The sequence below is a fragment of the Streptomyces sp. NPDC028419 genome, assembly GCF_055565515.1.
The window spans coordinates 168203-224334 of record NZ_JBVHUE010000004.1 but is presented as its reverse complement, the minus strand read 5'-3'; the positions used below and the strand labels follow the sequence as shown (position 1 = coordinate 224334).

The following is a 56132-nucleotide window of genomic DNA, read 5'->3' as shown; positions in this document are numbered from 1 at the left end:
AAAAAAAAACTCTCCGGGGGGGTGGGGAGGGCCACCCCAAAAAAAAAAAAACAAAAGAAAACCCCACACGAACACCCCCGCCCCCCCCCCCTTCCCCACCACTCCCTCCGCCACCTACATCTATCCCGGGACCCCGGGGCCGGCCGCCCACACGACGCATGACACCGGTAAGAGACTGGAGGGACAGCCGTGACGCGCATGGAGGATCTCGTGGTGGTCGGCGCGGGCCCGTACGGGCTGTCGGTCGCCGCCCACGCGGCCGCGGCCGGGCTCGACGTACGGGTGCTCGGCCGCCCGATGGCCTCCTGGCGGGATCACATGCCCGACGGCATGTACCTCAAGTCGGAGCCCTGGTCCTCGAACCTGTCCGCCCCGGACGGGCGCTACACCCTGGCCGACTACTGCGCCACCCGCGGCACGACGGCGGAGCACGGCACTCCGCTGCCGATCGGGACGTTCAGCGAGTACGGGCTCTGGTTCGCCCGGCAGGCGGCGCCGCCCGTCGAGGAGGTGACGGTCACCGACGTCACCCCGCAGGGCAGCGGATTCCGGATCACCACGGCGCAGGGCGAGCCGCTGCTGGCCCGGACCGTCGCCCTCGCGGTGGGCGTCATGCCCTTCGTGAACCACCCGACCGCGCTGCGCGAGCTGCCGCCGACCCACTACTCGCACAGCAGCGACCACCGCGACCTGAGCCGGTTCGCCGGCCAGGAGGTCGCGGTCCTCGGCGCGGGCCAGGCCGCGCTGGAGACCGCGGCCCTCCTCGCCGAGGCCGGGGCCCGGCCCTGCCTGGTCGCCCGGCGCGCCCGGCTGAACTGGAACACCCTGCCGCAGCCGCTCCTGCGCCCGCTGCCGCGCGCCCTGCGCGACCCGCACAGCGGCCTCGGCACGGGCTGGCGCAGCTGGGCCTGGTCGGAGCTGCCCTGGGCGGTGCGCCGGCTGCCCGCCCGGGTCCGGGAGCGGATCGCGGCCACCGAGCTGGGCCCGGCCGGGGCCTGGTGGCTGCGGGACCGCTTCGAGCGGCAGGTGCCCGCCCTGATGGGGCACGCCCTGCACCGGGCAGTGCCGGTCGGGGCCCGCACCCGGCTGGGGCTGACCACCGCCGCAGGCGAGTCGGTGGTCCTGGACGTCGCCCACGTGATCGCCGCGACCGGCTTCCGCCCGGGCCTGGGGCGGCTGGGACTGCTGGACGCGGGGCTGCGCACGGCGGTGGACACGGTCGGGGAGGCGGGCACGCCGGCGCTCGGCCCCCACTTCGAGTCCTCGTGGCCGGGCCTCTTCTTCGCGGGGCTGCTCACGGCTCCCTCATTCGGCCCTTCCATGCGATTCGTGCACGGCGCGGGCTTCACGGCGGGGAGACTGGTGACAGGAGTCCACAAGCGCCTGCGCGCCCAGGGCCGGCCGCCGGGCTCCGGTGGCGGCGAAGGAGCCCTCCGGGGCCAGGGCGCCGGGCGCCAGAAGACCTATCCGGTGTGAGAAGGGGTCCGCGATGAGCCCGGAGAGAGCACAGGGTCGGGGCTGGGTGCGCATTCCCGCGAGCCGCGCGGAACAGTCCGCGGGGCCCCGTCGCGGCGGGCCCCCGCAGGCCCCGCACCCCGACCAGCCGACGATCTACCTCTCCCTCGTCAAACGCTGGCGGGAGGCCGGGCGCACCCTTCCGGGGCATCCTGACGAAGAGTGGGAGAGGCTGATCTCCCAGCCGTGCTGGCCCGGCCGATAGGTGGTGTGACGCGTGGCAGCGGCGGAGCACGACGCACCGGAACCGGGCGGGATCAGCGCCTCGGACCGGCTCGCGCTGAACGGCATGGGCAGCTTCGAGTGGGACCTGGGAGCCGGGACCCTGGAGCTGGACCCGGCCGGGATGGGCGTCTTCGACCTGGAGCCGGAGGAGTTCGACAACACTCCGGAGGGCCTGGGCGTCCGGATCCCGGCCGATGACAGTGCCCGGCTGGCGGACGCGGTCCTGGCGGCCCTGGACGGCGGCGGGGAGACGTACGGCTCGTACTTCACGGTGCAGCGGCGCGACGGCCGCGACCAGTGGACCCACACGCAGGGCCGGGTGCTGCGCGACCCGGACGGACGCCCCCGGCGGATCGTCGGGATCGTCCGGGACGCGACCGCCGAGCTGGCCCACGCCACGCTGCTGCGCCGGCTGGAGTCGGCGCGGGCCAAACAGGCCACGATCGTCCAGCGCACCACGGAGGCGCTGTCGCGGGCGGTCACGGTCGACGACGTCACCGCCACCCTGACCGGCGCGGGCGCGCTGGAGCGGCTCGGCGCGGACGGCCTGGCGCTCGGCCTCGTCGAGAACGGCGCCATGAAGATCATCGCGCTGAGCGGGGAGTCGCTGGAGATCCTCAGCGAGCGCAGGTTCACCCGGTTGGACGGATCGCTGCCCCTCTCGCAGACGGTCCTCACCCGCAAGGCGCGCTTCGTGACCGACCTGGACGATCTGGCGCCCGAGTTCCCGCTCTTCGCGCCCTACCTCGGCCGGATCCAGTTCAAGGCCGCCGCCTACCTCCCGCTGATCGCACAGGCCAAGGCGATCGGCGGGCTCGTGCTCTTCTACCGGCGGCGCGGTGACTTCAGCCCCGAGGAGCGGAACCTCTCCCTGGGCCTGGCGGGCATCGTCGCCCAGTCGCTCCAGCGCGCGCTCCTGTTCGACCAGGAGCGCGAGTTCGCCACCGGACTCCAGGCCGCCATGCTGCCCCGGCGGATCCCCGAGATCAGCGGCGGCGAGATCGCGGTCCGCTACCACTCCGCCTGGAGCGGTCGCGAGGTCGGCGGGGACTGGTACGACGTGATCGCGCTGCCCCGGGACCGGGTCGGCATCGTCGTCGGCGACGTCCAGGGCCACGACACGCACGCCGCGGCCATCATGGGCCAGCTGCGGATCGCCCTGCGGGCGTACGCGGGGGAGGGCCACCCGCCCTCCACGGTCCTCGCCCGGGCCTCGCGCTTCCTGGCCGAACTGGACACCGAACGCTTCGCCACCTGCACCTACGCCCAGGTCGACCTGGAGACCGGAGGCGTACGGGCGGTCCGCGCCGGCCACCTGGGCCCGCTGATCCGGCACACCGACGGGCGGACCGGCTGGCCCAACCTGCGCGGGGGCCTGCCGCTGGGCCTGGCCTCCGTCTTCGAGCAGGAGGACTTCCCCGAGACCCGCCTCGACCTGGTCCCCGGCGAGACCCTCGTGCTGTGCACCGACGGCCTGGTGGAGGAGCCCGGCGCGGCGATCACCACCGGGATGGACGCGCTCGCGCACGCGGTGCGCACCGGCCCCCAGGAGTCGGGGGCGCTCGCCGACCACCTGTTGGACCGGCTGTGGGAGCGCTGGGGCTCGGGCGACGACGTGGCCCTGCTGGTGCTGCGCCGGGCCCCGGACCCGGGGACGCACCGGGCGCCGCGGATCCACCAGTACGTCCACCAGGCGGACCCGGAGGGGCTCTCCGAGGCCCGTTACGCGCTGCGTCAGGCGCTGCGCGACTGGGGGGTGCCGGCCCTCGCCGACGACGTGGAGCTCGCGGCGGGGGAGCTGCTGGTCAACGCCCTGCTGCACACCGACGGGGGTGCGGTGCTGACGATGGAGGTGCTGCCGGAGCCGGTGCGGCGGATCCGGCTGTGGGTCAAGGACCGCTCCAGCGTCTGGCCGCGCCGGCGGACGCCGGGGGAGGCGGCGACCACGGGGCGCGGGCTGCTGCTCGTCGACGCGCTGGCCACGCACTGGGGCGTGGAGTCCCGGGGCGACGGCAAGGCCGTGTGGTGCGAGTTCGACGCCCCTGGTGACCCGGGGTGAACGCGGGGTCACGTCGAGTTGTGGCGGATCGCGGCCGGGGTGATGATCCGGTCATGGAAAGGATGCGGCCGTGGGGGCTCGTACTGCTGGCGACGCTGGTGCTCGCGGTGATCGCGGCGGGTGTGCCGAGGCTGCTGGACTGGACGGCGGGCCGCGCGCACGCGGCGCCGGCGTGCCGGTCGGTGGCCTTCATGTCGATGACCGGCGCGGCGCCGGACTGCCGGTAGCGGCGGCTACCGGGCGGATCGGCCCGCGGGTGCGGGGTCGGCGGGTGGTCAGTTGCGGTCGAGGGTGACGTGCCCGTGGTGCTCGGCCAGGGTGCTCTGGGAGATCGCGCGCGGCACCAGGTAGGCCCCGTGCAGGCGGGCGACGGTCAGCGTGGCCTCGGCCTCGGCGTCGCCGGTGTGGAACCCGGGGTCGACGCCGATCGCGCCGCTGACGGCCCACTCGTGGACCTCGCCGTCGCAGACCGCGTCGCCCGCGTTCATGCCGAGCCGGTTGCCGTCCTGGCGGACGGCGGTCTGGATCTGCACTCCCTCGGGTGACCCGGGTTCACAGCGGTAGGCCCCGGAAAGGGTGACGCGGCCGTCGTGGGAGACCCGTGCGTGGTCCTTCACGAAAATCGCATTGGCGCGCGAATCGGCGCTCGCGGGCACGGCGCAGGCGGCGGTGGCGGCCAGTGCGGACAGCGCCGCCACGGCGATTCGGGATACGGGCAGGACCATCGTTTCCTCCAGGTGGATGCGGGCGGGGGATTCCGCCGGAACGAATTGTGCAGGTCACCCGGCGGTATCCGGCTCCGTCGAATCGTGTCGGTGTGTGCAATTGCCCGCTCGGGCGCGTGAGACTGGCCGAAATACATCCCCGAAGGGATCCCGCATGCGCCAGTCAGCCCCTGTCCTCGCCCTCGCCCTCCTCCCGCTCCTGCTGTTCGGTTCCACCGCCTGCCAGAGCGCCCACGAGGGGGCCGCCCTCGCGCCCGCCGCCGCCCCGGCCGTCCCGGTCGACGACGGCGCCCCGGGCGGCGCCGACGAGGACGCCCCCGCGCCGGCGCCGGGGGCGGTGGCCGGGGCGGCCGTCAAGGACGGCCGGGTGGGGGACCCCGTACGGGTGCGCGGCCAGCAGGTGGGCCGCCACCTGCAGGTCGTCCTCACCGCCTACGTCGATCCCGCGATCAGCGTGGACGCGACCTTCGCCCCCGCCGCGGGCAAGCGCTGGGTGGGTGCCGGGATGTCCTTCGTCAACGTGGGCGGTGCGACGTACGGGGCGCTCGGGCGCATGTGGGCGTACGACAGCGCGGGGCAGCGCTATCCCGCGGTCAAGACGGGCGAGCTGACCACCGGAAAACCCCTCGTCTTCGAATCCCTCTCCGTTGGGGCGCGGGCCGAGGGATGGGTGGTGTTCGAAATTCCGGAAAACGCGCGGATCGTGCGCCTCCAGTACCAGGACGCGAACACGCAGGCGAATTCCGGAGAGGGATTCTGGACGGTCTGACCCAGCCGGGTGAAGGGCCGGGAAATGGCGGGGTGAAAGAGCACTAAGGTGCCGCCCATGACTTCGACTCACACCGAAATCGACCGGTCCCACCTCGGCACCCTTTCGGTGCTCGCGTGGATCGGCGATCCCGAGGACGGGCACGACATCCCCTACCTCATCGCCTACACCTTGGGCGACTGCCCGCACGGCCACGAGGCCGGCGAGGCGTCCGCCCGCGGGCTGCTGGACCACCTGGGGCTGCGGATCGGCGACGAGGTGCTGGACGGCACCGTCCACCCCCACAAGTTCCCGGTGAAGATCCTGGTCGAGGGCGACCAGGTCGCGCTCACCGTGGAGGGCGAGGACATCGGCCTCAACGCCCGCTGCACCGCGCCGCCGGAGTGGGTGGCCGCCGCCGCCGACAGCGAGCAGGTCTACTTCCTGTTCGCCACCCGCCCCTGGCCCCAGGCCAAGCCCGGGGTGCCCGTCGACGCCGACACCCTGAAGGAGTTCGTCGGCGACGAAGAGGTCCTGACCAGCAGCGCGCACGCCGTGCTGCGCGTGCAGCGGCTCAAGAAGTAACCACCGCTCGCGGGGCGCCGACCGCCGGCCGCCGGGCTCCCAGCCTGCCCGGTGGCCGGCCCGCGCCGCTCCGCTCCGCCGCTCAGGGTCAGACGTCGAACGCGAACCGCAGGGTCCGGACGCGGTTGTCGAAGTTCGACCCCACCAGCTCCGGCAGACCGACCGCCCGCAGCCCGACCGGCCGGGTCAGCAGCTCCCGGAACAGGGCCTTCATCTCCACCCGCGCCAGGTGCGCCCCCAGGCAGAAGTGCGGGCCGCCGCCCCCGAACCCCAGGTGCGGATTGGGCGAGCGGGTGATGTCGAAGGCGTCCGGATCCGGGAACACCGCCTCGTCCCGGTTGGCCGACGCGTAGTACAGCACCACCTTGTCGCCCGGCACGAACAGGTGCCCGCCCAGCCGGTGCTCCGCGACCACCGTCCGACGGAACTGGATGATCGGCGTGGAATGCCGCACCATCTCGTCCACCGCGCCGTCGGCGTGCGCCTCGAAGTCCCCGAGCAACAGCTCGCGCTGCTCCGGGTGTTCGGTGAGCAGCGCCAGCCCGTGCGTGATCGCATTGCGCGTGGTCTCCACCCCGGCCACCATCAGCAGCGAGAAGAACGCGCCCAACTGCCGCACGCCCAGGGCCTGGCCGTCCACGTTCGCGCAGACCAGCGCCGAGATCAGGTCGTCGGTCGGGTTCTCGCGCCGTTCCTCGGCGATCCCCGCCACCATCCGCTGCATCCGCGCCAGCGCCCGCAACCCCCGCCCCGGCATCCGCAGGCGCGCCGCCAGCCCGCGCTCCACGCCGATGTTCTCCGACGCGTGGTTGACCCGGTCCGCGATCTCCGCCCGGTACGCGGCGGGGATCCCCATCATGTTGCAGATGACGTCCAGCGGCAGCCGCGAGGACACCGCCGAGACGAACTCCTCGGGCCGCTCGGCCAGTACGTCGTCCACGATCCGCGCCGCCACCGCGTGGACGTCCGCCTCCGCGGCCGCCAACAGCCGTGGGGTGAAGGCGCGCTGCACGATCTTGCGCAGCTGGGCGTGGTCCGCGCCGTCCAGATTGACCATCGAATCCCCGAACAGCGCCCGCACCCAGCGGGCCGGCTCCGGGGTCGTCACCCCCGGAGCGCTCGCGAACACCTTCGGCAGCCGGCTCGCCTCCTGCACGTCGGCGTGCCGCACCAGCGCCCAGTGCGCGCGCTCCGGCCCCCGCCAGGACGCCGGGCGCTCGACGAACCGGCGCGGGCCGTCGAGCGCCCGCAGTCGGGCGAAGGCCGCCAGTCGCGCCTCGGGGGGAAGCTGCCAGAACGCCGGATCGGCGAGATCGATGTCGGCCGCGTGCCGCTGTGCCGGGACCGTCATGGCCCGCACCTTCTTCCCAATGGTCAGGGTGTCCAGGGCGCCCTGGACCCTTGCGGCCCCCCGCCGCTCCCCACGGCTCCCGCACTCACGCTTCTGAACGCGCCCGGTGCTGCAAGGTCACGCCCGCCGCGACCGCCAGCGCGGCCACCAACCCCGCCCACAGCACCGCGTGCCCGCCCGTCCACGCGCAGCCCAGCACCAACAGGGCCGTGACCGGCAGCAACAGCTGCTGCGCCGCGCCCCGCTTGAAGTGCCGGGAATGCAGGAGCCAGACCGCCGCGAGGAAGATCGCCGCGGGTACGCAGACCGCCAGGTTCGCCGCCGTCGTCGATACGTGCGCCTTGCCCGCCGCCTGCTCGACCGCCACCTCGATGCCCGCGCCGATCGCCGCAGCCGAACCGAGGATCACGAAGTGCCCGTACCCCCAGGGCAGCGCCGACCGGTTGCCCGTCACCCGCTCGTGGGCCGGCACCGCGAAGTAGATCCACCAGGCCGCGAACACCAGCAGCAGTCCGCCCGCCGCGATCGGCAGCAGGTCGCCCAGCTCGTCGTGCTCGTCCAGGGCCGACTGCACCGCGATCGTGCTCGCCGAGATCGTCTCGCCGAGCACGATCAGCGTGAACAGGCCGTACCGCTCCACGATGTGGTGCGCGTGCCACGGCGTCTGGTGCGCGCGCTCCGCGATCAACGGTACCGACAGCTCCGCCACCACCATCACCAGGAACAACCAGCGCCGCATTCCCTCCGGGGCCACCAGCAGCGCCACCCAGCCCGCCTGGCAGACGAGCAACCCCACCGCGTACGTCACCGCCGTGCGCCGGGCCGGCCCCCGCTCTCCGGCCGCCGCCCGCAACCACTGCGCGGTCAGCGCCACGCGCATCACCAGGTAGCCGACGACCGCGATCGTCCAGTCGTTCGCGTCGAACGCCCGCGGCACCCCCGCCGCGTAGACCAGCACGCCCGCGATCTGCACCAGCACCGCGATCCGGTACGGCACGTCGTCCGTGTCGTAGGCGGAGGCGAACCACGAGAAGTTGACCCACGCCCAAAAGACCCCGAAGAACACGAACAGGTAGCCGCTGATCCCGGCCGCCACGTGCCCCTCCGCCAGCGCGTGCACCAACCGCGCCCCCGCCTGCGCCACGGCGACGACGAAGCACAGGTCGAAGAACAGTTCCAGCGGGGTCGCGGCCCGGTGGCCCTCGTCGGGGCTCCGCGCGATCATCGGTACGTATGCCATACCGCCCAGCACACCAGTGCCGCGCCCCCTAGCAGGCGAGGCGCGCGGCCCGTAGCACCCGGGTGCCCCGGGCGGACTCGTAGCGGTCGACCACCGACCGGGCCAGCAGCGGATGATCGGCCAACGGCTCCGACACCGTCCACGCCCCGACCCCCGCCAACGCGTGCGTGAAGCGGCCCGGAGCCAACAGGTGCGCCGCGACCGCCACCCGCCCGAAGCCCGCACCGCGCAGCGAATCCAGCGCCTCGGCCACCGTCGGCCCCGCCGACGTCAGGTACGCCGGCACCACCGGCACGGGGACGGGCCCGCCGTCCGCCTCCAGCAGCGCCGCCAGCCGCGCCGCGCAGAGCAGGGTGCCGTCGTTCCCGCCCGGCCGCGAGGAACCCGCCCCCGCCACGATCACCGCGTCCGCCCGCGCGTACGGGCCGCGGCGCCGCTCCGCCTCGCGCAGGCGCCCGTACACGGCCTGCGCGACCCCGCGCTCCCCGCTCAGCCCGGGCGTGAGCACGCACCCCGTACCCTCCAGGACCGCCGGGACGTCGACCCGGCGGTGGTAGCCGTCGCCCAGCAGCAGCGGGACCACCACGGCCCCCGGACGCGCGCGCACCACCTCCGCGAGCGAGGGGCGCTGCACGTCGAGATGGCCCACGACCGCACGGATCCCGCTCAGCGCCTCCACCGTCGCGGTCAACCGCGAGATCGTCGCGGCCGCGGCCGGGACGGCGCTGCCGTGCACGGCGAGAACGAGCATGACGGCCACCTCCGGGCGCGAAGAACACGACGGCGCGCCGAACGGGGAGCCGGCGCCTACCCCCCTGCCCCCACGCTAGGCCCCGGACACCCCCGCCACACGCCGCCCAAAGACCTTCGCCGCGGGTCGCAGGTCCTGTGCGGAACAGGACCGGCTACCCCCCTGCCCGGGCCCTTTACGGCCGTCCGGGACCACCGCGCGGACCTACCGTCAAAAGGGTCGAAAGCGGTGGCGGCCGACGCGCGGCACGCGCGCGGCCCCGGGAACGGACGGAGTGGGACCATGGCGCAGACGCTGGTCGTCATCGGCCACGGCATGGTGGGACACCGCCTGCTGGAGGCCCTCGCCGAGCGCGACGCACTGGCCGGGCCCGAGCGCACCGGCGCCGGCGGCTGGCACGTCGTCGTCCTCGCCGAAGAAGCGCGCCCCGCCTACGACCGTGTCCACCTCTCCGCCGCCTTCACCGGATCCACCGGCGAGGAGCTGGCCCTCGCCGCCCCCGGCTTCCTCGAACGCCACGGCATCGACCTGCGCCTCGGCGATCCCGCCGCGCACGTCGACACCGCCGCCCGTACGGTCACCAGCGCATCCGGCGACATCATCGGCTACGACGCCCTCGTGCTCGCCACCGGGTCCTACCCCTTCGTGCCGCCGATCGACGGCGCCGACGCCGACGGCTGCTTCACCTACCGCACCCTCGACGACGTCGAGGCCCTCACCGCCTACGCCGCCGACCCCACCGTCACCACGGGCGTCGTCATCGGCGGCGGACTCCTCGGCCTCGAAGCGGCCGGCGCCCTGCGCACCCTCGGACTGACCACGCACGTCGTCGAGTTCGCGCCCCGCCTGATGCCCCTCCAGGTCGACGACGGCGGCGCCGCCGCGCTGCGCGCCACCATCGAGTCGATGGGCGTCGCCGTGCACACCGGAGTCGGCGCCGGCGGCGTACAGATCCACCCCGACGGTCGCGCCCAGGCGCTGCGGCTGACCAACGGCCAGGAGATCGGCGCGGACGTCGTCGTCTTCTCCGCCGGCGTGCGCCCCCGGGACCGCCTCGCCCGCGAGTGCGGACTCGCCGTCGGCGACCGCGGCGGCGTCGTCGTCGACGCCCACTGCCGCACCAGCGACCCCTACGTCTACGCCGTCGGCGAGTGCGCGCAGAGCGTCGACGGCAAGGTCTACGGGCTCGTCGCCCCCGGCTACCAGATGGCCGAGACCGTCGCCGAGGCGCTCGCCGGTGCCGGCGAACTCACCTTCACCGGAGCCGACACCTCCACCAAGCTCAAGCTGATGGGCGCCGACGTGGCCTCCTTCGGCGATCCCTTCGCCCCCGAGGGCCGCGACGGCGCCGTCTCCGTGGTCTTCTCCGACGCCCGCGAAGGCGTGTACAAGAAGCTCCTGCTCGGCCCCGACGGCGCACTGCTCGGCGGGATCCTGGTCGGCGACGCGGGCGCCTACGGCTCGCTCAAGCCGCACGCCGGGCGGGTGCTGCCCGGCCCCGCCGAGGCCTTCATCCTGCCCGCCACGGACGGCATGGCGCTGCCCGGGGCCGACGCCCTGCCCGACGACGCGGTGGTGTGCAGCTGCCACAACGTCACCAAGGGCCAGGTCCGCACCGCCGTGGCCGAGGAGTCGCTGACCGACCTCGGCGGCATCAAGAAGTGCACCAAGGCGGGCACCGGTTGCGGCGGCTGCCTCGGCACCCTGCAGGCCGTCCTCGACGCCGAGATGGCCGCGGCCGGCATCGAGAAGGCCCGCGGACTGTGCGAGCACTTCACGCTCACCCGCGCCGAGATCTACGAGAAGGTCGCCACCGAGCACATCCGCAGCTTCAGCGAGCTGCTGGAGACCCACGGCGCCGGCGGCGAAGGCTGCGCGGTCTGCAAGCCAGTCGTCGCCAACGTGCTCGGCACCCTCGCCCCCGACCTCGGCCTCGGGCACATCCTGGAGGGCGAGCAGGCCGCGCTCCAGGACTCCAACGACCTCTTCCTCGCCAACCTGCAGAAGGACGGCACCTATTCGGTCGTCCCGCGGGTCGCCGGCGGCGAGATCACCGCCGACCAGGTCATCGCCATCGGCGAGGTCGCCCGGGACTACGGTCTCTACACGAAGATCACCGGGGCCCAGCGGATCGGCCTCTTCGGCGCCCGCGCCGAACAGCTGCCCGACATCTGGCGCCGCCTCGGCGGAGCCGGCTTCGAATCGGGCCAGGCCTACGGAAAGTCCCTGCGCGCGGTCAAGTCCTGTGTCGGCGCCCGCTTCTGCCGCTTCGGGCAGGGCGACTCCATCCAGCTCGCCATCGACCTGGAGCTGCGCTACCGGGGACTGCGCACACCGCACAAGTTCAAGGGCGGGGTCTCGGGCTGCGTGCGCGAGTGCGCCGAGGCCCGCGGCAAGGACATCGGGATCATCGCCACCAGCAAGGGCTGGAACCTGTACGTCGGCGGCAACGGCGGCGCCGTCCCGCGCCACGCCGACCTGCTGGCCGCGGACCTGGCGACCGGCGAACTCTTCGCCCTGATCGACCGCTTCCTCATGTACTACGTCCGCACCGGCGAACGCCTGGAGCGCACCGCTGCGTGGGTCGAGCGGCTCGGCGGCAGCGGCGCGGGCCTGGACCACCTCAAGGCAGTGCTGATCGAGGACGAGCTCGGGATCTGCGCGGAGCTGGAGGCGCAGATGGAACGGCACGTGTCCGCCTACCAGGACGAGTGGCAGGCGGTCCTGGAGGACCCGGCGGCGCTGGAACGCTTCGGGGCGCCGGCGCGCGGCGCCGTCACCACCGACGGCGTGGACGCGGTGTCCGGCGGCGTGGACTTCGGCGCGGTCGGGGCCCTGGAGCCGGGGCGCGGGCGCGCGGTGGTGCTGCCCGACGGCAGCCGGGCGGCCGTCTTCAAGGACCGCGCGGGCACGGTGTACGCGGTCGGCGACCGGGACCCCTTCTCCGGGGCCGACGTGATCGCCAACGGCATCATGGGCACCCGGGACGGCGTCCCGGTGGTGACCTCGCCGATGCACAAGCAGGTCTTCGACCTGCGCACCGGTATCTGCCTGGACGACCCGGACGTCGCCCTGCCGGTCCTGCCGGTCCTGGCGGTCCAGGCGGAGGGGCGGGCATAGACGCCGGCCGCGGGCGGCCGTACGGCAGGTCGCGGGCGCGACCAACGCACTGTGGGCGGCGGGACCTTGTCCTGTCGCCCACGCGACGTTCTCCCCTGACGCGCGGCGGGTCGGCGAGCGGATCCTGGATAGGTCAGGACCCTCAGGACCATTCACAACGTTCAGGACACTGCCATGAGTTCCGCCACCCAGGATGCGCCCCCGGCAACGACCGGCCCGGCCCTCGCGCCCGACCCGGCGCAGTACCGGCCCGGCCGCACCATCACCGAATGGACTCCGGAGGATCCGTCCTTCTGGCAGTCCACGGGCAAGAAGGTCGCCACGCGCAACCTGTGGATCGCGGTCCCGGCGCTCCTGGTCGCCTTCGTCGTCTGGCAGGTCTGGAGCATCACGGCCACCAACCTCAAGGACGTCGGCTTCGGCTTCAGCCAGTCGCAGCTCTTCTGGCTGACGGCCGTCCCCGGCATCACGGGCGGCACCGCCCGCATCTTCTACACCTTCCTCGGCCCGATGATCGGCCAGCGCCGCTTCACCGCGCTCTCCACGATCGTCCTGATCGTGCCGCTGATCTGGCTGGGCTTCGCGGTCCAGGACGCCTCGACCTCGTACACCACGATGGTCGCGATCGCCGCGCTCTGCGGCATCGGCGGCGCCAACTTCTCCTCCTCGCTGGCCAACATCGGCTTCTTCTACCCGAAGCAGGAGAAGGGCAACGCGACCGGCATCAACGGCGGCCTGGGCAACCTGGGCGTGTCCGTGGTGCAGCTGCTCACCCCGATCCTGATCACCACCTCGGTGCTGGCGATCGGCGCGGGCCAGAAGAAGGCGAACGGATCGGAGATCTACCTCCAGAACGCGGCCTTCGTCTGGGTGCCGGTGCTGGTGGTCCTCGCGGCGGTGGCCTGGTTCGGCCAGAACGACCTGAAGGTCGCCTCCACCCCCTTCAGCAAGCAGAAGGTCATCTTCAAGCGCAAGCACAACTGGGTGATGACCTGGCTGTACGTCGGAACCTTCGGCTCCTTCATCGGCTTCGCGGCGGCCCTGCCGCTGCTGATCAAGACCACCTTCCCGGCGTACTCGGTCGCCACCTACGCCTGGATGGGCCCCGCCCTGGGCGCCCTCGCCCGCTGGGCCGGCGGCTGGATCGCCGACAAGCTGGGCGGCGCGCGGGTCACGATCCTGTCCTTCGTGGGCATGGGTGCCTCGATCATCGGTGTGATCACCTTCCTCCCGGCGGGCTCCGACACCGGCTCCTTCTACGGCTTCTTCCTCTGCTTCCTGTCGGCCTTCTTCTTCTCGGGCATCGGCAACGGCTCGACCTTCCGCCAGATCCCGGTCATCTTCCGCGGCCAGCACCTGAAGGGTCTGACCAAGGGCACCCCGCAGTACGCGGCCGCGCTCAAGCAGGCGGAGATCGAGTCCGGCGCGGTCACCGGCTTCACCGCCGCGATCGCCGCCTACGGCTTCTTCTTCATCCCGGCGATGTTCGCGAACTTCGCGGTGACCAGCGCGATGTGGGGCTTCGTGGCCTTCTACGCGAGCTGCGTGGTCGTGGCCTGGTACTTCTACGCCCGCAAGGGCGCCGAGGCCCCCAGCTAGGCCGCCGCCAGCCAGGCCCCCCGGCTTGACGCCGGCAGGGTTGAAAGACGCAGCCCTGCCCCGGAGCCCCTCGATCGGAAGGTCACGTCCGTGCTCGGCATGTTCGCGCAGCTCGCCGTCATGGTGGCGGCCATCGCCCTCGGGTCCCGCAAGGGCGGTGTGGCCATGGGCCTCTGGGGCGCCGTCGGAGTCTTCGTGCTCGCGACCTTCTTCGGGGTCACGCCCGCCGACACCTCGGGCATCGTCGACGTCATGCTGATCATCCTCGCGGTGATCATGGCCGCCGCGGCGATGGAGGCGGCCGGTGGCATCGACTACCTCGTCGGGCTCGCGGAGAAGGCGATCCGGCGCAAGCCCAGCCGGGTGGTCTTCGTGGCCCCCCTCGTCTCATGGGCCTTCACACTGGGCGCCGGCACGGCCCACGTCTTCTACCCCCTCCTCCCCGTGATCCACGACGTCGCCCGCGAGGGCGGTGTCCGCCCGGAGCGGCCCATCGCCGTCTCCTCCATCGCCGCCACCTTCGGTATCACCGCGTCCCCCGTGTCCGCCGCCATGGCCGCCATGATCGTGATGTTCGACGGCGACGGCTGGAACCTGCCGCGGATCATGGCCGTAGCCGTGCCGGCCACCCTGCTCGGCGTCATCGTCGCGGCCACCGTGCAGTCGCGGATCGGCAAGGAGCTGGGGGAGGACCCCGAGTACCTGCGCCGACTGGCCGCCGGGGAGATCGAGCCTCCCGCCGCGGCCGCCGCCGCGCCGGTCCTGCGCCCCCGGGCGCGCTGGTCGGCGTACCTCTTCATGGGCGGGGCCGTCGCGGTCGTCATCAGCGGTCTCTTCCCGGGGTTGCGCCCGGAGACGGCCAAGGGGCCGCTGTCGATGCCCGCCACCATCGAGATCCTGATGATGGCCGTGGCCGCGCTGATCCTGCTGCTGTGCCGGGTCGACGCACTGCGGATACCCGGCACGGAGGTGGCGCGGTCCGGGCTGGTCGCCGTCATCGGCGTCTTCGGCCTGTCCTGGCTGGGGCTGTCCTTCATCGGCGCCAACGAGGCCCGGATCACCGGTGCGCTCGGCGGGGTCGCGCGGGACCACCCCTGGTTCTTCGCCATCATGCTGCTGCTCCTCTCCGCGTTGCTCTTCAGTCAGGCCACGACCACCAAGGCGCTGATGCCGCTGGGAATCGCCCTCGGTATCCCGGCCCCCCTCCTCATCGCGATGTGGCCGGCCGTGAACGGCTATTTCCTCCTCCCCACCTACGGCACCTTCATCGCGGCGATCAATTTCGACCGGACCGGCACCACCCGGGTCGGCCGCTTCGTGGTGAACCACTCCTTCATGCTGCCGGGGCTGATCACGACGTGCGTCGCGGTATCCACAGGCTTCGCTCTGGTTCAGATTGTCTGACCGGTTCGAAATTCTTGTGAAAACTTTCACAAGCACACGAGGGACTTCCGGCCTGCTCAAAGTGCCAGGTCAGCGGGGATGGGTGACCCTTGAGGTTGGGGATGAAGGGACTTTCGGGCTCCAGCTCAGGACCAACGCCGCGCCAAATGATCGATCAAAAGGCGTGGAATGGAGGTAAGCAATGAGGCGACTCGGAAGGTGCGGGCGATGACTGCCACCCCTGCGGAAACCACGAAGAACGGCGAAGCCTGGAACGGCTTCAAGGGCGGTCTGTGGCGCGACGCCATCGACGTCCGCGACTTCATCCAGCAGAACTACACGCCGTACGAGGGTGACGACTCCTTCCTCGCCGGCCCCACCGAGCGCACCACCGCCGTGTGGAAGGCGATCACGGACAAGTTCCCCGAGGAGCGCGAGAAGGGCGTCTACGACGTCGCCCACGACATCCCCTCGACGATCACCGCCCACGCCCCGGGCTACATCGACCGCGACAAGGACCTGATCGTCGGCCTCCAGACGGACGCCCCGCTCAAGCGCGCGATCATGCCGAACGGCGGCTGGCGCATGGTCGCCGGCGCCCTGGAGACCTACGGCTACCCGGTCTCCGCGGAGCTGGAGAAGGTCTTCACGGAGTACCGCAAGACCCACAACGCCGGTGTCTTCGACGCCTACACCCCCGACATCCGCGCCGCCCGCAAGGCCGGCATCGTCACCGGTCTGCCCGACGCCTACGGCCGCGGCCGCATCATCGGCGACTACCGCCGCGTGGCCCTCTACGGCGTCGACCGCCTCATCGCGGTGAAGAAGGAGGAGAAGGAGGAGCTGAACGCCCTCCCCGCGGGCAACCGCTCGCTGGAAGAGACGATCCGGCTCCGCGAGGAACTCTCCGAGCAGATCCGCTCGCTCGCCGAACTGAAGGCGATGGCGGCCTCCTACGGCTGCGACATCTCCGGCCCGGCGACCAACGGCCGCGAGGCCATCCAGTGGCTGTACTTCGCCTACCTCGCCGCCGTGAAGGAGCAGAACGGCGCGGCGATGTCGCTCGGCCGCACCTCCACCTTCATCGACGTCTTCCTCCAGCGCGACATCGAGGCCGGCCTCCTGACGGAGGAGCAGGCCCAGGAGCTGGTCGACGACTTCATCATCAAGCTCCGCATCGTGCGCTTCCTGCGCACCCCCGAGTACGACGAGCTCTTCAGCGGCGACCCCACCTGGGTCACCGAGTCGATCGCGGGCATGGGCGAGGACGGCCGTCCGCTCGTCACGCGGACCTCCTTCCGCTACCTCCAGACCCTCTACAACCTCGGTCCGGCGCCCGAGCCGAACATGACGGTCTTCTGGTCGCCGCGGCTGCCGCAGGGCTTCAAGGAGTACTGCGCCCGCGTCTCGATCGACACCTCGTCGGTCCAGTACGAGTCGGACGAGCTGATGCGCCCGCGCTTCGGCGACGACACCGCCATCGCGTGCTGCGTCTCGGCGATGCCCGTCGGCAAGCAGATGCAGTTCTTCGGCGCCCGCGTGAACCTCGCCAAGACCCTGCTCTACGCGATCAACGGCGGCCGGGACGAGAAGTCCGGCGCCCAGGTCGGCCCCTCGACCGGCGCGCTCGACACCGAGGTGCTCGACTACGACGAGGTCATGGCCAAGTTCGACGAGCAGATGGAATGGCTCGCCTCGACCTACGTCCACGCCCTGAACGTCATCCACTACATGCACGACCGGTACGCCTACGAGCGCATCGAGATGGCGCTGCACGACCGTGACGTGCGCCGCACGATGGCCTGCGGCATCGCGGGCCTCTCGGTCGCCGCCGACTCGCTGGCCGCGATCAAGTACGCCAAGGTCACCCCGGTGCGCGACGAGACGGGCCTGGCCACCGACTACACCATCGAGGGCGACTACCCGGCCTTCGGCAACAACGACGACCGGGTCGACGACATCGCGGTGTGGCTGGTCGAGGAGTTCATGAAGAAGGTGCGCAAGCACCCGACCTACCGCGACGCCGAGCACACCCAGTCCGTGCTGACCATCACCTCGAACGTCGTCTACGGCAAGAAGACCGGCAACACGCCGGACGGACGCCGGGCGGGCGAGCCGTTCTCCCCGGGCGCCAACCCGATGAACGGCCGCGACACCCACGGCTACGTCACCTCCGCGCTGTCGGTCGCGAAGCTGCCGTACGAGGACGCCGAGGACGGCATCTCGCTGACCAACACGGTCACCCCCGACGGCCTGGGCCGCACCCCCGAGGAGCGGATCAAGAACCTGGCGGGCGTGCTCGACGGCTACATGGCCAGCGACGGCTTCCACATGAACGTGAATGTCCTCAACCGCGACACGCTCATGGACGCCATGGAGCACCCGGAGAACTACCCGCAGCTGACCATCCGGGTCAGCGGGTACGCGGTGAACTTCGTCCGGCTGACCCGCGCCCAGCAGATGGACGTGCTGAACCGCACCTTCCACGGCTCGCTCTAGAGCCCGCCCCGCCCGGCCGGGTCCCCACGGGATCCGGCCGGGCGCCCCCAGACCGCGCGGCCCGGGGCCGGGCTCCCCCGCACCGGCCCCGGGACCGCGCGAATCCAACCGTCGACCGCCGCACACCGGGGTCGACCGCCCCACACCAGATCAGCCCCTCGAATCTGGAGCACCTGCCATGACCGTCCTGCTCGGTACGAACATCCCCGTCGGCGCCGCCAACGCCGTCCCCTTCGCAGCCGCCCCCGTCAGCGCGGGGCAGACCCCCGCCGCCGCCGCGACCCAGCGGCCGAGCGAGGGCTCCGTGCACTCCTGGGACCTGTCGACGGGCGTGGACGGTCCCGGTACCCGCTTCGTCACCTTCCTCGCGGGGTGCCCGCTGGCCTGCCTCTACTGCCACAACCCCGACACCATGCGGATGCGCAGCGGCAAGCGGACCTCGGCCGACGACGTGATCGCCGAGGCGCGCAAGTACACCCGCTTCATCACCGCCTCCGGCGGAGGCGCCACCATCTCCGGCGGCGAGCCGCTGCTCCAGCCCGTCTTCGCGGGCGAGCTGCTGCACCGGATGAAGCACGACCTCGGGCTGCACACGGCCCTGGACACCTCCGGTTTCCTGGGGGCGCGCGCCACCGACGCGCTGCTGCGCGACGTGGACCTGGTCCTGCTGGACATCAAGTCCTGGGACCGGGAGACCTACAAGAAGGTGACCGGCCGCCCGCTGGAGCCCACCCTCGACTTCGCCCGGCGCCTGGCCGACCTCGGCAACGAGGTGCACCTGCGGTTCGTGCTGGTGCCGGGGCTGACCGACGCCCAGGAGAACATCGAGGGCGTCGCGGCCTTCGCCGCGGGCCTCGGCAACGTCTCGCGGGTCGACGTACTGCCCTTCCACAAGCTGGGAGAGAGCAAGTGGGAGGCGCTGGACATGGAGTTCTCCCTGCACGACACGCCTTCGCCCACCGCCGAGCAGGTCGCGCGGGCCAAGGCGGTCTTCGCGGCGCGGCGTCTGCTGGCCGTCTGATGGCCCGTCCCTCGTGAACGCCCATCCCTCCAATGGCCCAACGCGAGTGGGTTCATAGCGGGCCGAATATGGACATACGGCCTAGCGTGGTCCTGTGCCCGAGCCATCAGAAGTACTCGCCGAAGCGCCACCCCCCGACGAGGCGCCCCCGCCGCAGGCGCGGCCGGAGCCGCGGCCCGCGGTGGGGCGGTCCGTCACCGCCCGGGCCACGCTGGCGGGGGCGGCTGTCTCCCTGCTGCTGATCGTGGCGATCGTGCTCGGCAGCCGGCTGCTCAAGGACTTCGACTCCGCGCTGCTGCCCTACGCCGTCGCCACCGTCTTCCTGGCCTTCGGCGTCGCCTACCGCTACACCGTGTGGGTGTCCGCGCCCGGCGCGCGCCGCCTCTTCAAGAAGGGGTTCGGCAGCCTCTTCTCGGTCGCCAACTTCCGCAGGGCCCCCACCGCCCTGCCGAAGATGATCGCGACCTACCTGGGCTTCCAGAAGTTCCTCGGCGCCCGCTCGCACGCCCGCTGGGCCGCCCACCAGATGATCTTCTGGGGCTGCATCCTCGCCGCGGCGATCACCTTCCCGTTGACCTGGGGCTGGTTCACCTTCACCTCCGGCAACGCCACGGGCCCCGGCTACGAGATGCGGATCTGGGGCTTCAAGGTCCTCGGCTACGACGCGCTGAGCGTGGTGGGCTGGCTGATGTTCCACGGCCTGGACATCGCCGCCGTCCTCGTCATCCCCGGGGCCTCCTACTTCCTGTGGCGCCGGATGAAGGACCGCGGAGCCATCACCGGGCAGCGCTTCGCCTACGACCTGCTCCCGCTGATCATGCTGATCGTCATCTCCGTGACCGGGCTGCTGCTCACCTTCTCCTCGATCTTCCTGCACGGCGGCGGCTACGAGTTCCTGGCGATCCTGCACATGGTCTCGGTGGTCTTCACCCTCATCTACATCCCCTTCGGGAAGTTCTTCCACATCGTGCAGCGGCCCGCCGCCGTCGGGATGCAGCTCTTCAAGTACACCGCCCGCCAGGACGAGCAGATCTTCGCCTGCAAGCGGTGCGGGGAGCCCGTCGACACCGCCCCGTACGTCGAGAACCTGCGCGGCACGATGAAGGACCTGAACCTGAACTTCGACGCCTGGGCCGAATACTGCCCCCGCTGCAAGCGGATGCTGCGCGGCGGCGCGTACCTCAACCACGTGAAGAAGGGCTTCAAGTGAGCACGCGGCACATCCCGCTCGACCCTTCCCTCGCCCCGCCCGGCACCCGCAACTTCCGCGACGCGGGCGGCATCCCGGCCGACCAGTGGCACGCGGACCAGAACGGCGAGACCCTCGTCCCCACCCACTGCTGCTTCTGCGGCGTGCAGTGCGGGATGTACCTGCGCGTCGACAAGGGCGGCAAGGTCTTCGGCGTCGAACCGCGCAACCACGACATCAACCGGATGCGCCTGTGCCCCAAGGGCATCAACGCCTACCAGCAGGTCAACCACCCCGACCGGCTGACCGCGCCGCTGCTGCGCCGCTCCCGCGACGAACCCTTCGAGGAGGTGTCCTGGGACGAGGCGCTGGACCACACCGTCGCCGAGATCCGGCGCATCCAGGGCGCGCACGGCAACGACGCCTTCGGGCTGCTCGGCGGCGCCAGCCTGTACTCGGAGAAGACCTACCTGGTCGGCAAGTTCGCCCGGGTCGCCCTCAAGACCCGGCACGTCGACTACAACGGGCGCCTCTGCATGGTCAGCGCGGCCGGCGCGAACAAGCTCGCCTTCGGCATCGACCGGGCGGGCAACCCCTTCTCCGACATCCTGCTCACCGACTGCCTGCTGATCGCCGGGTCGAACGTGGGGGAGTGCTTCCCCGTGATGACCCAGTACGTGTGGGGCGCCCGGGACCGTGGGGCCTCGCTCATCGTGGTCGACCCGCGCGAGACGGCGATCGCGCGCACCGCCGACGTCCACGTCGCCCTCAAGCCCGGCACCGACTCGGCCTTCTTCAACGCCGTCCTGGGCGTGGTGGTCGCGGAGGGCCTGACCGACGAGGCCTTCCTCGCCGAGCACACCACCGGCTGGGCGGAGGTCAAGGCCACCGCCGCGCAGTACCCGCCCGAGCGCGCCGCCGAGATCTGCGGGATCCCCGCCTCCCAGGTCGTCCAGGTGGCCCGGATGTTCGCCGGCGCCGGCAACGCGATGGCCATGCACGCGCGCGGCGTCGAGCACCACTCGCAGGGCGTCGAGAACTGCCTGTCGATCATCAACCTCTGCACGGCCACCGGAAATCTCGGCAAGCCGGGCGCCGGCTACGGCACGATCACCGGCCAGGGCAACGGCCAGGGCGGCCGCGAGCACGGCCAGAAGTCCGACCTGCTGCCCGGCGGCCGCTCCATCATGAACGAGGAGCACCGCCGCCAGATCTGCGCGATCTGGGGCATCGAGGAATCGGAACTCCCGCGCGCCGGCACCTCCATGATGGAGATGGTCTGGCAGATGCAGCGGCGCGAGATCCGCGGTCTGATCGGCATCTGCAACAACCCCTTCGTCTCGCTCCCGAACTACGCGACGGTCAAGGAGGGCTACGACACCCTCGAATTCCACGCCCAGTTCGACTTCTTCCTCTCCGAGACCGCCGAGAACGCGCACGTCGTCTTCCCGGTCACCGTCTGGGCCGAGGACGAGGGCGTCATGGCCAACACCGAAGCCCGCGTCGTCAAGCACAACAAGGCCCAGGAGCCGCCCGCCGGGGTCCGCACGGACACCTGGGTGATGTGCGAACTGGCCCGCCGCCTCGGCGTCGGCGACAAGTTCGACTTCCCCGGCTCCCGCGAGGTGTTCGAAGAGCTGCGGATCGCCTCCGCCGGCACGGTCAACGACTACTACGGGATCACCTACGAGCGGCTGGAGGAGACCGGCGGCATCGCCTGGCCCTGCCCCACCACCGACCACCCGGGCACGCCCCGGCTGTTCGAGGGCGGCAAGACCTTCCACGCGGACGGGAAGGTGCACATGCAGGTCGTCGAATGGCATCCGCCGATGGACGCCTACACCGAGGAGTACCCGCTCTCCCTCACCACCGGCCGCACCGTCGCGCACTTCCTCTCCGGCAACCAGACCCGCAGGCTGGGAGCCCTGGTCGAGCAGACCCCGCGCCCGTGGGTGGAGGTCCACCCCTCGCACGGCTTCCGCAACGGCGATCCGGTACGGGTGGTCACCCGCCGGGGCAGCGAGGTCTTCCCGGCCCTGGTCACCGAGGCGATCCGGCCGGACACCGTCTTCATCCCCTACCACTGGCCCGTCCCGACGGCGGCGAACGCCCTGACCATCGACGCCCTGGACCCCCGCTCCAAGATCCCCGAGTACAAGGTCTGCGCCGCCCGGATCGAGTCGGCCGAGCGGGTCGACGAGGTCCCCGCCCCGCCCACGGCCCCGGGTCGCGAGTCCTACCCGGAGACCCAGGTGTCCCGCACCGACCCCCTGCCCCCCACGTCCCCCCAGGGCCGCGGCACGGCGGAGAGGAGCTGATCGCGCCATGATGGGCAGAACGATCTTCATCGACCCCGGACGCTGCATCGGCTGCCAGGCCTGCGTCTCCGCCTGCCGCGAATGCGATTCGCACCGCGGCAAGTCGATGATCCACCTGGACTACACCGACCCCGGCATGTCCGTCGCCTCCCTTCCCACGGTGTGCATGCACTGCGAGGACCCGGTCGCGCCCTGCGCCGAGGTCTGTCCCGCCGACGCGATCCTGGTGACCGCCGACGGTGTGGTGCAACAGGCCGACACCACCCGCTGCATCGGCTGCAGCAACTGCGTCAACGCCTGTCCCTTCGGGGTCCCGAAGATCGACCTCCAGGCGAAGCTCCAGATGAAGTGCAACCTCTGCTACGACCGCACCGCCTACGGCCTGGCCCCCATGTGCGCCACGGTCTGCCCCACCGGCGCCCTGTTCTACGGAACCCTGGAGGAACTCCAGGCCGAGCGCCCCGGCGTCCAGGTCGCCGATTCCTTCGCCTTCGGCGACGTGGTCGTCCAGACCGGCGTGGCGATGGTCGTGCCCGCCGACAAGGTGCAGTGGCCCGTCCCGGGCGGGCTCCCCGTCGTCGAGATCAACGGAGTGGATGTCCGATGAGCGTCACCGAACAGCCCGCTCCCGCGCCGGGCGGCGACCACGGCCCCGATACGGGGGTGGACGCCGCCGCCGAGCAGCTGCGCGACCGGATCAGCGCCGACTCGCTCACCACCCGGCGCGACTACCTGCGCATCGTCGCCACCGTCTCCGGCGGCCTGGCCATCGGCGGGGTGGGCGTCGCCGCGGGCATCCTGCACCGGCACGGCGACAACGAGACGCTGCCCAAGGCCAAGAAGGTCGCCGACCTGCTCCCGCCGGGGGAGGCCGTGGCCTTCCGCTTCCCCGGCGACGACGACCGGGCCGTGGCCGTACGCCTCAAGGACGGCAGCCTCGTCGGCTACTCCGCCGTCTGCACCCACCTGGCCTGCGCGGTGCTGTGGCGCGAGGACCGCGGCGTCGACGGGGAGCTCTACTGCCCCTGCCACGAAGGAGTCTTCGACGCCCGCACCGGTGAGGTCACCGCGGGCCCGCCGCCCCGCCCGCTCCCCAAGGTCTTCCTGAGCGAGGAGGTCGACGGGAGCATCTGGGCCGTGGCCACCGCCCGGTCCGGAGAGCCGGCCAAGGACGCCCTGTGCCGGCAGTTCGGCGACGCCCGCCCCGAGATGGCCGCCCGGTTGGGCTGCCCGGGCGGCGACCGCGCCACCGAGAGCAGGCGGACATGAGCGACCCCCAGCTGCCTCCCCCGCCCGACTACCGGCCGGGCAGCGCCCAGCCCCGGCTCAACCGGCCGGTCCGGGAGCGCTACCCCCAGATCCGCGCCACCAGCGGCTACGGCGACCCGCGCATCCGGCACACGGGTCCCGGCCCGGGAGCCGGGACCGAGCAGGAACCGGAGCGTTCCTCGAAGCTCAACGCCCGTCTCGTCCTGGCCCTCACCGTGGTGATCGGCCAGCTCTGGGCGCTGACCGTGACCGTCAACGAGTGGATGAAGGGAAACACCCACACGGCCTGGTGGGGGGCGGGATTCCTGTTCCTGTCCTTCCTGGTCGTGCTGGGTCTGTGGATCCTCGACCCGAAGGACCGATGACCATGTCCATACCCACCCCCGTCACACCGGCGCCCCGTTCGCACCGGGCCGAGAGCTACAAGCCCGGCTCGACCATCGCCGACTGGCGCCCCGAGGACGACGCCTTCTGGCAGTCCACCGGCCGCAAGGTGGCCCAGCGCAACCTGTGGATCTCGATCCCCGCGCTGATGCTCGGCTTCGTGGTCTGGCAGGTCTGGTCGGTCACCGTCGTCAAACTGGGCGACGTCGGCTTCGGCTTCTCCAAGTCCCAGCTCTTCTGGCTGACCGCCATCCCCGGCATCACCGGCGGCACCTTCCGGATCCTGTACACCTTCATCGGGCCGATCTTCGGCGAGCGGAAGTTCACCGCGCTCAGCACGCTGGTCCTGGTCGCCCCGATGCTCTGGCTGGGCTTCGCGCTCCAGGACACGGGCACCCCGTACTGGGAGCTGGCCCTGATCGCGGCGGTCTGCGGCATCGGCGGCGCCAACTTCGCGTCCTCGATGGCCAACATCGGCTTCTTCTTCCCCAAACGGGAGAAGGGCAGCGCCAACGGGCTGAACGGCGGCCTCGGCAACCTCGGCGTCAGCGTGGTCCAGCTGGTCGCCCCGCTGGTGGTCACCGCGGCCGTGCTCGGCGCACCCGCCGGCGGCCCGCAGCACGACGCCAAGAAGAACACCGACATCTGGCTCCAGAACGGCGCGTTCCTCTGGGTGCCGCTGCTGGTCATCATGGCGCTGCTCGCGTGGTTCCTGATGAACGACCTGAAGGTGGCCGCGGCCCCCTTCAGCCAGCAGAAGATCATCTTCAAGCGCAAGCACAACTGGCTGATGACCTGGCTCTACGTCGGCACCTTCGGGTCCTTCATCGGCTTCGCCGCGGGCCTGCCGCTGCTCATCAAGAACAACTTCGAGACCCAGGGCTACCAGGCCACCACCTATGCCTGGATCGGACCCTTCGTCGGCGCGATCATGCGCTGGGCCGGCGGTTGGCTCTCGGACAAGATGGGCGGCGCCAGGGTCACCATGCTCTCCTTCGTCGGCATGGCGGCCGCGCTGGTCGTGGTGATCTTCGCGCTGCCCTCCGGCGGCGACCAGGGGAGCTTCTGGACCTTCTTCATCGGCTTCCTGGTGGCCTTCTTCTTCTCCGGCCTGGGCAACGGTTCGACCTTCCGGCAGATCCCGGTCATCTTCCGGGACCAGCACGCGAAGGAGGCCGAGGGGCGGGGCCCCGAGGCGCAGGCTGCGGCCCTCAAGCAGTCCGAGATGGAGGCGGGCGCGGTCACCGGCTTCTCCTCCGCGATCGCCGCCTACGGCTTCTTCTTCATCCCGGCGATGTTCGCGAACCTCCAGGTGACGACCGCCCTGTGGATCTTCATCGGGTTCTACGCGACCTGCCTGGCCGTCTGCTGGTGGTTCTACGCCCGCAAGGGTGCCGAGGCGCCCAGCTGAGCCGCCGCGGGGGCGGCCGTACCCTTGAGGCATGAGTACCGCCCCCGCCTCCGGCCCGCAGTCGCCCCAGCCCGCCGGGACCAGGCCGAAGCCGAAGCCGAAGCTGGACTTCGGCGACCCGCTGGACCGGCAGTCCTCGGACGACACGGACCGGGGCTGGGGAGAACGGCCCCCCGCCGCGGACAGCGCGGCCGACCTGGCCCGCTTCCTCGACGAGAAGCCGCCGCACCACATCTGAGTCAGGCCGAGCCGTCCCGGCCCTGACCGGCCGCGCCCCCGCCCCGCTGGGAGACGAGCGCGTCGCGGATCTCCTTGAGGACCTCCAGCTCGCTGATCTCCATGGTCTCCTGGACGCCTTCCTTGGCCCTGCGCCGCTGCTCCTGCTTGGCGAGGTACTTCGCCATCGGCAGCACCATCAGGAAGTAGACGACGGCCGCGGTGATCAGGAAGCTGAGCGTCGCATTCAGCACCGAGCCCCACATGATCGGGATGCCGGAGACGACCTCGCCCGTCGCGTTGGTCTCGCAGGGGCTCTTCAGGCAGGACGAGTACTTGTCCAGGTCCTTCGTGCCGATCGCGCCGACCAGCGGGCTGATGATGCCCTTGACCACCGAGTTCACGATGTTCGTGAACGCCGCACCGATGACCACGGCCACCGCGAGGTCGACCACATTGCCGCGCATCAGGAAGGCTTTGAAGCCTGCCAGGAGGCCGGGGTTCTTCTCGCTCACCACTGCATCTCATTTCGCTCGTACTGCACTCGGAGCCAACCGTTCCGAAAACTACGGCAGTCCGGGCCCGGCCTGTCCAATCGGTGCGCACCATCAGGCGACTTGATCGGGTGTGTGTACGAGTCAGCATCGGGTCACGGCCAATCGCGCCACCGTGCCCGTGCCCACGAGGGCCCGCGCGGTGTCCCGGGGCACGGACAGGACCACCAGCGCCCCGGCGTCCCCCACGCCCCGCTCCCCGGGCGGCACTTCGGCGACCCGGGCCGCCTCCGCCAGCACCCGCGGCGGACCGTCCCGTTCCGCGGCCACCACGTCCACCCGGTCCCCGACCCGCAAGAGCTTGACCGTCGCCGCGTCCGCGATCCGCACCGGCGCCGAGACCAGGGGTGCGGGAACGGCCCGCCCGGCGGCGGAGGCCACCGGGGGCGGTGGTGGAGACGCGGCCCGCGAGGCCCTGGCCTCGGCCCCGGCGGCGGCGGCCAGCGCGGCCGCCGCCACGGCGAGCCCCGCGCCCACCACCCGCCGCCTGCGCCGCACCGCCCTGCGCAGCCGGTCCCCGCTCCGGCCCACCCGGAGCGGGGCGAAGGCCGGAACGGCGTGCACGGGTCCGCAGACGGTGGCAGAGCCGCGGTCGGTGGCGCTGCCGACACCGGCGGCGCCGGGGGAAGAGGAGGAGGAACGAGCGTAAGGAGAAGCGGACATGACCGTCACACCCTTCGTCAGGTGAGCCCGGACGATCTGCCCGGACCCCCCTGACGATCCGCCCGTCCGCCGGATCCCGCTCCGGCCTGTGGACGATCCCCAGGTTGTGGACAACCCCGTCACCCACACGAGCGATCCCGCCCGCCGCCGCGTTCCTGCCGCCGCGATCCGGCCCGCCGCCGCGTTCCTGCCGCCGCGATCCGGCCCGCCGCCGCGCTCCTGCCGCCGCGATCCGGCCCGCCGCCGCGCTCCCGCCCGCTACGGCAGTTCGATGCCCAGGTCCCAGCCGTCGTGCGCGTGCGTGCACAGGCAGTCGCGCGACTCCGTCGCCGGGAGGGCCGCCACCGCGTCGAAGAGGACCTCGCGCAGCCGGCCGACGTTCTCGCCGAAGACCCGCAGGACCTCGGTGTGGGACACGCCTTCGCCGGTCTCCGCGCCCGCGTCCAGGTCGGTGACCAGGGCCATCGAGGCGTAGCAGAGGCCCAGTTCGCGAGCGAGGACGGCCTCGGGGTGGCCCGTCATGCCGACCACCGACCAGCCCGCCGCCGCGTGCCAGCGGGATTCGGCGCGGGTCGAGAAGCGCGGCCCCTCGATGACGACCATGGTGCCGCCGTCCACCGGCTCCCAGTCCCGTCCCCGCGCCGCGGCCAGGGCGGCCGCGCGGCCCACGGGGCAGTACGGGTCGGCGAAGGTGGTGTGCACGACGTTCGGGACGGATCCTCCCCCAGAGCCTCCGGCCTGGGAGGTGCCCCCCGGCAGCGGCTCGCCGTCGAAGAAGGTCTGGACGCGGGACTTCGTACGGTCGACCAGCTGGTCGGGGACGAGCAGGGTGCCCGGGCCGTACTCCGGGCGCAGGCCGCCCACCGCGCAGGGGCCGAGCACCTGGCGGACGCCCACGGAGCGCAGGGCCCAGAGGTTGGCGCGGTAGTTGATCTTGTGCGGCGGGACCTTGTGGCCCCGGCCGTGGCGGGGCAGGAAGGCGACCTGGCGGCCGGCCAGCTCGCCGAGGAAGAGGGAGTCGCTGGGCTTGCCGTACGGGGTGTCCACCTCGATCTCGGTCACGTCCTCCAGGAAGGAGTAGAAGCCCGAGCCGCCGATGACACCGATCTCTGCGTTCGCCATGGCCCCACCCTAAAGGCAGCCCGCCGAACCCTCGCGGGGGGTTGTGGATCACTCGTGCGGGGGACCCGGGGAGCGGACGCACGAAGGGCCCCGCCGCCGGTGGTGACCGGTGGCGGGGCCCTTCGCTAAGCGTGGTGCTGCACGGCACGTGGTGCCGCGCGGAACGACGTCAGGCGGCGGAGGTGGTGCCGCTGCTGGAGGAACCGCTCGACGACGAGGTCGAAGTCGACGACGTCGAGGAGGACGACGAAGCCGAGGCCGCCGGAGCGGACGCGGTCGTCGAGGACGCGGGCTTGGAGGCCGGCGTGCTGCTCGACGAGGAGCCGCGGCTGTCGTTCCGGTAGAAACCGGAGCCCTTGAAGACGATGCCGACCGCGGAGAACACCTTCTTCAGGCGTCCGTCACAGCTCGGGCACACGGTCAGTGCGTCATCGGTGAACTTCTGCACGGCCTCAAGGCCCTCACCGCACTCGGTGCACTGGTACTGGTAGGTCGGCACGAATTTCCTCCTGGCACTCTCACTCAATGAGTGCTAACGACGTTCCATGGTGACGTATTCCGGCCGATCAGTCCACCGTCACCGGTACGCGGTGACCGACGACACGCTCGTTCACCCGGGCGGACGGCCCCGACGTCGACGTGTTCGAGGGGCTCTGCGACGAGCTGATGACCCGGCTCGGAGCCTTCGGCGCCAGCTTGGAGCGCAGCGCCAGCAGGGTCAGCAGCGCCAGCGCGGTGGCCGCCGCCGGGACCAGGAACCCGTACGAGGATCCGTGGGCGTCGGTCAGACGGCCCGCGACGGTCACCGCGGCGGCCTGCCCGAAGGCGACCGCTCCGGTCAGCGCCGTGAAGGCCTCGGTCCGCGAGGCGGCCGGGACCAGCTGCTCGATCATCGTGTAGCCGGTGATCAGGGCCGGGGCGATGCACAGGCCGACGACGAGGCCGAGCGCGCCGAGCAGGAAGACCGAGTTCACGGTCCACAGCACCGACGCGGCGGCGGTCAGGCCGACGTAGCCGAGGATCAGGCGCCGGCGCGGTCCGATCTTCCAGGCGATCGTGCCGCAGGCGATGCCCGCGATCATGTTGCCGCCCGCGAAGATGCCGTAGAGCAGGCCGTTCGCGCCCGGGTTGCCGATCTCCTCGGAGAAGGCGGCGAGCGAGATCAGCATGCCGCCGAAGACGGCGCCGATGCCGACGAAGGCGACGATCAGGACGCGGAGCCCCGGGAAGGACAGCGCCGAGGCGTGCTTCTCGCCACCCGCGAGGCGGGGCACCGGCTTGGGCTGGGTGCCGCGCTGCGCGGCGAAGAGCAGGCCGCCGATGAGGGTCAGGCCCGCCTCGGTGAGCAGACCGGCCGACGGGTGGACGGTGGTGCACAGGAAGGTCGCGAGCACCGGGCCGACGACGAAGGTCAGCTCGTCGGTGACGGACTCCCAGGCGGCGGCCGTCGACAGCAGCGGCGAGCCTTCGAGCTTGGCGGCCCAGCGGGCCCGGACCATCGGGCCGACCTGCGGGACCGAGGCGCCGGCCGGGACCGCCGCGAGCGCGAGGGCCCACAGCGGTGCGTCCAGCAGGGCCAGCGAGGTCAGGCCGACGACGGACGCGGCGTGCACGATGACGGTGGGGATCAGGACGGCGCTCTGGCCGCGCCGGTCGGCGAGCTTGCCGATCTGCGGGGCGAACAGCGCCATCGAGATGCCGGTGACGGTGGCGATGATGCCGGCGTCACCGAAGGAGCCGGTGGTGTGCTGGACGAGCAGGACGATGCCGATGGTGAGCATCGCGAAGGGCTGCCGTGCGGCGAAGCCGGGGATCAGGAAGCTGAGGGCACCGGGCGTGCGCAGGAGCTGGCCGTAGCCGGGGCGGGACTTCTCGGTCGTGACCGCGGATGTCACGGCCTTGCCTTTCCGCTGCCTGGTAGAACTCCCCGACTGCGGACGGTGCGGCGCCTTGTGAGCGAGTCGCACCCGTACATGTGGGAGCCCCGAGAGCTGTCCTCTTGCGCCGAACCGAGTGATACCTGGGCGCCCCACTGCGGGAGGGTGCCACGGCCGCCGAGCGGTCGCGCCAGCTCTGCGTCAGACAGAGTTGGTTCGATATGGTGTGCCTTCATGGTACAGGCACACCGCCCATCGCGCCCTGTGATTGCGGCGACATCGCATCTCTTCACCTGCGATTAACGGGAACTTCGCCTTCCGCTCCCCCTGAAAACAGGGCAGAACCAGCCACTCGGCATCGAACCTGTCCTATTTCGGACCCCGGTGGGTGACCGCGGTCGACCCACCCGTCCCGAGCCAGCCCGCCAGCTTGCCGCCCCGGGCCACCGCCCGCAGTCGGACCTCCGTGGCGTCGCGCACCGGATCCGTCGCGACCACCAGCAGCTCGTCCCCGCGCCGCAGCACGGTGGCGGGCAGCGGTACGAAGCTCTTCTCGTCCCGCACCACCAGCGTGACGGCGGCCCCGGCGGGCAGCCGCAGCTCGCTGACCTCGACGCCGTTCATCCGCGAGCCCTCGGGTATGCCGAAGGACAGCAGGTGTCCGCGCAGCCGCTCCAGCGGCGCCGATTCGATCCCGAGGTCGGCCGCCCCGGGCCCCTGGTCGCCGAGCTTGAGCGTGCGGGCCAGCCAGGGGAGCGTCGGCCCCTGCACCAGGGTGTAGACGACGACGAGCACGAAGACGATGTTGAAGACCCGGTCGCTGCCCTCGATCCCGGACACCATCGGGATGGTGGCCAAGATGATGGGGACGGCGCCGCGCAGCCCCGCCCAGGACATCAGGGCCTGCTCCTGCCACGGCAGCCGGAAGGGCAGCAGGCTCAGGAAGACCTCCAGCGGGCGCGCCACCATCGTCAGCACCAGGCCGATGATCACCGCCGGCCAGAAGTCGTTGACCAGGTCGTGCGGGGTGACGAGCAGGCCCAGCAGCACGAACATGCCGATCTGGGCGATCCAGCCGAGCCCGTCCGCGAACCCCCGGGTCGCGGGCCAGTGCGGCAGCTTCGCGTTCCCCAGCACCATCGCCGCCAGGTAGACCGCGAGGAAGCCGGAGCCGTGGGCCATCGCCCCGGCCGCGTACGCCGTCACGGCGATCGCCATCACGGCGATCGGGTAGAGGCCGGAGGCGGGGAGCGCCACGTGCCGCAGGCCGTAGGCCCCGAGGAAGCCCACGGTCAGGCCGATCGCGACGCCGATGGCGAGTTCGAGGGCGATCTTCCCGAGCAGTACGTACCAGTCGTCCACCGGCCCGACCGTGGCGAAGGCGACGACGAGGATCACCACGGGGGCGTCGTTGAAGCCGGACTCGGCTTCCAGGACGCCGGTCACCCGCGCGGGCAAGGGCACCTTGCGCAGGACGGAGAAGACGGCGGCGGCGTCCGTCGAGGAGACGACGGCTCCGATCAGCAGCGCCTGGCGCCACTCCAACCCCACCAGGTAGTGCGCCCCGGCGGCCGTGACGCCCACGCTGACCGCGACGCCGACCAGCGAGAGCACGATCGCGGCGGGCAGGGCCGGCTTGATCTCTTTCCACTTCGTGCCCAGACCACCCTCGGCGAGGATCACCACGAGGGCCGCGTAGCCGATGACCTGCGTCAGCTCCGCATTGTCGAAGACGACGTTGCCGATGCCGTCCTGGCCTATCGCGATGCCTATGCCGAGGTAGATGAGCAGACTGGGGAGCCCGCTGCGCGAGGAGATGCGCACCGCCGCGACGGCTATGAGCAGCACGAGCGAGCAGACCAGCAGAAGCTCATTGAGCTGGTGGACAGTCAGCGGGCGATCCTTCCCTCGGAGCGCCTGCCGGATCGTTGCTCCGGCGGCAAGTACTTCGTTACCTTACCTAATATTTGACGATTTCTTGACGGTCTACTCACATTGTGAAACGGCCATCGCCCCTGCTGCCAGCCGCCGGGACCCCTCGCGGATCACTCCCGGGCGCCCTGCGCCTATGGTTGCTCCAGCACTCCAGGACCACCCTGCCCCGCGAAGGACAGCGATGCCCGCCAAAGAATCCGCCCCTTCCGTCAAGAAGAAGGGACGACGCGCCCGTCTGATCGTGCTCACGCTGGTGCTGGCGCTCGTCGCGGGCCTTGGCTACGGGGCGTACTGGAGCGCGGACACGCTGCGCGCTTCCTACCCGCAGACGACCGGCACCCTCAAGCTCGCCGGACTCACCGCGCCCGTAGAGGTCAAGCGCGATGCCAAGGGCATCCCGCAGCTCTACGCCGACACCGACCAGGACCTCTTCCGCGCGCAGGGCTTCGTGCACGCGCAGGACCGGTTCTGGGAGATGGACGTACGCCGCCACATGACCTCCGGCCGTCTCTCCGAGATGTTCGGGGCCGGCCAGGTCGAGACCGACGCCTTCCTGCGCACGCTGGGCTGGCGGCAGGTCGCGCAGAGCGAGTACGACACCAAGCTCTCACCCGAGACGAAGAAGTACCTCCAGGCCTACGCCGACGGGGTCAACGAGTACCTCAAGGGCAAGTCCGGCAAGGACCTCTCCGTCGAGCACGCCGCCCTCAAGCTGAGCGACGACTACAAGCCCGAGCAGTGGACCCCGGTCGACTCCGTGGCCTGGCTCAAGGCGATGGCCTGGGACCTGCGCGGCAACATGCAGGAAGAGATCGACCGCTCGCTGATGACCGGCAAGCTCACGCAGGCCCAGATCGACGAGCTGTACCCGCCGTACCCCTTCGACCGGAACAAGTCGATCGTCGACGGCGGCAAGGTCGACGGCGGCAAGTTCACCACCCAGGGCGGCTCGGGCACGGCCTCGACCTCCGGCACGGGCTCGACGTCCGGCACGGGTACCGGCACCGGCACCGGCACCGGCACGGGCACGGGTACCGGCACCGGATCCACCTCCTCCGGCCCCGCCGCCAACGGATCGAACACCTCCGCCAACACCAGCGCCGTGGACAACACCACCGTCCAGGGCGCCAGCGCGGGCCTGCGCAACCAGCTCACCTCGCTGGCCTCGACCCTGGACCAGATCCCCGCCCTGCTCGGTCCCAACGGCAGCGGCATCGGATCGAACTCCTGGGTCATCGGGGGCAAGTACACGACCACCGGCAAGCCGCTGCTCGCGAACGACCCGCACCTGGCCCCGCAGCTGCCCTCGGTCTGGTACCAGATGGGCCTGCACTGCCGGACGGCCTCGGCGTCCTGCCAGTACGACGTGGCCGGCTTCTCCTTCTCCGGCATGCCCGGCGTGGTCATCGGCCACAACGCCGACATCGCCTGGGGCATGACGAACCTCGGCGCCGACGTGACCGACCTCTACCTGGAGCAGATCAAGCCCGAGGGCTACGTCTACGACGGCAAGGTGCTCCCCTTCACCACCCGCGAAGAGGTCATCAAGATCGCGGGCGGCACCTCGAAGAAGATCACCGTACGGACCACGAACAACGGTCCGCTGGTCTCCGACCGCAGCGACGAGCTGGGCACCGTCGGCGCCCGCGCCCCGGTCGGCGGCACGGCCCCCGACCGCGGCAACGGCTACGGCGTCGCCCTGCGCTGGACCGCCCTGGACGCGGGCAAGTCGATGGACGCCGTCTTCAAGATGAACCGGGCGAAGGACTGGCCGAGCTTCCGGGCCGCCGCCGCCGACTTCGAGGTCCCGTCCCAGAACCTGATCTACGCCGACAACAAGGGCGCGACGGGCAACATCGGCTACCAGGCCCCGGGCAAGATCCCGCTGCGCACCACGGGCGACGGTCGGATGCCGGCGCCGGGCTGGGACTCGAAGTACGGCTGGAAGGGCTACGTCCCGCAGAACGAGCTGCCCTCCGAGTTCAATCCGCAGCGCGGCTACGTCGTCACCGCCAACCAGGCGGTCATCGAGAGCGGCACCGGCGCGGGCAAGTACCCGTACACGCTGACCACCGACTGGGGCTACGGCGCCCGCAGCCAGCGGATCAACGACCTCATCGAGGCGAAGATCAAGGACAGCGGCAAGATCTCCACCGACGACATGCGCACCATGCAGACGGACAACAGCAGCGAGATCGCCACGCTGCTCGCCCCCATGCTGACCAAGATCCCCGTCTCGGACCCGGACGTGCGTTCCGCCCAGAAGCTGCTGGAGGGCTGGAACTACACGCAGGAGCCCGACTCGGCGGCGGCCGCCTACTTCAACGCGGTCTGGCGCAACATCCTCAAGCTGTCCTTCGGCGACAAGATGCCGAAGGAGCTGCGGGTCAAGGGCAGCTGCATGAACGTCAAGGGCAACGGCACGGGCCCGGCGGACGACCTCGCCACGGTGGTCCGCGAGTGCGGCGAGCGCGACTCGGACTCGGCGCAGCCCGACGGCGGCGACCGTTGGTTCGAGGTGGTCCGCAAGCTGGTCAAGGACGAGAAGTCCGCCTGGTGGCAGTCGCCCGCCCTGTACTCGGACAAGGCGACCACCACCCGCGACGAGCTCTTCGCGCGGGCCATGAAGGACGCCCGCTGGGAGCTGACGGCCAAGCTCGGCAAGGACCAGTCCAGCTGGAGCTGGGGCCGGCTGCACCAGCTGACGCTGAAGAACCAGACGATCGGCACCGAGGGCCCCGGCTTCATGAAGTGGCTGCTCAACCGCGGTCCCTGGAACCTGGGCGGCGGCGAGGCCACGGTCAACGCCACCGGCTGGAACGCCTCCAGCGGCTACGACGTGACCTGGGTCCCCTCGATGCGCATGGTCGTGAACCTCAACGACCTCGACAAGTCGAAGTGGATCAACCTCACCGGCGCCTCGGGCCACGCGTACGCCGACCACTACACCGACCAGACGGACATGTGGGCCAAGGGCGAGCTGCTGGACTGGGCCTTCGGCAAGGAGGCGGTCGCCAAGGCGACGGTCGAGACGCTGACGCTCAAGCCGTGAAGCCCTTCTCGGGGCCCCTTCTAAAGGGCTCCTTCTAGGGGCGCAAGCGGCGCACCCCCGACGGGGTGACCACGGCGTGCACGGGGTGGTCGTGCGGTTCCTCCGGGACCCGCGCGACCACCTCTTCGTCGTAGAGGAGCACGACCAGCGCCGGATGGGCGTCCGCGCGCTCCAGCCGGGCGAGCACCCGGTCGTACGAGCCCCCGCCGCGCCCCAGCCGCATCCCGCGCCCGTCCACCGCGAGCCCGGGCAGCAGCACCGCGTCCGCGCCGGTGACCGCGTCGGGACCCAGCCGCGGGCCGGCCGGCTCCAGCAGGGTCATCTTCCCGGCGCGGGCGGCCGCGGCCAGGCTCGCGGGGCCCTCGTACGCGGCCCAGTCGAGGTCGTTGTCCGGGAGCAGGACGGGCAGCAGCACGCGGACCCCGCGCCCGCGCAGCGCGTCGAGCAGGTCCCGGGTGCCGGGTTCGGAGCCGATGGAGACGTACGCGGCCACGGAGCCGGCGTCGGCCAGCTCGGGCAGGTCGAGCGCCCGCTCGGCCAGCGCGCGGGCCGACCTGCGCAGGGTCTCGTCGGGCAGGGCGCGGCGGGCGGCCAGAAGTGAGCGCCGCAACTCCGCTTTATTGGAACGGTTCTGTACCACAGCTGGTTCTCAGACCCTTCTATTTCAGGACAAGTGCGGAACAATTCACCCGGGTGTTCGCAAGACGTTCAGAGCCACCGACTATCGTTCTGCCCATGACTCAGTTGCACCCCGTGATCAAGAAGGCCGTCATCCCGGCCGCGGGCCTCGGCACTCGCTTCCTCCCGGCGACGAAGGCCACCCCGAAGGAAATGCTCCCGGTTGTGGACAAGCCGGCCATCCAGTACGTGGTCGAAGAGGCAGTCGCGGCCGGTCTCGACGACGTCCTCATGATCACTGGGCGTAACAAGCGGCCCCTGGAGGACCACTTCGACCGCAACTACGAGCTGGAGTCGGCCCTGATCGCCAAGGGCGACGACGACCGGCTCAAGAAGGTCCAGGAGTCCAGTGACCTGGCCACCATGCACTACGTCCGGCAGGGCGACCCGCGCGGACTCGGTCACGCCGTGCTGTGCGCCGCCCCGCACGTGGGCGACGAGCCCTTCGCCGTCCTCCTCGGCGACGACCTGATCGACCCGCGCGACCCGCTCCTCCAGCAGATGGTCGACCTCCAGCAGCGCACCGGCGGCACCGTCATCGCGCTCATGGAGGTGGACCCCCGGTCCATCCACCTCTACGGCTGCGCCGCCGTGGAGAAGACCGGCGACGACGACATCGTCAAGATCACCGGCCTCGTCGAGAAGCCGGACGCGGACGAAGCGCCCAGCAACTACGCGATCATCGGCCGGTACGTCCTCAGCCCCGCGATCTTCGACATACTGCGGGAGACCGAGCCGGGCCGCGGTGGGGAGATCCAGCTCACCGACGCCCTGCAGAAGCTGGCCGCCGACGAGTCCATCGGCGGCCCGGTGCACGGCGTGGTCTTCCGGGGCCGTCGCTACGACACCGGGGACCGCGGGGACTACCTGCGGGCCATCGTCCGCCTCGCGTGCGAGCGCGAGGACCTGGGCCCGGAGTTCCGCACCTGGCTTCACAGTTACGTCACGGAGGAGATGTAGCACCTTGACCAGTTCAGCACCGCAGGCCACCGACCAGCAGCGTCTGTGGTCGGTCGACGAGCACCTCGCGGACGTCCTCGCCGCGATCCGACCGCTGGAGCCGATCGAGCTCCAGCTGCTGGACGCCCAGGGCTGTGTCCTGGTCGAGGACGTCACCGTGCCCGTCGCCCTCCCGCCCTTCGACAACAGCTCCATGGACGGGTACGCCGTCCGTGTGGCCGACGTCCAGGGTGCGGGCGAGGAGTTCCCCGCGGTGCTGACGGTCATCGGGGACGTCGCGGCGGGCAGCGGGAAGCTGCCCACCGTGGGCCCCGGCGAGGCCGCCCGGATCATGACCGGTGCCCCGCTGCCCCCGGGCGCGGAGGCCGTCGTACCGGTCGAGTGGACCGACGGCGGTACGGGTGGCGGCGCGGCCGCGGGGATGACCCCGGCCAGCGAGGCCCCCGAGGGCGCGCGCGGCGAGGTCCGGGTCCACCGGGCCGCCGAGGCCCGCGCCCACGTCCGTGCGCGCGGCAGCGACGTACAGGCGGGCGACCTCGCGCTGCGCGCCGGGACCGTGCTCGGCCCGCCGCAGATCGCCCTGCTGGCCGCCATCGGACGCGGCACCGTCCGGGTGCGCCCGCGCGCCCGGGTCGTCGTCATGTCCACCGGCAGCGAGCTGGTCCAGCCCGGCGAACCGCTGACCGAGGGCCGGATCTACGACTCCAACAGCTTCGCGCTGGCCGCCGCGGCCCGGGACGCCGGAGCCATCGCCTACCGGGTCGGCGCGGTCGCCGACGACGCCGACACCCTGCGTTCGACCATCGAGGACCAGCTCATCCGGGCGGACATGATCGTCACGACGGGCGGCGTCAGCGTCGGCGCGTACGACGTGGTGAAGGAAGCCCTGACGTCCGTGTCCACCGGCAGCGCGGGCGTCGACGGCGTGGACGGCGCTGCCGGCGAGGGCGACGTCGACGCCACCCGGGTCGACTTCCGCAAGCTGGCCATGCAGCCCGGCAAGCCGCAGGGCTTCGGCACGGTCGGCCCCGACGCGACCCCGCTGCTCGCGCTGCCCGGCAACCCGGTGTCCTCGTACGTCTCCTTCGAACTCTTCGTCCGGCCGGCGATCCGGGCCCTGATGGGCCTGCCCGCGGCGGACCCGCACCGCCCGGTGGTCCGCGCGGTGCTCGAAGCCGACGAGGCGCTGCGCTCGCCGGGTGGGCGCCGCCAGTTCCTGCGCGGCAAGCACGACCCGGAGCGGGGGACCGTGAGCCCGGTCGGCGGATCGGGCTCGCACCTGATCGCGGCGCTCGCGCACGCGGACTCCCTGATGGTGGTGCCGGAGGACGTCACCTCGGTGGAGCCCGGCAGCGAGCTGGAAGTGGTCCTGCTCGGCTGAACCCCGCCCGGTGCGGGTAGCGTGTTGCACCACACAGGCCCTTGCGGGGCCCGGACGGGAGCGGCACGCACTTATGAGCACGCAGAGCAGGCTGACGCACATCGACGAGGCCGGCGCGGCCCGCATGGTCGACGTCTCGGAGAAGGACGTCACGACGCGGACGGCCCGCGCGAGCGGACGGGTGCTCGTCTCGCCCCGGGTGATCGAACTGCTGCGGGGCGAGGGCGTGCCCAAGGGCGACGCCCTGGCCACCGCGCGGATCGCCGGGATCATGGGGGCCAAGCGCACCCCGGACCTGATCCCGCTGTGCCACCCCCTCGCCGTCTCGGGCGTCAAGGTCGACCTGTCGGTGACGGACGACGCCGTGGAGATCCTGGCCACCGTCAAGACCACCGACCGCACGGGCGTCGAGATGGAGGCGCTGACGGCCGTCGCGGTCGCCGGACTCACCGTGATCGACATGGTCAAGGCCGTCGACAAGGGCGCGGTCATCACCGACGTCCGGGTGGAGGAGAAGACCGGCGGCAAGTCCGGCGACTGGAACCGCGCGTGAACCCCCCGCGCGGCGGCGAGGTCCACAGTCACAGTCACAGCCACGGCCCGGTCGCGGACGTCTCCGGCGCGCCGGAGGGCGAGCGGGCGCCGTTGCGCGCCCTGGTCGTCACCGCCTCCAACCGCGCCTCGCGGGGCGTGTACGCCGACAAGGGCGGCCCGTTGCTCGCGGACGCCCTGGCCCGGCTCGGCTTCGCGGTGGACGGCCCGCGCGTGGTGCCCGACGGCGACCCCGTCGAACAGGCCCTGCGCGAGGGCGTGGCCGCCGGGTACGACGTCATCCTCACCACCGGCGGCACCGGGATCTCGCCCACCGACCGGACCCCGGACGCCACCGCTCGGGTCCTGGACTACGAGATCCCCGGCATCCCGCAGGCGATCCGCGCCGAGGGCCTGGCGAAGGTGCCGACCGCGGCCCTGTCCCGGGGCCTGGCGGGCGTCGCCGGGCACACGCTGATCGTCAACCTGCCGGGCTCGACCGGCGGCGTACGGGACGGCCTGAGCGTCCTGGACCGCATCCTGCTCCACGCCGTCGACCAGATCCGGGGCGGCGACCATCCCAGACCCGGGAGCCCGAGCTGAACGGACCCACCTGGCCGGTGGTGCTGGCGGACGGCGATGTCACGCTCCGGCCGATAAAAGTCCGTGACCAGCGTGCCTGGCGCGAGGTGAACCGGCGCAACCGCGAGTGGCTGCGGCCGTGGGAGGCCACCATTCCGCCGGCCGCGCCCTGGGGCCCGGCCGTGCAGCGGCCGACGTACCGCCAGATGGTCCGCCACCTGCGGGCCGAGGCGAACGCGGGCCGGATGCTGCCCTTCGTCATCGAGTACCAGGGCCGCCTCGTCGGGCAGCTGACGGTCGCCGGCATCACCTGGGGCTCCATGTGCGCCGGCCACGTCGGCTACTGGGTGGACCGCGACGTGGCCGGGCGGGGCGTCATGCCGACCGCGGTGGCGCTGGCGGTGGACCACTGCTTCCGCCAGGTCGGGCTGCACCGCGTCGAGGTGTGCATCCGGCCCGAGAACGGGCCGAGCCGGCGGGTCGTGGAGAAGCTCGGCTTCCGCGAGGAGGGCATGCGGCCGCGCTACCTGCACATCGACGGCGCGTGGCGGGACCACCTCGTCTTCGCGCTGACGGCGGAGGAGGTGCGGGACGGATTGCTGAACCGCTGGCACCGCGAACGTCACGGGCACGCTCCGCCGCAGAAATAGCGCCGGCGCCGGGCGGTCAATGGTCGCCATTGGCAACCAAGACCCGCTTATTCGAATAAGGGTTCGAATAAACGCCGGAGTTTCCATAACCTGATCCGAAGAATCACAAAAAAAGTCCGTGATATCAGCCGGATCGTGCGACACACCGGCCCAATTGGCGGATGCCTCCGGCCGTACCCCTCTACGGTGTGGGGTGTGAGCAGCAGCGGCCTCATCTACGCAGTCATCGTGGGGGCCTGGGCCGCCTACTTGGTGCCCATGTGGCTCCGGAGGCAGGACGAGCTGAACGAGGCCCGTCCGACGGAACGCTTCTCCACCGCCATCCGGCTGCTTTCCGGCCGGGCGGGAATGGAGCGCCGTTACGCCAAGGAGCTGCGTGAGCGCGGTGACGAGGAGGCGGAAGCCCGGCACCACGCGGACCCGGACGCCGCGACGGAGAAAGTGAATTCCGTCGACGCCGACGCCCGGGTCAATGCCGTGCCCAGAACCAGGGCGGAACCGCGGAGCGCGACCGCCGAACGGGCGGACCGCGCCGAGCGCGCCCGGCGCGAACAGCGCCTCCAGGTCCTCGCCCGGCGCCGGCGCACCACCGCGATGCTCTTCCTCGTCTTCACCCTCGGCGCGGTCGTCGCCGCCGTCGGCGGGCTGCGCTACCTCTGGGCCCCGGCGGTCCCCGCGATCCTGCTGAGCGCGTACATCGTGCACCTGCGGGTGCAGGAGCGGCGGCGGTTCGTCTTCACCATGGACCGGCGCCGCGCCGAGACCGCCGCCCGGCGGCTGCGCGAGAACCGCCCCCGGCGCCGCGAACCCGAGGCCGCCGCGGGCTCCGAACCGGACCCCGCGCCACCGGTCTCTCCGCAGGAGGCCGGCCGGCGCGCCCTGGTCGAGCAGACCGACCACGCGGAGTGGGTGGACCAGCAGCGCGAGCGTGAGCGGGGCCCGGCGCGCGGCGACAGTTGGGAGCCGGTCCCGGTCCCGCTGCCGACGTACGTGACGGCCCCCGTGGCCCCGCGGGCCACCGGCCCGGCGTCCCCGGACGCCTGGAGCTCCTCGCGCTCCAGCGCGGCGGAGCCGACGGAACCCCGCCTGCGCGCCCAGCAGCCGCACCAGCAGACGGCGCCCCACGCGGCCGTCCCGGACCCGCGCGCGGACCAGAGGGCGACCCCGCCGACCCCGCGCCGCAGCCGCGACCGCGGCCGCACTCCGCTCTTCGACCAGTACGAGGGCGACGACCGCCCGCGCGCCGCGAACGAGTGACGTGACCTGCGGGACAACGGATTTCCGTGCACCCCGGATGGGATGCTAATGTTTCACACGTCGCAAGGGCCTGTGGCGCAGTCTGGTAGCGCACCTCGTTCGCATCGAGGGGGTCTGGGGTTCAAATCCCCACAGGTCCACAAACGACAGTTCGCGGGTTGCTCCCGAGAACGTCATGAGATCCCGTCCGGTCGAAAGACCGGGCGGGATCTCGGCGTTTGTGGCCGAGATCCCGGTGAGCCGCGATGCGGCGGAGCCGTGCAGGTGGTGGCTGACCCCGCCGGCGAAGCCGGAGTTGACCTCGGGCGCGGGTAACGGGCCCTCGGCGAGGCGCACTCGGCGTACGTGTGCCGGGAGCACAGGCGGGGGCAGGGTCTAGGTCGTGCGGTACGTCACCGGGAGTTCGACCAGGCCGCGGGCGCGGGTGGACGGGCGCCACCGGGGGTGCGGGGCGGCCAGGCGCAGCTCGGGGAAGCGGTCGAGGAGGGCGGCCAGGGCGATCTCGGTCTCGGCGCGCGCGAGGGGGGCGCCCAGGCAGTAGTGGATGCCGTGCCCCAGGGCCAGGTGGCCGGAGGCGTCCCGGTCGATGTCGAGCGCGTCGGGGCCCTCGAAGCGCGCGGGGTCGCGGTTGGCGGCGGCCAGGGACAGCAGGACCGTCTCGCCCGCGGGGACGGTGGTGCCTCCGATGGACACGTCGGTGGTCGGGAAGCGGCGGATCGCGACGAGCGCCGGCCCTTCGTGGCGCGCGAGTTCCTCCACGGCCGCCGGGAGCTTCGACGGGTCCCGGCGCAGCCGGGCCAGCTGCTCGGGGTGGCTCAGGAGGGAGTGGACCGCGTTGCCGATGAGCTGGACGGTGTTCTCGTAGCCGGCGATGAGGATCAGGAAGGCGAGCGAGACCAACTCGTCCTCGCTCAGCCGGTCCCCGTCGGTGTCCCGGACGGCGATCAGGTCGGACAGCAGGTCGTCGGCGGGGTGGCGGCGCTTGTGCGCGACGAGTTCGACGAAGAAGGCCAGCATCGCCCCCACCGCCTCCTTGGCGGCCGCGGGGCGGGCGGGGTCCGGGGCGACGAGCGCGTCGGTCCAGGCGCGGAAGTCCGTGCGCCGCTCCTCGGGCACGCCGAGCAGTTCGCAGATGACGGTGATCGGTAGCGGCGCCGCGTAGGCCGGGATCAGGTCCGCGGTGCCGTGCGGGCCGAGGGCGTCGAGGAGGCGGTCGGCGGTCCGGCGGACGGGGGCCCGTAGCTCCGCGACCCGGCGGGGGCCGAAGGCCCGGCCCACGAGCTTGCGCAGGCGGGTGTGGTCGGGCGGATCCATGTTCAGCAGGTTGGCGTCGAGGGCGGGCGGCAGCGAGAAGCCCTGGTAGCCGCCGCCCGTGGAGCTCTTCTTGTCGAGGGAGAGGCGCGGATCCGCGAGCGCCGCGCGCACGTCGTCGTAGCGCGTGACCAGCCAGACGGGTCTGCCGCCGGGCCCGGGGCCGGGAACGCGGTGCACCGGGGCCGCGTCGCGCAGGTGCCGGTTGGTGACGTGCGGATCGCCGACGGACTCGCCCTGGAGGTTCATGCAACCCACCCTAGGGCGGCCCGGATCGGGGCCGGAGTCCGGCTCCGGCGGGTGCGGGCGGTCAGCCGCACTGCCAGGTGAAGGCGGCGCGGTCGAAGCGGCGGGCGGCGAGGTCTTCGGGGCGGATCATCCAGTACAGGGCGCCGCAGTCGCCCCACATCATGTCGGCGGCGTCCTCGCTGTCGAACTGGGCCAGCAGCACCCAGCGCTCGACCTCGTCGGGCATCCGCGGGTCGTCCCAGGCGGCTCCGTCGCCCAGGGCGGCGTGGGCGACCTCCATCTCCACCGGGTTCTGCACGGCGTGCGCGTGGCCGCCGATCTGGTGGCCGACGTCGCCGTCGAAGTCCCAGATCGCGTCCAGGAACGGCTCCTTGCACACCGGGTGGTCGTACGCCTTGCCGAAGGCGGCCCGCGGGGCGAAGGCCCGCTGGGCCCTGGGGTGCCAGGGTTCGGTGGCGGTCATCGTCGGCCGGGCCGTCAGGTGCACGACGGGGTACGCGCTCAGCCCGGGCGGGGCCGGGCGCTCCACGGCATCGGCGTCGGCGGGGACGTGGAGCACGCGGGCGCCCGCCTGGCTGTCCGGGTCGTCGGCCAGGACCAGGGCGTCGCCGTCGTCCAACTGGCCGTCGAAGTAGAAGAACAGCAGGGTCCCGTCGGTGGGGAGCGCGATGTCGAGGCCGTCGGCGGGCAGCCCCGCGCAGTCGACGGAGGCGACGAAGGACAGCGGTCCGTGCCCCTCCCAGGTCGGCCATTCGACTCCGGCCGGGAGCAGCGGCAGTCCGCCGAGGCGGCCGATGGCGGCGTCGCCCGTGCCGACCGCCGCTTCGAGGCGCACCCCGGGGCGCAACAGTTCCATCCATCGGTCGGCCACGTCGGCGGGGAGGTGCTGCTGGGTGAGGTCGCGGAAGGCCGCGGTGGTTCCGTGCGTCATGGTTCGATCATGGCGTAGGGCACTGACAGGGGGGTGGGGGCGCGGGGGCGCTGGGCGCCTTCGGGGCTCCGCCCCGGACCCCGCGCCTCAAACGCCGGCGGGGCTGGATGTGGCTCGGCGGGGGTGGGAATGGGTCAGGGGGTCAGGGGCTTGGTCATGCAGCGGCTTGAGTCGTAGGTGCGGTAGTGGCCGAACTTGGTGGGGGCCGGGGTGTAGCCCTCCGAGGAGTAGAGGGCGATGGCTTCCGGCTGCTGGTCGCCCGTTTCCAGGACCATGCGGACGCGGCCCGCGGTGCGGGCGTCCGATTCGAGGGTGGCGAGGATGTGGCGGGCCAGGCCCAGGCCGCGGGCTTCGGGTATGACGTACATCCGCTTCAGCTCGGCGTCGCCGTCCGCGTAGCCCTCCTCGTTCTCGTCCATGGCGCGCCAGCCGCCGCTCGCGACGGGGGCGCCCTGGGCGTCGTAGGCGAGGAGGTAGAGGCCGTTCGGCGGGGCGAACATGGCCGGGTCGAGGGGCGTGGCGTCGCCGTCGCCCTCGTAGCGCGCCTGGTACTCGAGCTGGACCTGGTCGTTGAGCTTGACCGCGTCCGGGTGGTCGTACGGCACGGCGCGGAGCTGGATCCCGTGAGGCATTCGGACATCGTAAGGCCGTCGCACGCGGGGGTACGCTGGTGACCGTTTTGTTGTCGTGGGGGCGCGATGTTGTGGAGCTGAGCCTTGATCACTGTGACGTCCGTGAACGTGAACGGAATCCGCGCCGCCGCCAAGAAGGGGTTCGGGGAGTGGCTCGCCGGATCCGGCGCCGACGTGGTCTGCCTCCAGGAGGTCAGGGCCGAGGAGGGCCAGATTCCGGAGGAGGTGCGCCGGCCCGAGGGATGGCACACCGTCTTCGCGCCGGCCGCCGCGAAGGGGCGGGCGGGGGTCGCGCTGTACACGCGGCGCGCGCCCGAGCGCGTACAGGTCGGCTTCGGGAGCGATGAGTTCGACGCGGCCGGGCGGTACCTGGAGATCGACCTCCCCGGCGTCACCGTCGCCAGCCTCTACCTGCCGTCGGGCGAGGCCGGGACCGAGAAGCAGGACGAGAAGTACCGCTTCATGGCCGAGTTCCACACCTACCTCGTCGCGCTCAAGGAGCGCGCCGCCGCCGAGGGGCGCGAGGTGTTGGTCTGCGGGGACTGGAACATCTGCCACCGCGAGGCCGACCTGAAGAACTGGAAGACCAACCGGAAGAACGCGGGCTTCCTCCCCGAGGAGCGCGAGTGGCTCGGGCAGGTCTACGACCAGGCCGGATACGTGGACGTGGTGCGCGCGCTGCAGCCCGAGGGCGAGGGACCGTACTCCTGGTGGTCCTACCGCGGGCGGGCCTTCGACAACGACGCGGGCTGGCGGATCGACCTGCACGTGGCCACGCCGGGGCTGGCGGAGCGGGCCGTCAAGGCGTTCGTCGAGCGCGCCGAGACCCACCCCGAGCGGTGGTCGGACCACGCCCCCGTGACCGTCGTCTACGAGCTGGGCGCGCTGGGCTGAGCCGCGGGGGCCCGCGCCCCCCGGTGCTCCCGGGCCGCCATCAGGCGGTCCATGGCCATCGTCAGCTCCGCCTCGACCACGCTCTTGGCGAGCGGACGCAGGCGCTCCGCGGCCCCCTCGGGCAGGTGGGCCTCCATCAGCTCGGTGAACAGCACGGCCAGGTCGTCCGCGTGGGCGCGCACCCGGCGGCCCGTCTCCAGCACGGCGGCCAGCGGGATGCCCTCGCGGACCAGGGCCGAGGAGACGTCGAGCAGGTTGCGGCTGACGTGGACGATCTCGTCCCCGTCGGTGGCGAGGTAGCCGAGGTCCAGGGAGGCCGCCAGGTTCTCCGGGGTGACCTCGCCCTCGAAGTAGTCGGCCAGCGCCTGCGGGGTGAGGCGGACCGGGGTCTCCTGGGACCAGCCCATGCCGAGCAGTTCGCCGAGCTGGCTGACGTCGCGGCCGTTCTCGAAGGCCGCCGTCAGCTCCGCGATGCCGCCGAGGGTGTGGCCGCGCTCCAGGAGGGCGGCGATGGTGCGCAGCCGGGCCAGATGGTGGTCGTCGTACCAGGCGATGCGGCCCTCGCGGCGCGGCGGCGGGAGGAGCTTGCGCTCGCGGTAGAAGCGCAGGGTGCGCACGGTGATGCCGGCCGCCTCGGCCAGTTCCTCCGTGCGGTACTCGCGCGCCGGCTCCGTACGCTCCGCCGGGTCGCCGCAGTCCGCCCGGCCCGCCGGGTCGGCCGCCGGGTCTGCCTCTCGCGCCTCTTTGTCCGCCACAGGCGCACCCTAAGGCGTACCGGGGGTAACTTTCCCTTCGCGCCCCCTACCCATGAGTACGGAGCTGCTCTACGCTCCAACCGTGCCAGTGATTGCTGGCGCGATTGCGGGGTGCAGGCTGTGAGTGAAGCGGAAGCGGAAGCGGAGGCGGCGGGCATGGGCGGACACGCGGATGAGCGTGAGCACGTAAGGGTGGCGGTGGTCGGGTCCGGTTTCGGCGGGCTCGGAGCGGCCGTCCGGCTCCGGCGCGAGGGGGTCACGGACTTCGTGGTCCTGGAGCGCGCGGACTCGGTGGGCGGGACCTGGCGCGACAACGAGTACCCGGGGTGCGCCTGCGACGTGCCCTCGCACCTCTACTCCTTCTCCTTCGCCCCCAACCCCGACTGGCCGCGCACCTTCTCCGGCCAGCCGCACATCCGGGCCTACCTGGAGCACGTCGCGGACACCTTCGGCCTGCGCCCGCACCTGCGGCTGAACACCGAGGTCGAGATGATGCGCTGGGACGCCGAGGCGCTGCGGTGGGAGATCGAGACCTCGAAGGGCGGCTTCACCGCCGACGTGGTGGTCTCCGCGACCGGACCGCTCTCCGACCCGAAGACGCCGGAGGTGCCGGGGCTCGCCGGCTTCCCCGGCAAGGTCTTCCACTCCGCGCGCTGGGACCACGACTACGACCTGCGCGGCAAGCGCGTCGCGATGATCGGGACCGGGGCCTCGGCCATCCAGATCGTGCCCGCCATCGCGCCCGACGTGGAGCGCCTCACCCTCTTCCAGCGCACCCCGCCGTGGGTGATGCCGCGCACCGACCGCGCCATCAGTGCCGGGGAGCGCTGGCTGCACCGCCAACTGCCCTTCACCCGCGCCGCGCGCCGCGGCCTGCTGTGGGGCATCCGCGAGCTCCAGGTCGGCGCCTTCACCAAGCACCCGAACCGGCTCGGCCTGATCGAATCCCTGGCCAAGGCCAATATGGCCCGCTCCATCAAGGACCCGGCGCTGCGGGCCAAGCTGACCCCGTCGTACCGCATCGGCTGCAAGCGGATCCTGCTGTCGAGCGAGTACTACCCGGCGCTGGCCAGGCCGAACGTGGACCTCGTGGCCTCGGGGCTCAAGGAGATCCGCGGCTCGGTGCTGGTCGCGGCCGACGGTACGGAGACCGAGGTCGACGCGATCGTCTTCGGTACGGGCTTCCACGTCACGGACATGCCGATCGCGGACCGCGTGGTCGGCGTCGAGGGCAGGACGCTGGCGGTGGAGTGGAAGGACGGGATGCAGTCGCTGCGCGGGGCGACCGCGGCGGGCTTCCCGAACTGGATGACGATCATCGGGCCGAACACCGGGCTCGGCAACAGCTCGATGATCCTGATGATCGAGTCGCAGCTGAACTACCTCGCCGACTACGTCCGTCAGCTCGGCCTCCTCACGCCGGGCGGCCGGGGCGCGAGTGGCGGCGCGGGCGGGCGCACCGCGCTCGCCGCACGCCCCTCCGCCGTGCACGCCTGGAACCGGCGCGTGCAGGACCGGATGAAGCGGACCGTGTGGAACACCGGCGGCTGCACCAGCTGGTACCTCGACGCGAACGGGCGCAACACCACCGTGTGGCCGGGGACGACGGCCGAGTTCCGGCGCGAGACGCGGCGGGTGGACCTCGCCGAGTACGAGGTGCTGCGCGGCCGGGTCACGGGGGGCGGGCCCGCCCCCGCCCACGACGCTGCCGCGGAAGCCGTGACCGTGGGCGCCGAAGAGGGCGCCGCGTGAGCGCCCGGCGCACGCCCCACGTCACCACCGGGCCGTACGCGCCCCCGGCGGCGCGGCGGACCCTGGAGGTCGTCTCCGCCGACGGCTCCCGGCTGCACGTCGAGGTGCACGGGGAGGAGGGCGCCCCCGCCGTGGTCCTGGCCCACGGCTGGACCTGCTCCACCGCCTTCTGGGCCGCGCAGGTCCGCGCCCTGGCCGCCACCCACCGGGTGATCGTCTACGACCAGCGGGGCCACGGCCGCAGCCCGGCCCCCCGGGCCTACGGCACGGGGGCGCTCGCCGACGACCTGGTCGCCGTCCTCGCGGCCACCTTGGCCCCCGGGGAGCGCGCGGTGGTCGCCGGGCACTCGATGGGCGGGATGACGGTCATGGCCGCCGCCGGGCGGCCGGAGTTCGACGAGCGGGTCGCCGCCGCGCTGCTGTGCAGCACGGGCAGCTCCCGGCTGGTCGAGGAGGCGTTGGTGGTGCCGCTGCGCGCCGGGCGCACTCGGACCCGGATGACCGGCGCGGTCCTCGGCTCGCGCGCCCCCCTGGGGCCGGTCACGCCGGTGGGCCTGAAGGTGCTCAAGTACGCCACGATGGGCCCAGGTTCGGCCCCGGACCGGGTCGAGGCGTGCGCCCGGATCGTGCACGGCTGTCCCACCGGGGTGCGGCACGGGTGGTCGCAGGTGCTCCACGGGCTGGACCTGGACGACCGGCTCGCGCACCTCACCGTGCCGACCGCGGTCATCGGTGGCACGGCCGACCGGCTCACCCCGGTCGTGCACGCCCGCGGGCTGGCCGCCGCGCTGCCGCACTGCGTCGGGCTCACCGAGCTGACCGGCATGGGCCACATGACCCCGATCGAGGCCCCCGAGGCCGTCACGCGCGTCATCCGGGAGCTGGCCGCGCGCTACCTCGCCGGGCCGACCGCGACGGCCACCCCCGGCACGGCCCCCAACGCGGCCCCGAGTACGGCCCCGAGCGCGGCCGTCAGCACGTCCCCGAGCACGACTTCGCGCACGAAGGACACGAAGGAGAAGACGCCGTGAGCGAGTCCAGGAGTCTGGAAGGCCAGGTCGCCGTCGTCACCGGCGCCGCCCGCGGCGTCGGCGAGCTGCTGGCCCGCAAGCTGTCCGCGCGCGGGGCCCGGGTCGCGCTGGTGGGTCTGGAGCCGGATGCCCTCAAGGAGGTCGCCGACCGGCTGCACACCGACAGCGACCACTGGTACGCCGACGTCACCGACCACGAGGCGATGGCCCGGGTGGCCCAGGAGGTCAAGCAGCGCTTCGGCAAGGTGGACATCGTCGTCGCCAACGCCGGGGTCGCGGCGGGCGGTCCCTTCGCCGACTCCGACCCGGACGCCTGGCGCCGGGTGATCGAGGTCAACCTGATCGGCGGGGCCGTCACGGCCCGCGCGTTCCTGCCGGTGCTGGTGGAGAGCCGGGGGTACTTCCTCCAGATCGCCTCGCTCGCCGCGATCACCCCCGCCCCGATGATGACGGCGTACTGCGCCTCCAAGTCCGGGGTCGAGGCCTTCGCGCACTGCCTGCGCGCCGAGGTCGGCTACAAGGGCGTCAAGGTGGGCGTCGGCTACCTGTCCTGGACCGACACCGACATGGTGCGCGGGGCCGATCAGGACGAGGTCATGCGGGAGCTGCGCCAGCGACTGCCGTGGCCGTCGAACCGCACGTACCCGCTCGGGCCCGCCGTCGACCGGATCGTCGCCGGCATCGAGCGGCGCTCGGCGCACGTGTACGCGCAGTGGTGGCTGCGGGGGATGCAGGGCGTGCGCGGCTACCTGCCGGGGCTGATCGCCTCGGTCGGGCAGCGCGAGATGAAGCGGTTCGAGCCGCGGCTGGCCGGTGTGTCGCGGGGGCTGGTGGGCGCGGGCGGAGCCGCGGACGAGCAGGAACGCACCAAGCGCGTCTGATCGGGAGGGGCGCGACCCGTGGACGGTCGGGTCGCGCCCCTCGGCCGGTGGATGCCGTGCTCGGTGCTCGGTGCTCAGCGCGCCGTGCTCAGCGCTCGGAGGCCTCTTCGTAGGGCTGGTCGAAGGCCGTGCGCGCCCGTTCCTTCGCCCGCTCGGAGGCCTGGGCCGCTCGCTGGGAGCCTTCGTCCTGCGGCTCCTGCGCGGCTGCCCCGGCCCGCTCGGCCAGCTCCTTCGCCTTGTCCTGGAACTGCTCTCTGATTCCCATGCGAAACAGACTTCCATGGCCGGATATACCGCGCATTTCGATCAACCGTCCGACCGGGGCGGCAGTTGCGGACGGCGTCGGTCCGGTACGTCCGCGTAGCCGGGCGGCACGGCCGCCGGGTCCTGTTCCAGCAGTTCCAGCGCCAGGTGCACCGCGTCGTCGAGCTGTGCGTACCGCCCCTCCGCCCAGTCGAGCGGGGTGCGCAGGATCGCCAGGTCCGGTTCCACGCCGTGGTTCTCCACCGACCAGCCGTACTCCGGGAACCAGGCCGCGTTCATCGGGACCGTGATCACCGTGCCGTCCCCGAGGGTGTGACGGCCGGTCATGCCGACCACCCCGCCCCAGGTGCGCTGGCCGACCACCGGTCCCAGGCCCAGGAGTTTGAAGGCCGCGGTGATCATGTCGCCGTCCGACGAGGTCGCCTCGTCGGCGAGCGCGACGATGGGACCGCGCGGCGCGTTCGAGGCGTACGAGACGGGCTGGGCGTTGCGGGTCAGGTCCCAGCCCAGGATCGAGCGGGTCAGCTTCTCCACCACCAGCTCGCTGATGTGCCCGCCCGCATTGCCGCGGACGTCCACGAGGAGGGCGGGCCGGGACACCTCCAGGCGCAGGTCCCGGTTGAACTGCGCCCACCCGGAGCCGCCCATGTCGGGGATGTGCAGGTAGCCGCACTTGCCGCCGCTCAGCTCACGCACCACCGCGCGGCGCTTGGCCACCCAGTCCTGGTAGCGCAGCGGTCGTTCGTCGATGAGCGGGACGATCGCGACCCGGCGGGAGCGGCCCTCGCCCTCGGCGGGTTGGAAGGTCAGCTCGACCGTGGTCCCGCCCGCGGCGGACAGCAGCGGATAGGGTCCGGCCAGCGGGTCCACCGGCCGGCCGTCCACGTGGGTGAGCACCGCGCCCTCGCGGATCCCGGTGCCCGCCAGGGGCGAGCGGGCCTTGGAGTCGGAGGAGTCGCCGGGCAGGATCCGGGCGACCACCCAGGCGCCGTCCCGGGGCACCAGGTCGGCGCCCAGCAGCCCGATGGCGCGCTGGTAGTGCGGCGGGCCCTCGTTGCGGCGGGCGGGGGCGACGTAGGCGTGCGAGGTGCCCAGCTCGCCGAGGACCTCGCGCAGGAGGTCGGCGAACTCGTCGGGGGACGCCACGCTTTCGACCAGGGACCGGTACTGGCGCAGGATGCCGTCCCAGTCGATCCCGCACATCTTCGGTTCCCAGAAGTAGGCGCGGATGATCCGCCCGGCCTCCTCGAAGGCCTGGCGCCACTCGGCGGCCGGGTCCACCTCATGCAGGATCCGGCGCAGGTCGAGGTAGACCGTCGAGTCGCTGTCCCCCGACTCCGTCGCGGGGACGGCGCGCAGGTCCCCGTCGTCATTGACGACGAGGCGGGTCCCGTCGCCGCTGACGGCGAACCAGTCCAGCCCGGAGGCCAGTTCGGTCTTGCGCGCCTTGGTGATGTCGAAGTGCTCCAGCGTCGGTTTCCCGCTGGTGTCGGCGGGATTGGCGAAGGTCTCGCCGAGCGCGCCGGAGATGGGCCAGCGCAACCACACCAGCCCGCCACCACTCACCGGGTACAGGGCGGAGTACTTGGAGGCGGTCACCGGGAAGGGCGTGACCCGGCTCTCCAAGCCTTCCACCTCCACCGTCACCGCCCCGTCACCCGCATCGGCGTCCCCCTCGACCGGATCGAGTCCGCCCGCCGCCGGGCGCCCGTCCGGCGACAGCGCGAAGGGCGAGGGGGTCGCCGAGGACAGCGGCACCAGGTACGGGCGGCAGCCCAGCGGGAAGGACAGGTCCCCGGTGTGCACGTCGTAGACCGGGTCGAAGCCGCGCCACGAGAGGAACGCCAGGTAGCGCCCGTCCCGGGTGAAGACCGGATTCTCGTCCTCGAAGCGGCCGTTGGTGACGTCGACGATGGTCCGCCCGCCGGGACCGGAGATCCGGGCCATCTTGATCTGCCGCAGCGAGCGCCCGATGCCCGGGTGCGACCAGGTCAGCCAGCACCCGTCGGGGGAGAAGGCGAGGTCGGTCACCGGCCCGTTGATCGACCGGATCAGCTCGGTGACCTCCCCGTTGGACTCCTCCGTAGCGTCGATGAGCAGGACCCGACCGTCGTTGGAGGCGATCGCGAGCCGTTCCCCGTCCGGGTCCGACACCAGCTCCAGCACGCGCCCGAGCGCGCCCGAGGCGAGCCGGCGCGGCTCCCGCTCGCCGCTGGCCCGGGGCAGGTAGGCGATCTCGACAGCGTCCTCGCCCTCCGCGTCGGTGACGTAGGCGACCTGGCCGCCGCTGCCCAGCATCTCCGGCATCCGCACCCGCACGCCGGGGGTGTCGGCGATGGTGCGCGCGGGCCCGTCGCGGTGGGTGAGCCAGTACAGGCTGCCGCGCACCACGACCGCGCTGGCCCGCCCGGTGGCGTCGACGGAGAGGGAGTCGACGTGGCTGGCCGCCGGGACCTGGTAGGTGCGCCGCCCCGCGCGCGGGCCGCCGAGGCGCACTTCCAGCTTGCGCGGTACGGAGCCGGGCGCGAGGGAGTCGACGAGCCAGAGGTCGCCCGCGCACTGGTAGACGACGCGGGTCCCGTCGCTGGAGGCGTGGCGCGCGTAGAACTGCGCGTGGTCGGTGTGTCGGCGCAGCCCGGTGCCGTCGGGCAGGCAGGAGTACAGGTTGCCGATTCCCTCGTGGTCGGAGAGGAAGGCGATCCGGCCGTCCACGAACATCGGGGAGTCGAGGTGGCCCTCGATGCCCTCCAGCAGCCGCTCGCCGTGCAGCCACAGCCGTCCGGTGGCGCCGCCGCGGTAACGCTTCCAGGCGGCGGGTTCGTGCGGGGGCTTGCCGGTCAGCAGCAGGGTCCGGCGCTCGCCGCCGTCCGCCTCCTGGACGGCGATGTCGGACACCGGGCCCCAGGGCAGGCGGCCGCCCGGGCTGCCGTCGGTCGGCAGGCTGTAGGCCCAGGCGAAGTACGAGAAGGGCTGGCCGTGGGAGGAGACGGCCAGGATGTCGCTGCGGCCGTCCTTGTCGGGCGGGGTCCAGCCGCAGACCCGGGTGTCGGTGGAGCCCCAGTGGGTCAGGCGGCGCGCGGGACCGCCGTCGACGGGGGCGAGGTGGATCTCGGGGTCGAGGCTGCGCCAAGTGGTGAAGGCGATGTGGCGGCCGTCCGGGGAGAAGCGGGGGTGGCCGACCCGGGTCCGGTCGACGGTGATCCGCCAGGCCCGGCCGACCGGTTCTCCAGGAGGAACCAAGGGCGCCACCCAAAGATCGTCCTCAGCGGCGAAACACAGCATGTCGTCGTGCAGGTGCGGGAACCGGAGGTACGCGACGTCGTGACTCACCCCCCAATGCTTTCCGCGCCGAGGGGGCCCGGCAACTCGGGCCCGGCACCTCGTACAGGTGATCCGCGCGTGACGCACACCACTGGCTAAGCGAAACGGAACGGTTTCGTTTCGCTAGCGACGCGGGTATCGTCTGTGGAGTACGAGGTGTGTCCGTTCGGGAAGCGACCGGTGGAAGGACGTGGAAATGACCGAAGAGGTCTTGTCACGGCGCAGCCGGATCACCCCCGAGCGGGAGGCCGAGCTGCACGGAGCGGTCCTGGACCTGCTCCGCGAGGTCGGTTACGAAGCGCTCACGATGGACGCCGTCGCGGCGCGCACCAAGTCCAGCAAGGCCACCCTCTACCGCCAGTGGGGGAGCAAGCCGGAGCTGGTCGCCAAGGCCCTGCGGTGCACCCAGCCGGTCTCGCTGCGGGACATCGACACGGGCAGCCTGCGCGGCGACTTCGCCGTCATGATCGAGAACTCCGACGACGCCCAGATGGCGAAGGACACCGCGCTGATGCGCGGGCTGGCGCACGCGGTCCACGAGAGTCCCGAGCTCCACAAGGCACTGCGCGAACTGCTCGTCGACCCGGAGATCAGTGGTCTCCAGTCGATGTTGCAGCGGTCGGTGGACCGGGGCGAGATCGCTCCCGACTGTCCGGCGCTCGACTTCGTACCCCACATGCTCATCGGGGCGTTCATCGCGCTCCCGCTGATCGAGGACCGGTCGGTGGACCGGGTCTTCCTCGCCGACTTCATCGATGCCGTGGTGTTCCCCGCCCTCGGCGTCTGAGCCAACCCTCTCGACCCTCTCGGCCCTTTCGACCCCATTTCGCTGCTCCTGACACGCCGCTCTCGTCGTCGGGCCGGCTCATCACGCCCTGATCCATCACGGATCCATCCCACGACCCGAACGGGAGAACCGCCGACGTGGCCACCTTCCTCTACCGGCTCGGCCGGGGCGCCTTCCGGCGCCGCCGCTTCGTCGCCCTCGCCTGGGTGGCATTGCTCTTCGTCGCCATCTTCGGCGCGGCCACCGCGGCCGCGCCGACCTCCGGATCCTTCTCGATACCCGGAACGGAGGCCCAGCGGGCCTTCGACCTGCTCGACCAGCGCTTCCCCGGCATGTCCGCCGACGGCGCCACCGCCCGCGTGGTGATCAAGGCCCCGGCGGGCCAGAAGGTCGGCGACCCCGCGAACAAGACCGAGGTCGAGAAGATCGTCTCGGGGCTGAAGTCCGGGGCGGGCGCCGACCAGATCGCCTCGGTCACCGACCCGTTCCAGGCGCAGGCCGTCAGCCAGGACGGCTCCACCGCCTACATCAGCACGAAGTACAAGGTCAGCGGCATGGAGCTGACCGACAAGACCCGTGACGCGCTGAAGGAGTCCGGCAAGGACGCCCAGGCCCACGGATTGACCGTCGAGATCGGCGGCGACGCGCTGATGACGGCGCCCGAGACCGGTTCCGGCGAGATCGTCGGCGTCGTCATCGCGGCGATCGTCCTGGTCATCACCTTCGGCTCGTTGATCGCGGCCGGGCTGCCGCTGCTGACCGCGCTGATCGGCGTGGGCATCGGCGTCTCCTCGATCACCGCGCTCGCCAACGTGCTGGACCTCGGCTCCACCACCTCCACGCTCGCGATGATGATCGGCCTCGCGGTCGGCATCGACTACGCGCTCTTCATCGTCTCCCGCTACCGGGTGGAGCTGGCCGAGGGCCACGAGCGCGACGAGGCCGCCGGCCGGGCCGCCGGAACCGCGGGCTCCGCGGTCGTCTTCGCCGGTCTGACCGTGGTCATCGCCCTCGTGGGGCTGGCCGTCGTCAACATCCCGATGCTCACCAAGATGGGCTTCGCGGCCGCCGCGACCGTGGTGATCGCGGTCCTCGTGGCGCTCACGCTGGTCCCGGCCATCCTCGGCTTCGCGGGTCGCAAGGTGCTGCCCGCCGGTACGAGGAGCAAGCTCTTCGGCAAGGGCAAGCCGGCCCGCAAGGCCGCCGACGGCGGCGTCGAGGAGCGGCCGAACGGTGGCACCCGCTGGGCCCGCTTCGTCCTGCGCCGCCCGATCATGGTGCTGCTGGCCGGTGTGATCGGCCTCGGCGCGATCGCGATCCCGGCGAGCAGCCTGGAGATGGGCCTGCCCGACGACGGCGCCCAGCCGGTCTCCACCACCCAGCGCAAGGCCTACGACCTGCTCTCCGACGGCTTCGGTCCGGGCTTCAACGGCCCGCTGATGGTCGTCGTCAACGGCGGCCAGAGCCTCGCCGACAGCACGGTCGAGCGGATCAAGAAGCTCGACGGGGTCGTCGCGGTCACCAAGCCCGTCCTGAACGAGGCCGGCGACGCCGCGGTCATCACGGTCATCCCGCAGGACCGCCCGTCCTCCGCGAAGACCGAGGACCTGGTCCACGAGATCCGCGCGGGCAGCGGTGAGAACGTCTACGTCACCGGCGCGACCGCGATGAACATCGACTTCTCGCAGAAGATGAACGACGCGCTGCTGCCGTACCTGGCGCTGGTCGTCGGCCTCGCCTTCCTGCTGCTGATGCTCGTCTTCCGCTCGATCCTGGTCCCGCTCAAGGCGGCCCTCGGCTTCCTGCTGTCGGTCGTCGCGGCCCTCGGCGCGGTCGTCGCGGTCTTCCAGTGGGGCTGGCTCGGCTCGCTCTTCGGGGTGGAGCAGACCGGTCCGATCATGTCGATGATGCCGATCTTCATGGTGGGCGTGGTCTTCGGTCTGGCCATGGACTACGAGGTCTTCCTGGTCACCCGGATGCGCGAGGCGTACGTCCACGGCGAGCGTCCCGGCCAGGCCGTCGTGACCGGCTTCCAGTACAGCGCGCGGGTCGTCGTGGCCGCGGCCGTCATCATGATCGCCGTGTTCTCCGGCTTCATCGGGGCCAGCGAGCAGATGATCAAGATGATCGGCTTCGGCCTCGCGATCGCGGTGTTCTTCGACGCCTTCGTGGTCCGCATGGCCATCGTCCCGGCCGTACTGGCCCTGCTCGGCCACAAGGCCTGGTGGCTGCCGGCCTGGCTGGACCGGATCCTGCCCAACGTGGACGTGGAGGGCGAGAGCCTGCGCAAGCACCTCGCCGGTTCCACCGCCGCCGAGGGCCCGGACGCGGACCGCGAGCTGGTCAAGGTCTGAGTCCCGGGCCGGGCCGGTCCCGCACCGGCCCCGCCACGAACGGCCCGGCCCCGCACCCCCCCCCCGGGGGTGGGGGGGGGGGGTTCTTGGTTGAGACGATGTGGTGGGGGGGGGGGGATC

The 56132-nt window shown here is 72.0% G+C and carries 47 protein-coding genes and 1 tRNA gene; 31 read left to right on the top strand and 17 right to left on the bottom strand.

What is annotated here, in order from left to right; translation table 11 throughout:
• Nucleotides 1-198: 198 nt before the first annotated feature.
• The 3 genes from ACZ4UB_RS07160 (at nt 199) to ACZ4UB_RS07150 (ending at nt 4026) form a co-directional block, all read left to right on the top strand.
• Complete coding sequence (locus ACZ4UB_RS07160) at nt 199-1476, top strand: NAD(P)-binding domain-containing protein (RefSeq protein WP_468068936.1); 1278 nt, start codon at nt 199-201, stop codon at nt 1474-1476.
• 256 nt (nt 1477-1732) lie between these two features.
• Nucleotides 1733-3799, top strand: a complete 2067-nt coding sequence (locus ACZ4UB_RS07155; protein ID WP_468068799.1) for a SpoIIE family protein phosphatase — start codon at nt 1733-1735, stop codon at nt 3797-3799.
• Nucleotides 3800-3852: 53 nt separating this feature from the next.
• Nucleotides 3853-4026 carry a hypothetical protein gene (locus ACZ4UB_RS07150; RefSeq protein ID WP_354380465.1) on the top strand — a complete coding sequence of 58 codons (174 nt, stop codon included), beginning with the start codon at nt 3853-3855 and terminating at the stop codon, nt 4024-4026.
• A 48-nt stretch (nt 4027-4074) separates the two neighbouring features.
• Here ACZ4UB_RS07150 and ACZ4UB_RS07145 read toward each other — a convergent pair whose 3' ends face one another.
• On the bottom strand, nt 4075-4524 hold the full coding sequence (locus tag ACZ4UB_RS07145; RefSeq protein ID WP_468068797.1) for a DUF6299 family protein: 450 nt from the start codon (nt 4522-4524) through the stop codon (nt 4075-4077).
• Nucleotides 4525-4678: 154 nt separating this feature from the next.
• Here ACZ4UB_RS07145 and ACZ4UB_RS07140 point away from each other — a divergent pair, with 154 nt between their 5' ends.
• Nucleotides 4679-5293, top strand: coding sequence for a DUF4352 domain-containing protein (locus ACZ4UB_RS07140; RefSeq protein WP_468068794.1), 615 nt, complete (start codon nt 4679-4681; stop codon nt 5291-5293).
• Nucleotides 5294-5350: 57 nt separating this feature from the next.
• Nucleotides 5351-5857: a DUF5949 family protein gene (locus ACZ4UB_RS07135; protein ID WP_354380468.1), complete on the top strand. Its 507-nt coding sequence runs from the start codon at nt 5351-5353 to the stop codon at nt 5855-5857.
• Nucleotides 5858-5945: 88 nt separating this feature from the next.
• Here the strand turns inward: ACZ4UB_RS07135 and ACZ4UB_RS07130 are convergent, their stop codons facing one another.
• The 3 genes from ACZ4UB_RS07130 to ACZ4UB_RS07120 form a co-directional block, all read right to left on the bottom strand.
• Complete coding sequence (locus ACZ4UB_RS07130) at nt 5946-7208, bottom strand: cytochrome P450 (protein ID WP_468068792.1); 1263 nt, start codon at nt 7206-7208, stop codon at nt 5946-5948.
• Between the two features lie 85 nt (nt 7209-7293).
• A complete protein-coding gene (locus ACZ4UB_RS07125; protein ID WP_468068790.1) occupies nt 7294-8448 on the bottom strand; it encodes a low temperature requirement protein A in 1155 nt (384 codons plus the stop codon).
• A gap of 28 nt (nt 8449-8476) precedes the next feature.
• Nucleotides 8477-9199, bottom strand: a complete 723-nt coding sequence (locus ACZ4UB_RS07120) for a sirohydrochlorin chelatase (protein ID WP_468068788.1) — start codon at nt 9197-9199, stop codon at nt 8477-8479.
• Nucleotides 9200-9481: 282 nt separating this feature from the next.
• Between ACZ4UB_RS07120 and nirB the strand changes: the two genes are divergently transcribed.
• The 12 genes from nirB to ACZ4UB_RS07060 all read left to right on the top strand — a co-directional run bounded on the left by nirB (nt 9482) and on the right by ACZ4UB_RS07060 (nt 25630).
• Nucleotides 9482-12319 carry a nitrite reductase large subunit NirB gene (gene nirB / locus ACZ4UB_RS07115; protein ID WP_468068787.1) on the top strand — a complete coding sequence of 946 codons (2838 nt, stop codon included), beginning with the start codon at nt 9482-9484 and terminating at the stop codon, nt 12317-12319.
• A gap of 174 nt (nt 12320-12493) precedes the next feature.
• The gene (locus tag ACZ4UB_RS07110; protein ID WP_468068785.1) at nt 12494-13918 is read left to right on the top strand and encodes a NarK family nitrate/nitrite MFS transporter; all 1425 of its coding nucleotides are present in this window, start codon (nt 12494-12496) and stop codon (nt 13916-13918) included.
• A 99-nt stretch (nt 13919-14017) separates the two neighbouring features.
• A complete protein-coding gene (locus tag ACZ4UB_RS07105) occupies nt 14018-15322 on the top strand; it encodes an anaerobic C4-dicarboxylate transporter family protein (protein WP_468068934.1) in 1305 nt (434 codons plus the stop codon).
• Between the two features lie 207 nt (nt 15323-15529).
• Nucleotides 15530-17800 carry a formate C-acetyltransferase gene (pflB, locus tag ACZ4UB_RS07100; protein WP_468068784.1) on the top strand — a complete coding sequence of 757 codons (2271 nt, stop codon included), beginning with the start codon at nt 15530-15532 and terminating at the stop codon, nt 17798-17800.
• 178 nt (nt 17801-17978) lie between these two features.
• A complete protein-coding gene (gene pflA, locus ACZ4UB_RS07095; RefSeq protein WP_468068783.1) occupies nt 17979-18821 on the top strand; it encodes a pyruvate formate-lyase-activating protein in 843 nt (280 codons plus the stop codon).
• A 94-nt stretch (nt 18822-18915) separates the two neighbouring features.
• Nucleotides 18916-20031 (top strand): MFS transporter, encoded by a 1116-nt coding sequence (locus ACZ4UB_RS07090; protein WP_468068782.1) that lies wholly within the window; start codon nt 18916-18918, stop codon nt 20029-20031.
• Nucleotides 20028-22328, top strand: coding sequence for a molybdopterin oxidoreductase family protein (locus ACZ4UB_RS07085; protein WP_468068781.1), 2301 nt, complete (start codon nt 20028-20030; stop codon nt 22326-22328). Before ACZ4UB_RS07090 ends, ACZ4UB_RS07085 begins: the two co-directional genes overlap by 4 nt.
• Nucleotides 22329-22335: 7 nt before the next feature.
• Nucleotides 22336-22935: a 4Fe-4S dicluster domain-containing protein gene (locus ACZ4UB_RS07080; protein ID WP_385779410.1), complete on the top strand. Its 600-nt coding sequence runs from the start codon at nt 22336-22338 to the stop codon at nt 22933-22935.
• Complete coding sequence (locus ACZ4UB_RS07075; RefSeq protein WP_468068780.1) at nt 22932-23597, top strand: Rieske (2Fe-2S) protein; 666 nt, start codon at nt 22932-22934, stop codon at nt 23595-23597. The genes ACZ4UB_RS07080 and ACZ4UB_RS07075 overlap by 4 nt, the downstream gene beginning before the upstream one ends.
• Nucleotides 23594-23962 (top strand): DUF6755 family protein, encoded by a 369-nt coding sequence (locus ACZ4UB_RS07070; protein WP_354380479.1) that lies wholly within the window; start codon nt 23594-23596, stop codon nt 23960-23962. Before ACZ4UB_RS07075 ends, ACZ4UB_RS07070 begins: the two co-directional genes overlap by 4 nt.
• Nucleotides 23963-23964: 2 nt before the next feature.
• The gene (locus ACZ4UB_RS07065; RefSeq protein ID WP_468068779.1) at nt 23965-25392 is read left to right on the top strand and encodes a NarK family nitrate/nitrite MFS transporter; all 1428 of its coding nucleotides are present in this window, start codon (nt 23965-23967) and stop codon (nt 25390-25392) included.
• A gap of 31 nt (nt 25393-25423) precedes the next feature.
• The gene (locus ACZ4UB_RS07060) at nt 25424-25630 is read left to right on the top strand and encodes a hypothetical protein (RefSeq protein WP_354380481.1); all 207 of its coding nucleotides are present in this window, start codon (nt 25424-25426) and stop codon (nt 25628-25630) included.
• A gap of 1 nt (nt 25631) precedes the next feature.
• Here ACZ4UB_RS07060 and mscL read toward each other — a convergent pair whose 3' ends face one another.
• From mscL to ACZ4UB_RS07030, 6 genes are all read right to left on the bottom strand, one after another.
• Nucleotides 25632-26123 (bottom strand): large conductance mechanosensitive channel protein MscL, encoded by a 492-nt coding sequence (gene mscL / locus ACZ4UB_RS07055; protein WP_468068777.1) that lies wholly within the window; start codon nt 26121-26123, stop codon nt 25632-25634.
• A 123-nt stretch (nt 26124-26246) separates the two neighbouring features.
• Complete coding sequence (locus ACZ4UB_RS07050) at nt 26247-26825, bottom strand: hypothetical protein (protein WP_468068775.1); 579 nt, start codon at nt 26823-26825, stop codon at nt 26247-26249.
• A 258-nt stretch (nt 26826-27083) separates the two neighbouring features.
• Nucleotides 27084-27947 (bottom strand): S-methyl-5'-thioadenosine phosphorylase, encoded by an 864-nt coding sequence (locus ACZ4UB_RS07045; RefSeq protein WP_468068773.1) that lies wholly within the window; start codon nt 27945-27947, stop codon nt 27084-27086.
• A 169-nt stretch (nt 27948-28116) separates the two neighbouring features.
• Nucleotides 28117-28446, bottom strand: a complete 330-nt coding sequence (locus tag ACZ4UB_RS07040; protein ID WP_468068771.1) for an FmdB family zinc ribbon protein — start codon at nt 28444-28446, stop codon at nt 28117-28119.
• Nucleotides 28447-28513: 67 nt separating this feature from the next.
• Nucleotides 28514-29842 (bottom strand): MFS transporter, encoded by a 1329-nt coding sequence (locus ACZ4UB_RS07035; RefSeq protein ID WP_468068769.1) that lies wholly within the window; start codon nt 29840-29842, stop codon nt 28514-28516.
• Nucleotides 29843-30193: 351 nt separating this feature from the next.
• Nucleotides 30194-31750 (bottom strand): potassium/proton antiporter, encoded by a 1557-nt coding sequence (locus ACZ4UB_RS07030; RefSeq protein ID WP_468068933.1) that lies wholly within the window; start codon nt 31748-31750, stop codon nt 30194-30196.
• 190 nt (nt 31751-31940) lie between these two features.
• Here ACZ4UB_RS07030 and ACZ4UB_RS07025 point away from each other — a divergent pair, with 190 nt between their 5' ends.
• Nucleotides 31941-34811: a penicillin acylase family protein gene (locus ACZ4UB_RS07025; RefSeq protein WP_468068767.1), complete on the top strand. Its 2871-nt coding sequence runs from the start codon at nt 31941-31943 to the stop codon at nt 34809-34811.
• A gap of 34 nt (nt 34812-34845) precedes the next feature.
• Here ACZ4UB_RS07025 and ACZ4UB_RS07020 read toward each other — a convergent pair whose 3' ends face one another.
• Nucleotides 34846-35451 (bottom strand): 5-formyltetrahydrofolate cyclo-ligase, encoded by a 606-nt coding sequence (locus ACZ4UB_RS07020; RefSeq protein WP_468068765.1) that lies wholly within the window; start codon nt 35449-35451, stop codon nt 34846-34848.
• 95 nt (nt 35452-35546) lie between these two features.
• On the opposite strand from ACZ4UB_RS07020, the gene galU reads away from it, so the two are divergent.
• The 7 genes from galU to ACZ4UB_RS06985 all read left to right on the top strand — a co-directional run bounded on the left by galU (nt 35547) and on the right by ACZ4UB_RS06985 (nt 40990).
• Entirely contained in the window at nt 35547-36449 is a 903-nt protein-coding gene (gene galU / locus ACZ4UB_RS07015; protein WP_354380489.1) for a UTP--glucose-1-phosphate uridylyltransferase GalU, read from the top strand.
• Between the two features lie 4 nt (nt 36450-36453).
• Nucleotides 36454-37830, top strand: a complete 1377-nt coding sequence (gene glp / locus ACZ4UB_RS07010) for a molybdotransferase-like divisome protein Glp (protein ID WP_468068763.1) — start codon at nt 36454-36456, stop codon at nt 37828-37830.
• A gap of 73 nt (nt 37831-37903) precedes the next feature.
• Complete coding sequence (gene moaC / locus ACZ4UB_RS07005) at nt 37904-38383, top strand: cyclic pyranopterin monophosphate synthase MoaC (protein WP_330330888.1); 480 nt, start codon at nt 37904-37906, stop codon at nt 38381-38383.
• A gap of 92 nt (nt 38384-38475) precedes the next feature.
• Nucleotides 38476-38964, top strand: a complete 489-nt coding sequence (locus ACZ4UB_RS07000) for a MogA/MoaB family molybdenum cofactor biosynthesis protein (protein WP_354380554.1) — start codon at nt 38476-38478, stop codon at nt 38962-38964.
• Nucleotides 38965-38981: 17 nt separating this feature from the next.
• Nucleotides 38982-39593 (top strand): GNAT family N-acetyltransferase, encoded by a 612-nt coding sequence (locus tag ACZ4UB_RS06995; protein WP_468068759.1) that lies wholly within the window; start codon nt 38982-38984, stop codon nt 39591-39593.
• A 195-nt stretch (nt 39594-39788) separates the two neighbouring features.
• Nucleotides 39789-40850, top strand: a complete 1062-nt coding sequence (gene sepX / locus ACZ4UB_RS06990) for a divisome protein SepX/GlpR (protein ID WP_468068756.1) — start codon at nt 39789-39791, stop codon at nt 40848-40850.
• 66 nt (nt 40851-40916) lie between these two features.
• Nucleotides 40917-40990: transfer RNA gene (locus ACZ4UB_RS06985), tRNA-Ala, on the top strand.
• A 235-nt stretch (nt 40991-41225) separates the two neighbouring features.
• Here the strand turns inward: ACZ4UB_RS06985 and ACZ4UB_RS06980 are convergent.
• The 3 genes from ACZ4UB_RS06980 to ACZ4UB_RS06970 form a co-directional block, all read right to left on the bottom strand.
• Nucleotides 41226-42410: a cytochrome P450 family protein gene (locus ACZ4UB_RS06980; RefSeq protein ID WP_468068752.1), complete on the bottom strand. Its 1185-nt coding sequence runs from the start codon at nt 42408-42410 to the stop codon at nt 41226-41228.
• 61 nt (nt 42411-42471) lie between these two features.
• Entirely contained in the window at nt 42472-43341 is an 870-nt protein-coding gene (locus ACZ4UB_RS06975; protein WP_468068750.1) for a YwqG family protein, read from the bottom strand.
• 134 nt (nt 43342-43475) lie between these two features.
• A complete protein-coding gene (locus tag ACZ4UB_RS06970; protein ID WP_354380500.1) occupies nt 43476-43973 on the bottom strand; it encodes a GNAT family N-acetyltransferase in 498 nt (165 codons plus the stop codon).
• An 84-nt stretch (nt 43974-44057) separates the two neighbouring features.
• On the opposite strand from ACZ4UB_RS06970, the gene ACZ4UB_RS06965 reads away from it, so the two are divergent.
• Nucleotides 44058-44867: an exodeoxyribonuclease III gene (locus tag ACZ4UB_RS06965; RefSeq protein WP_468068747.1), complete on the top strand. Its 810-nt coding sequence runs from the start codon at nt 44058-44060 to the stop codon at nt 44865-44867.
• Here ACZ4UB_RS06965 and ACZ4UB_RS06960 read toward each other — a convergent pair.
• A complete protein-coding gene (locus ACZ4UB_RS06960) occupies nt 44843-45508 on the bottom strand; it encodes a MerR family transcriptional regulator (protein WP_468068931.1) in 666 nt (221 codons plus the stop codon). The two genes, ACZ4UB_RS06965 and ACZ4UB_RS06960, sit on opposite strands and share 25 nt — an antisense overlap.
• A gap of 270 nt (nt 45509-45778) precedes the next feature.
• Here ACZ4UB_RS06960 and ACZ4UB_RS06955 point away from each other — a divergent pair, with 270 nt between their 5' ends.
• Genes ACZ4UB_RS06955 through ACZ4UB_RS06945 form a run of 3 tightly spaced genes read left to right on the top strand, consistent with a single transcriptional unit; the run spans nt 45779 to nt 49286 of the window.
• A complete protein-coding gene (locus tag ACZ4UB_RS06955) occupies nt 45779-47374 on the top strand; it encodes a flavin-containing monooxygenase (protein ID WP_468068929.1) in 1596 nt (531 codons plus the stop codon).
• A complete protein-coding gene (locus ACZ4UB_RS06950) occupies nt 47371-48405 on the top strand; it encodes an alpha/beta fold hydrolase (RefSeq protein WP_468068743.1) in 1035 nt (344 codons plus the stop codon). The genes ACZ4UB_RS06955 and ACZ4UB_RS06950 overlap by 4 nt, the downstream gene beginning before the upstream one ends.
• Nucleotides 48402-49286 (top strand): SDR family oxidoreductase, encoded by an 885-nt coding sequence (locus tag ACZ4UB_RS06945; protein ID WP_468068739.1) that lies wholly within the window; start codon nt 48402-48404, stop codon nt 49284-49286. The genes ACZ4UB_RS06950 and ACZ4UB_RS06945 overlap by 4 nt, the downstream gene beginning before the upstream one ends.
• A gap of 88 nt (nt 49287-49374) precedes the next feature.
• Here ACZ4UB_RS06945 and ACZ4UB_RS06940 read toward each other — a convergent pair whose 3' ends face one another.
• Together ACZ4UB_RS06940 and ACZ4UB_RS06935 are read right to left on the bottom strand one after the other, a co-directional pair.
• On the bottom strand, nt 49375-49551 hold the full coding sequence (locus tag ACZ4UB_RS06940; RefSeq protein ID WP_354380505.1) for a hypothetical protein: 177 nt from the start codon (nt 49549-49551) through the stop codon (nt 49375-49377).
• A gap of 41 nt (nt 49552-49592) precedes the next feature.
• Nucleotides 49593-52880, bottom strand: a complete 3288-nt coding sequence (locus ACZ4UB_RS06935) for a S41 family peptidase (protein ID WP_468068736.1) — start codon at nt 52878-52880, stop codon at nt 49593-49595.
• Between the two features lie 187 nt (nt 52881-53067).
• On the opposite strand from ACZ4UB_RS06935, the gene ACZ4UB_RS06930 reads away from it, so the two are divergent.
• Together ACZ4UB_RS06930 and ACZ4UB_RS06925 are read left to right on the top strand one after the other, a co-directional pair.
• The gene (locus tag ACZ4UB_RS06930; RefSeq protein WP_354380507.1) at nt 53068-53658 is read left to right on the top strand and encodes a TetR/AcrR family transcriptional regulator; all 591 of its coding nucleotides are present in this window, start codon (nt 53068-53070) and stop codon (nt 53656-53658) included.
• Nucleotides 53659-53795: 137 nt separating this feature from the next.
• Nucleotides 53796-56012 (top strand): MMPL family transporter, encoded by a 2217-nt coding sequence (locus ACZ4UB_RS06925; protein ID WP_468068732.1) that lies wholly within the window; start codon nt 53796-53798, stop codon nt 56010-56012.
• Nucleotides 56013-56132: the final 120 nt, after the last annotated feature.

Bases quoted from the DNA above. Each gene is read 5' to 3' on its own strand.
- ACZ4UB_RS07160 (WP_468068936.1), top strand. From the start codon at position 199: ATGGAGGATCTCGTGGTGGTCGGCGCGGGCCCGTACGGGCTGTCGGTC.
- ACZ4UB_RS07150 (WP_354380465.1), top strand. From the start codon at position 3,853: ATGGAAAGGATGCGGCCGTGGGGGCTCGTACTGCTGGCGACGCTGGTG.
- ACZ4UB_RS07145 (WP_468068797.1), bottom strand. From the start codon at position 4,524: ATGGTCCTGCCCGTATCCCGAATCGCCGTGGCGGCGCTGTCCGCACTG.
- ACZ4UB_RS07140 (WP_468068794.1), top strand. From the start codon at position 4,679: ATGCGCCAGTCAGCCCCTGTCCTCGCCCTCGCCCTCCTCCCGCTCCTG.
- ACZ4UB_RS07135 (WP_354380468.1), top strand. From the start codon at position 5,351: ATGACTTCGACTCACACCGAAATCGACCGGTCCCACCTCGGCACCCTT.
- ACZ4UB_RS07130 (WP_468068792.1), bottom strand. From the start codon at position 7,208: ATGACGGTCCCGGCACAGCGGCACGCGGCCGACATCGATCTCGCCGAT.
- ACZ4UB_RS07125 (WP_468068790.1), bottom strand. From the start codon at position 8,448: ATGGCATACGTACCGATGATCGCGCGGAGCCCCGACGAGGGCCACCGG.
- ACZ4UB_RS07120 (WP_468068788.1), bottom strand. From the start codon at position 9,199: ATGCTCGTTCTCGCCGTGCACGGCAGCGCCGTCCCGGCCGCGGCCGCG.
- nirB (WP_468068787.1), top strand. From the start codon at position 9,482: ATGGCGCAGACGCTGGTCGTCATCGGCCACGGCATGGTGGGACACCGC.
- ACZ4UB_RS07110 (WP_468068785.1), top strand. From the start codon at position 12,494: ATGAGTTCCGCCACCCAGGATGCGCCCCCGGCAACGACCGGCCCGGCC.
- ACZ4UB_RS07105 (WP_468068934.1), top strand. From the start codon at position 14,018: ATGTTCGCGCAGCTCGCCGTCATGGTGGCGGCCATCGCCCTCGGGTCC.
- pflB (WP_468068784.1), top strand. From the start codon at position 15,530: ATGACTGCCACCCCTGCGGAAACCACGAAGAACGGCGAAGCCTGGAAC.
- pflA (WP_468068783.1), top strand. From the start codon at position 17,979: ATGACCGTCCTGCTCGGTACGAACATCCCCGTCGGCGCCGCCAACGCC.
- ACZ4UB_RS07080 (WP_385779410.1), top strand. From the start codon at position 22,336: ATGATGGGCAGAACGATCTTCATCGACCCCGGACGCTGCATCGGCTGC.
- ACZ4UB_RS07075 (WP_468068780.1), top strand. From the start codon at position 22,932: ATGAGCGTCACCGAACAGCCCGCTCCCGCGCCGGGCGGCGACCACGGC.
- ACZ4UB_RS07070 (WP_354380479.1), top strand. From the start codon at position 23,594: ATGAGCGACCCCCAGCTGCCTCCCCCGCCCGACTACCGGCCGGGCAGC.
- ACZ4UB_RS07065 (WP_468068779.1), top strand. From the start codon at position 23,965: ATGTCCATACCCACCCCCGTCACACCGGCGCCCCGTTCGCACCGGGCC.
- ACZ4UB_RS07060 (WP_354380481.1), top strand. From the start codon at position 25,424: ATGAGTACCGCCCCCGCCTCCGGCCCGCAGTCGCCCCAGCCCGCCGGG.
- ACZ4UB_RS07050 (WP_468068775.1), bottom strand. From the start codon at position 26,825: ATGTCCGCTTCTCCTTACGCTCGTTCCTCCTCCTCTTCCCCCGGCGCC.
- ACZ4UB_RS07045 (WP_468068773.1), bottom strand. From the start codon at position 27,947: ATGGCGAACGCAGAGATCGGTGTCATCGGCGGCTCGGGCTTCTACTCC.
- ACZ4UB_RS07025 (WP_468068767.1), top strand. From the start codon at position 31,941: ATGCCCGCCAAAGAATCCGCCCCTTCCGTCAAGAAGAAGGGACGACGC.
- galU (WP_354380489.1), top strand. From the start codon at position 35,547: ATGACTCAGTTGCACCCCGTGATCAAGAAGGCCGTCATCCCGGCCGCG.
- moaC (WP_330330888.1), top strand. From the start codon at position 37,904: ATGAGCACGCAGAGCAGGCTGACGCACATCGACGAGGCCGGCGCGGCC.
- ACZ4UB_RS06980 (WP_468068752.1), bottom strand. From the start codon at position 42,410: ATGAACCTCCAGGGCGAGTCCGTCGGCGATCCGCACGTCACCAACCGG.
- ACZ4UB_RS06975 (WP_468068750.1), bottom strand. From the start codon at position 43,341: ATGACGCACGGAACCACCGCGGCCTTCCGCGACCTCACCCAGCAGCAC.
- ACZ4UB_RS06970 (WP_354380500.1), bottom strand. From the start codon at position 43,973: ATGCCTCACGGGATCCAGCTCCGCGCCGTGCCGTACGACCACCCGGAC.
- ACZ4UB_RS06955 (WP_468068929.1), top strand. From the start codon at position 45,779: ATGGGCGGACACGCGGATGAGCGTGAGCACGTAAGGGTGGCGGTGGTC.
- ACZ4UB_RS06940 (WP_354380505.1), bottom strand. From the start codon at position 49,551: ATGGGAATCAGAGAGCAGTTCCAGGACAAGGCGAAGGAGCTGGCCGAG.
- ACZ4UB_RS06930 (WP_354380507.1), top strand. From the start codon at position 53,068: ATGACCGAAGAGGTCTTGTCACGGCGCAGCCGGATCACCCCCGAGCGG.